This is a genomic window from Nocardioides sp. CPCC 206347 (assembly GCF_048654605.1).
GTDB lineage: Bacteria > Actinomycetota > Actinomycetes > Propionibacteriales > Nocardioidaceae > Nocardioides.
This window is the reverse complement of the sequence record NZ_JBMCYZ010000001.1, coordinates 845,725-902,112: the sequence shown is the minus strand read 5'-3', so window position 1 is coordinate 902,112 and position 56,388 is coordinate 845,725. Positions and strand designations below refer to the sequence as shown.

At 70.2% G+C, this 56,388-nt stretch carries 55 protein-coding genes and 1 riboswitch (2 of these 56 cut by a window edge); of the genes, 35 read left to right on the top strand and 20 right to left on the bottom strand.

The features are described from left to right. Nucleotides 1-154 carry the start of a crotonase/enoyl-CoA hydratase family protein gene (locus ACOACQ_RS04300; protein WP_378597392.1) on the bottom strand. It extends 710 nt beyond the left edge of the window, so 154 of the gene's 864 nt are visible here — the first part of the coding sequence; the start codon lies at nt 152-154; the stop codon falls past the left edge of the window. 34 nt (nt 155-188) lie between these two features. Next, nucleotides 189-1,400 (bottom strand): LCP family protein, encoded by a 1,212-nt coding sequence (locus tag ACOACQ_RS04295; protein ID WP_420287672.1) that lies wholly within the window; start codon nt 1,398-1,400, stop codon nt 189-191. 23 nt (nt 1,401-1,423) lie between these two features. On the opposite strand from ACOACQ_RS04295, the gene ACOACQ_RS04290 reads away from it, so the two are divergent. Next, on the top strand, nt 1,424-1,930 hold the full coding sequence (locus ACOACQ_RS04290; RefSeq protein WP_378597395.1) for an acyl-CoA thioesterase: 507 nt from the start codon (nt 1,424-1,426) through the stop codon (nt 1,928-1,930). On the opposite strand, the gene ACOACQ_RS04285 is transcribed toward ACOACQ_RS04290, so the two are convergent. Beyond that, nucleotides 1,920-2,810, bottom strand: coding sequence for a LysR family transcriptional regulator (locus ACOACQ_RS04285; protein ID WP_378597396.1), 891 nt, complete (start codon nt 2,808-2,810; stop codon nt 1,920-1,922). The two genes, ACOACQ_RS04290 and ACOACQ_RS04285, sit on opposite strands and share 11 nt — an antisense overlap. 88 nt (nt 2,811-2,898) lie before the next feature. Here ACOACQ_RS04285 and ACOACQ_RS04280 point away from each other — a divergent pair, with 88 nt between their 5' ends. Together ACOACQ_RS04280 and ACOACQ_RS04275 are read left to right on the top strand one after the other, a co-directional pair. Further along, complete coding sequence (locus ACOACQ_RS04280) at nt 2,899-3,894, top strand: threonine ammonia-lyase (RefSeq protein WP_378597397.1); 996 nt, start codon at nt 2,899-2,901, stop codon at nt 3,892-3,894. Nucleotides 3,895-3,947: 53 nt separating this feature from the next. After that, complete coding sequence (locus tag ACOACQ_RS04275) at nt 3,948-5,357, top strand: LCP family protein (protein ID WP_420287671.1); 1,410 nt, start codon at nt 3,948-3,950, stop codon at nt 5,355-5,357. A gap of 31 nt (nt 5,358-5,388) precedes the next feature. Here the strand turns inward: ACOACQ_RS04275 and ACOACQ_RS04270 are convergent, their stop codons facing one another. Next, complete coding sequence (locus ACOACQ_RS04270) at nt 5,389-6,162, bottom strand: inositol monophosphatase family protein (protein ID WP_420287670.1); 774 nt, start codon at nt 6,160-6,162, stop codon at nt 5,389-5,391. Between the two features lie 132 nt (nt 6,163-6,294). Between ACOACQ_RS04270 and ACOACQ_RS04265 the strand changes: the two genes are divergently transcribed. From ACOACQ_RS04265 to ACOACQ_RS04235, 7 genes are all read left to right on the top strand, one after another. Further along, complete coding sequence (locus tag ACOACQ_RS04265; protein ID WP_420287669.1) at nt 6,295-7,227, top strand: glycosyltransferase family 2 protein; 933 nt, start codon at nt 6,295-6,297, stop codon at nt 7,225-7,227. Next, nucleotides 7,224-8,156, top strand: a complete 933-nt coding sequence (locus ACOACQ_RS04260) for a glycosyltransferase family 2 protein (RefSeq protein ID WP_378597401.1) — start codon at nt 7,224-7,226, stop codon at nt 8,154-8,156. Before ACOACQ_RS04265 ends, ACOACQ_RS04260 begins: the two co-directional genes overlap by 4 nt. A gap of 6 nt (nt 8,157-8,162) precedes the next feature. Continuing rightward, nucleotides 8,163-9,350: a UDP-galactopyranose mutase gene (gene glf / locus ACOACQ_RS04255; protein WP_420287668.1), complete on the top strand. Its 1,188-nt coding sequence runs from the start codon at nt 8,163-8,165 to the stop codon at nt 9,348-9,350. Next, nucleotides 9,347-11,350: a glycosyltransferase gene (locus ACOACQ_RS04250; protein ID WP_420287667.1), complete on the top strand. Its 2,004-nt coding sequence runs from the start codon at nt 9,347-9,349 to the stop codon at nt 11,348-11,350. The genes glf and ACOACQ_RS04250 overlap by 4 nt, the downstream gene beginning before the upstream one ends. Continuing rightward, nucleotides 11,343-12,230 carry an ABC transporter permease gene (locus ACOACQ_RS04245; RefSeq protein WP_378597404.1) on the top strand — a complete coding sequence of 296 codons (888 nt, stop codon included), beginning with the start codon at nt 11,343-11,345 and terminating at the stop codon, nt 12,228-12,230. Before ACOACQ_RS04250 ends, ACOACQ_RS04245 begins: the two co-directional genes overlap by 8 nt. Further along, nucleotides 12,230-12,997 carry an ABC transporter ATP-binding protein gene (locus tag ACOACQ_RS04240; protein ID WP_378597405.1) on the top strand — a complete coding sequence of 256 codons (768 nt, stop codon included), beginning with the start codon at nt 12,230-12,232 and terminating at the stop codon, nt 12,995-12,997. Before ACOACQ_RS04245 ends, ACOACQ_RS04240 begins: the two co-directional genes overlap by 1 nt. Before the next feature lie 373 nt (nt 12,998-13,370). Then, nucleotides 13,371-15,509 carry an N-acetylmuramoyl-L-alanine amidase gene (locus ACOACQ_RS04235; RefSeq protein ID WP_420287666.1) on the top strand — a complete coding sequence of 713 codons (2,139 nt, stop codon included), beginning with the start codon at nt 13,371-13,373 and terminating at the stop codon, nt 15,507-15,509. A gap of 28 nt (nt 15,510-15,537) precedes the next feature. Here the strand turns inward: ACOACQ_RS04235 and ACOACQ_RS04230 are convergent, their stop codons facing one another. Beyond that, entirely contained in the window at nt 15,538-16,269 is a 732-nt protein-coding gene (locus tag ACOACQ_RS04230; RefSeq protein ID WP_378596406.1) for a TIGR03089 family protein, read from the bottom strand. A 63-nt stretch (nt 16,270-16,332) separates the two neighbouring features. Here ACOACQ_RS04230 and ACOACQ_RS04225 point away from each other — a divergent pair, with 63 nt between their 5' ends. Next, nucleotides 16,333-17,412 carry a mannose-1-phosphate guanylyltransferase gene (locus ACOACQ_RS04225; protein ID WP_378596405.1) on the top strand — a complete coding sequence of 360 codons (1,080 nt, stop codon included), beginning with the start codon at nt 16,333-16,335 and terminating at the stop codon, nt 17,410-17,412. 2 nt (nt 17,413-17,414) lie between these two features. On the opposite strand, the gene ACOACQ_RS04220 is transcribed toward ACOACQ_RS04225, so the two are convergent. The 3 genes from ACOACQ_RS04220 to cofD are packed head-to-tail and all read right to left on the bottom strand — an operon-like array spanning nt 17,415 to nt 20,230. Next, a complete protein-coding gene (locus tag ACOACQ_RS04220; protein ID WP_378596404.1) occupies nt 17,415-18,164 on the bottom strand; it encodes a DUF3105 domain-containing protein in 750 nt (249 codons plus the stop codon). Nucleotides 18,165-18,209: 45 nt separating this feature from the next. After that, nucleotides 18,210-19,193: a coenzyme F420-0:L-glutamate ligase gene (locus tag ACOACQ_RS04215; RefSeq protein ID WP_420287665.1), complete on the bottom strand. Its 984-nt coding sequence runs from the start codon at nt 19,191-19,193 to the stop codon at nt 18,210-18,212. After that, complete coding sequence (gene cofD, locus ACOACQ_RS04210; RefSeq protein ID WP_378596410.1) at nt 19,181-20,230, bottom strand: 2-phospho-L-lactate transferase; 1,050 nt, start codon at nt 20,228-20,230, stop codon at nt 19,181-19,183. The genes ACOACQ_RS04215 and cofD overlap by 13 nt, the downstream gene beginning before the upstream one ends. Nucleotides 20,231-20,416: 186 nt before the next feature. On the opposite strand from cofD, the gene ACOACQ_RS04205 reads away from it, so the two are divergent. Genes ACOACQ_RS04205 through ACOACQ_RS04195 form a run of 3 tightly spaced genes read left to right on the top strand, consistent with a single transcriptional unit; the run spans nt 20,417 to nt 25,063 of the window. Continuing rightward, nucleotides 20,417-20,671, top strand: a complete 255-nt coding sequence (locus tag ACOACQ_RS04205) for a WhiB family transcriptional regulator (RefSeq protein ID WP_182380013.1) — start codon at nt 20,417-20,419, stop codon at nt 20,669-20,671. Between the two features lie 53 nt (nt 20,672-20,724). Then, nucleotides 20,725-23,610: a glycosyltransferase family 2 protein gene (locus ACOACQ_RS04200; RefSeq protein ID WP_420287664.1), complete on the top strand. Its 2,886-nt coding sequence runs from the start codon at nt 20,725-20,727 to the stop codon at nt 23,608-23,610. Next, nucleotides 23,603-25,063, top strand: coding sequence for a DUF5719 family protein (locus ACOACQ_RS04195; RefSeq protein ID WP_420287663.1), 1,461 nt, complete (start codon nt 23,603-23,605; stop codon nt 25,061-25,063). Before ACOACQ_RS04200 ends, ACOACQ_RS04195 begins: the two co-directional genes overlap by 8 nt. 23 nt (nt 25,064-25,086) lie before the next feature. Here ACOACQ_RS04195 and ACOACQ_RS04190 read toward each other — a convergent pair whose 3' ends face one another. Further along, complete coding sequence (locus tag ACOACQ_RS04190) at nt 25,087-25,560, bottom strand: metallopeptidase family protein (RefSeq protein WP_420287662.1); 474 nt, start codon at nt 25,558-25,560, stop codon at nt 25,087-25,089. 51 nt (nt 25,561-25,611) lie between these two features. Here ACOACQ_RS04190 and ACOACQ_RS04185 point away from each other — a divergent pair, with 51 nt between their 5' ends. The 7 genes from ACOACQ_RS04185 (at nt 25,612) to ACOACQ_RS04155 (ending at nt 31,286) form a co-directional block, all read left to right on the top strand. Beyond that, on the top strand, nt 25,612-25,989 hold the full coding sequence (locus tag ACOACQ_RS04185; protein ID WP_378596399.1) for a DUF3499 domain-containing protein: 378 nt from the start codon (nt 25,612-25,614) through the stop codon (nt 25,987-25,989). Between the two features lie 24 nt (nt 25,990-26,013). Continuing rightward, on the top strand, nt 26,014-27,390 hold the full coding sequence (locus ACOACQ_RS04180) for a phosphomannomutase/phosphoglucomutase (RefSeq protein ID WP_378596398.1): 1,377 nt from the start codon (nt 26,014-26,016) through the stop codon (nt 27,388-27,390). Nucleotides 27,391-27,401: 11 nt separating this feature from the next. Next, nucleotides 27,402-27,578 carry a Trm112 family protein gene (locus ACOACQ_RS04175; RefSeq protein ID WP_378596409.1) on the top strand — a complete coding sequence of 59 codons (177 nt, stop codon included), beginning with the start codon at nt 27,402-27,404 and terminating at the stop codon, nt 27,576-27,578. 16 nt (nt 27,579-27,594) lie between these two features. Beyond that, complete coding sequence (locus ACOACQ_RS04170) at nt 27,595-28,620, top strand: SIS domain-containing protein (protein WP_378596397.1); 1,026 nt, start codon at nt 27,595-27,597, stop codon at nt 28,618-28,620. 97 nt (nt 28,621-28,717) lie between these two features. Further along, nucleotides 28,718-29,797 carry an acyltransferase family protein gene (locus ACOACQ_RS04165; protein ID WP_420287661.1) on the top strand — a complete coding sequence of 360 codons (1,080 nt, stop codon included), beginning with the start codon at nt 28,718-28,720 and terminating at the stop codon, nt 29,795-29,797. A 50-nt stretch (nt 29,798-29,847) separates the two neighbouring features. After that, the gene (locus tag ACOACQ_RS04160; protein ID WP_378596394.1) at nt 29,848-30,849 is read left to right on the top strand and encodes a DUF808 domain-containing protein; all 1,002 of its coding nucleotides are present in this window, start codon (nt 29,848-29,850) and stop codon (nt 30,847-30,849) included. Nucleotides 30,850-30,872: 23 nt separating this feature from the next. Further along, nucleotides 30,873-31,286, top strand: coding sequence for a hypothetical protein (locus ACOACQ_RS04155; RefSeq protein ID WP_378596393.1), 414 nt, complete (start codon nt 30,873-30,875; stop codon nt 31,284-31,286). Here ACOACQ_RS04155 and ACOACQ_RS04150 read toward each other — a convergent pair. Together ACOACQ_RS04150 and ACOACQ_RS04145 are read right to left on the bottom strand one after the other, a co-directional pair. Next, nucleotides 31,280-32,623, bottom strand: coding sequence for an HNH endonuclease signature motif containing protein (locus ACOACQ_RS04150; RefSeq protein WP_420287660.1), 1,344 nt, complete (start codon nt 32,621-32,623; stop codon nt 31,280-31,282). The two genes, ACOACQ_RS04155 and ACOACQ_RS04150, sit on opposite strands and share 7 nt — an antisense overlap. A gap of 173 nt (nt 32,624-32,796) precedes the next feature. After that, nucleotides 32,797-33,234, bottom strand: a complete 438-nt coding sequence (locus tag ACOACQ_RS04145; RefSeq protein WP_378602267.1) for a 6,7-dimethyl-8-ribityllumazine synthase — start codon at nt 33,232-33,234, stop codon at nt 32,797-32,799. A gap of 52 nt (nt 33,235-33,286) precedes the next feature. Next, a riboswitch (FMN riboswitch) is annotated at nt 33,287-33,455 on the bottom strand. Nucleotides 33,456-33,625: 170 nt separating this feature from the next. On the opposite strand from ACOACQ_RS04145, the gene ahcY reads away from it, so the two are divergent. The 9 genes from ahcY (at nt 33,626) to ACOACQ_RS04100 (ending at nt 43,491) form a co-directional block, all read left to right on the top strand. Then, the gene (ahcY, locus tag ACOACQ_RS04140) at nt 33,626-35,077 is read left to right on the top strand and encodes an adenosylhomocysteinase (RefSeq protein WP_378602270.1); all 1,452 of its coding nucleotides are present in this window, start codon (nt 33,626-33,628) and stop codon (nt 35,075-35,077) included. A gap of 70 nt (nt 35,078-35,147) precedes the next feature. After that, entirely contained in the window at nt 35,148-35,858 is a 711-nt protein-coding gene (gene mtrA / locus ACOACQ_RS04135) for an MtrAB system response regulator MtrA (RefSeq protein WP_378602273.1), read from the top strand. 10 nt (nt 35,859-35,868) lie between these two features. Beyond that, on the top strand, nt 35,869-37,563 hold the full coding sequence (gene mtrB / locus ACOACQ_RS04130) for an MtrAB system histidine kinase MtrB (protein WP_378602277.1): 1,695 nt from the start codon (nt 35,869-35,871) through the stop codon (nt 37,561-37,563). After that, complete coding sequence (locus ACOACQ_RS04125) at nt 37,560-39,332, top strand: LpqB family beta-propeller domain-containing protein (RefSeq protein WP_420287659.1); 1,773 nt, start codon at nt 37,560-37,562, stop codon at nt 39,330-39,332. Before mtrB ends, ACOACQ_RS04125 begins: the two co-directional genes overlap by 4 nt. Nucleotides 39,333-39,405: 73 nt before the next feature. Next, nucleotides 39,406-40,137, top strand: a complete 732-nt coding sequence (locus ACOACQ_RS04120) for a ComF family protein (RefSeq protein ID WP_420287658.1) — start codon at nt 39,406-39,408, stop codon at nt 40,135-40,137. 518 nt (nt 40,138-40,655) lie between these two features. Further along, nucleotides 40,656-41,282, top strand: a complete 627-nt coding sequence (gene hpf, locus ACOACQ_RS04115) for a ribosome hibernation-promoting factor, HPF/YfiA family (RefSeq protein ID WP_378602286.1) — start codon at nt 40,656-40,658, stop codon at nt 41,280-41,282. A 147-nt stretch (nt 41,283-41,429) separates the two neighbouring features. Beyond that, nucleotides 41,430-42,089: a response regulator gene (locus ACOACQ_RS04110; protein WP_378602289.1), complete on the top strand. Its 660-nt coding sequence runs from the start codon at nt 41,430-41,432 to the stop codon at nt 42,087-42,089. A 167-nt stretch (nt 42,090-42,256) separates the two neighbouring features. Beyond that, nucleotides 42,257-42,880, top strand: a complete 624-nt coding sequence (locus ACOACQ_RS04105; RefSeq protein ID WP_420287657.1) for a ClpP family protease — start codon at nt 42,257-42,259, stop codon at nt 42,878-42,880. Beyond that, on the top strand, nt 42,877-43,491 hold the full coding sequence (locus ACOACQ_RS04100) for a ClpP family protease (protein WP_420287656.1): 615 nt from the start codon (nt 42,877-42,879) through the stop codon (nt 43,489-43,491). The genes ACOACQ_RS04105 and ACOACQ_RS04100 overlap by 4 nt, the downstream gene beginning before the upstream one ends. On the opposite strand, the gene ACOACQ_RS04095 is transcribed toward ACOACQ_RS04100, so the two are convergent. Beyond that, on the bottom strand, nt 43,451-43,738 hold the full coding sequence (locus tag ACOACQ_RS04095) for a helix-turn-helix domain-containing protein (protein WP_378602298.1): 288 nt from the start codon (nt 43,736-43,738) through the stop codon (nt 43,451-43,453). The two genes, ACOACQ_RS04100 and ACOACQ_RS04095, sit on opposite strands and share 41 nt — an antisense overlap. A 101-nt stretch (nt 43,739-43,839) precedes the next feature. On the opposite strand from ACOACQ_RS04095, the gene ACOACQ_RS04090 reads away from it, so the two are divergent. Then, the gene (locus ACOACQ_RS04090) at nt 43,840-45,045 is read left to right on the top strand and encodes a winged helix-turn-helix domain-containing protein (protein ID WP_420287655.1); all 1,206 of its coding nucleotides are present in this window, start codon (nt 43,840-43,842) and stop codon (nt 45,043-45,045) included. A 36-nt stretch (nt 45,046-45,081) separates the two neighbouring features. Here ACOACQ_RS04090 and ACOACQ_RS04085 read toward each other — a convergent pair whose 3' ends face one another. Genes ACOACQ_RS04085 through ACOACQ_RS04050 form a run of 8 tightly spaced genes read right to left on the bottom strand, consistent with a single transcriptional unit; the run spans nt 45,082 to nt 53,125 of the window. Continuing rightward, nucleotides 45,082-46,227 carry an MlaD family protein gene (locus tag ACOACQ_RS04085; protein ID WP_378602304.1) on the bottom strand — a complete coding sequence of 382 codons (1,146 nt, stop codon included), beginning with the start codon at nt 46,225-46,227 and terminating at the stop codon, nt 45,082-45,084. Further along, nucleotides 46,224-47,192, bottom strand: coding sequence for an MCE family protein (locus tag ACOACQ_RS04080; RefSeq protein ID WP_420287654.1), 969 nt, complete (start codon nt 47,190-47,192; stop codon nt 46,224-46,226). Before ACOACQ_RS04080 ends, ACOACQ_RS04085 begins: the two co-directional genes overlap by 4 nt. Next, nucleotides 47,189-48,337 carry an MCE family protein gene (locus tag ACOACQ_RS04075; protein WP_420287653.1) on the bottom strand — a complete coding sequence of 383 codons (1,149 nt, stop codon included), beginning with the start codon at nt 48,335-48,337 and terminating at the stop codon, nt 47,189-47,191. Before ACOACQ_RS04075 ends, ACOACQ_RS04080 begins: the two co-directional genes overlap by 4 nt. Next, a complete protein-coding gene (locus tag ACOACQ_RS04070; protein ID WP_420287652.1) occupies nt 48,334-49,317 on the bottom strand; it encodes an MCE family protein in 984 nt (327 codons plus the stop codon). Before ACOACQ_RS04070 ends, ACOACQ_RS04075 begins: the two co-directional genes overlap by 4 nt. After that, a complete protein-coding gene (locus ACOACQ_RS04065) occupies nt 49,317-50,369 on the bottom strand; it encodes an MCE family protein (RefSeq protein WP_420287651.1) in 1,053 nt (350 codons plus the stop codon). The genes ACOACQ_RS04070 and ACOACQ_RS04065 overlap by 1 nt, the downstream gene beginning before the upstream one ends. After that, on the bottom strand, nt 50,369-51,466 hold the full coding sequence (locus ACOACQ_RS04060) for an MCE family protein (protein WP_420287650.1): 1,098 nt from the start codon (nt 51,464-51,466) through the stop codon (nt 50,369-50,371). Before ACOACQ_RS04060 ends, ACOACQ_RS04065 begins: the two co-directional genes overlap by 1 nt. Nucleotides 51,467-51,470: 4 nt before the next feature. After that, nucleotides 51,471-52,319 carry an MlaE family ABC transporter permease gene (locus tag ACOACQ_RS04055; protein WP_378602325.1) on the bottom strand — a complete coding sequence of 283 codons (849 nt, stop codon included), beginning with the start codon at nt 52,317-52,319 and terminating at the stop codon, nt 51,471-51,473. Beyond that, nucleotides 52,316-53,125 carry an MlaE family ABC transporter permease gene (locus ACOACQ_RS04050; RefSeq protein ID WP_378602328.1) on the bottom strand — a complete coding sequence of 270 codons (810 nt, stop codon included), beginning with the start codon at nt 53,123-53,125 and terminating at the stop codon, nt 52,316-52,318. Before ACOACQ_RS04050 ends, ACOACQ_RS04055 begins: the two co-directional genes overlap by 4 nt. 138 nt (nt 53,126-53,263) lie before the next feature. Here ACOACQ_RS04050 and ACOACQ_RS04045 point away from each other — a divergent pair, with 138 nt between their 5' ends. The 4 genes from ACOACQ_RS04045 to ACOACQ_RS04030 form a co-directional block, all read left to right on the top strand. Next, complete coding sequence (locus ACOACQ_RS04045; protein ID WP_378602331.1) at nt 53,264-54,022, top strand: MerR family transcriptional regulator; 759 nt, start codon at nt 53,264-53,266, stop codon at nt 54,020-54,022. A gap of 4 nt (nt 54,023-54,026) precedes the next feature. Next, nucleotides 54,027-54,878: an oxygenase MpaB family protein gene (locus tag ACOACQ_RS04040; RefSeq protein ID WP_378602334.1), complete on the top strand. Its 852-nt coding sequence runs from the start codon at nt 54,027-54,029 to the stop codon at nt 54,876-54,878. A 43-nt stretch (nt 54,879-54,921) separates the two neighbouring features. Next, nucleotides 54,922-55,329, top strand: a complete 408-nt coding sequence (gene ndk / locus ACOACQ_RS04035) for a nucleoside-diphosphate kinase (RefSeq protein WP_378602337.1) — start codon at nt 54,922-54,924, stop codon at nt 55,327-55,329. 213 nt (nt 55,330-55,542) lie between these two features. Then, nucleotides 55,543-56,388, top strand: the 5' portion of a protein-coding gene (locus ACOACQ_RS04030; RefSeq protein WP_378602340.1) for a rod shape-determining protein. 186 nt of this gene lie beyond the right edge of the window; only the first 846 of its 1,032 coding nucleotides appear in the window; it begins with the start codon at nt 55,543-55,545; its stop codon lies off the right edge, out of view.

Sequence of the window (56,388 nt, the reverse complement as noted above, 5' to 3'; positions counted from 1 at the left end):
CGGCGCGAACGGTGTCCTCGCGGGCATCGGTCAGGAAGACCTGCTCGAGCTCGCGCGCCATCGTCAGGTTGAACGCGTTGAGCGCGTCGGGGCGGTGGAGCGTGAGGGTCGCGATGCCGTCGGCGTCGACGTCCCAGGTCAGGGTCTCGTACACGGGTGTTCCTTCGGGGTGTCGTCAGTCGGCGTCGTCAGTCGGCCAGGCCGGTGGCGGTGCACAGGTCGGGGGTGATGTCCTCGGTGCGGTCCTCGATGATGGTCGCAAAGAGCTTGTTCGCGCGCTTCTTGTCCCACGTGGCGTCGGCGCTCGCGAGGGGGACTGTGCACGACTCGCCCGTGTCGGTCATGGCCAGGGCCCACTTCCCGGCAGCAACAGGCCCCATGCCTTCGCCGAAGCGGAAGAAGTCCGGCACCGCGGCGTTGAGCTTCCACCAGCGCAAGGGGTTCACGACCGACCACGGGGAGAGCACCCTCTTGCCCACCGCGGCGACGACCTCACGTTGTTGCTGCACGCGGGCCAGGTCCGAGATGGGGCTGTGCTTGCGAGCCCGCGAGTAGGCGAGTGCCGTTGCGCCGTCGACCTCCTGGCAACCCTTCTTCACGTCGAGCCCGGACGGCTTGTCGCGGATCGCCTTCTTGGGGCAGATCTCGATGCCGCCGACCGCGTCGACGACGCCGACGAGCCCGCCGAAGCCGATCTCGACGTAGTGGTCGATCCGGATGCCGGTGGCGTTCTCGAGCGTCTGGACCAGCAGGGGAGTGCCGCCCTTGGCGTAGGCCGAGTTCACCTTGCTCGTCCCGAAGCCGGGGATCTTGAGCGGGGAGTCGCGCGGGATCGAGACCAGGGTCGTCGGCCCGTCGCCGGTGTGCAGCAGCAGGATCGTGTCGGTGAGCTCGCTCTTCTCGTTGCCCGTGTGGAGCTTCTTGCGCTCCTCCTTGGTCAGTCCGGCGCGCGAATCGCTGCCGACCAGGAGGTAGGTCGTCCCGGGCTGGTCGCCCGGGCGGTCAGCGGACGGCTCGAAGTCGACCTTGTCGACCTTGTTCCAGCTCACGATGGGAACTGCGACGAGGAAGACCAGCCACAGCGCGAGCAGCGCGAAGAACAGGCGGACGTAGGTCCGCGGTCGCGACCACGGGCTGCGGCGCGGAGCCCAGTTCGGCCGGGGGCTGCGTGGCGGCTCCGGCGTGGCGCCGTACTGCTCGATCGGTGGCATCCGGTTGGTCTGCCGTGGAGGGGAGACCCCGGGGCGCGGCTGGACGGGGAGCCGTCGCGTCGGGTCTGCGTCGCGTCCCGGCTGCGACCCGGACCCGGACCCGGCCCCGGGCGCGCCGTAGATCCAGTCGAACCCGTCGCCGTTCGACCCGTCGCCGTCGTCGCCGTTGTGGTTGCCACGCCCTGCCATGAGAAGGACGCTACCGTCAGGCCGTGAGCGAAATCGTTGCGGCACGCACGCCGTCGTACTCCCGCATCGAGCTGGCGACCGTCACCTCACGTGCCCAGGCCAACCTGCTGGGCAACATCCACGGCGGTGAGGTGGTGAAGCTCGCCGACTCGGCGGCCGGGGTCGTCGCCCAGCGGCACAGTGGCGGCCCGGCCGTGACCGCGGCGCTCGACGAGATGGCCTTCCTGGAGCCGGTCCGGGTCGGTGACATCGTGCGGACCTTCGCGCAGATCAACTGGGTGGGCTCGTCCTCGATGGAGATCGGGGTCCGGATCGAGACCCAGCCGTGGGACGCCGCGACCGAGTGGCGCCACGTGGGCTCGGCCTACTTCGTCTTCGTCGCCATCGACGGTGCCGGAGCAGCACGGCCGGTGCCCGCCCTCGAGCCGGAGAGCGACGAGGACCACCGCCGGATGCGCGAGGCCGGCATCCGCCGCGCCCACCGCCTCGCCAAGCGCCTGGAGATCGACGCCGCGCGCCTCATTCCCTGAGCGGTTCGGCCACCTCGGTCAGCGCGGCCGCGACCGCGTCCACGGCGGCGGGTCGGGGTGGGGCGCCGTACGAAGACAGCTGGACGCGGCGCTGCGCCGCCAGCGGACGTCGTACGACGTCAGGGTGCTGGTGGGCGCGCAACGCGAGTCCGGGCAGCACGGTGACGCCCATGCCGGCCGCGACGAGGGACTGCACCGCGACGTAGTCGTCGCTGGCAAAGGCGATCGCGGGTGTGAAACCGGCGTCGTCGCACAACGCCAGCAGCTCGCGGCGGCAGCGCTCGCACCCGGTGATCCATGCGTCGTCGGCCAGGTTCGCGAGGTCGACGGGCAGGTCGGCCGCGGGGGCGTCGGCCGGGCGGGTGACCAGGAACAGCCGGTCCTCGAACACGGGCACGGACGTGATCTGGTCCGGTTCCGGCTGGCCGGGGTAGGTGAAAGTCAGCGCGAGGTCGACGGTGCCGGCGCGGAGCAGTTCGTGCGCCTCGGGCGGTTCCGCCTCGACCAGGTCGAGGTCGATGCCGGGGTGGCGCCCGGCGAGCAGGGCGAGGGCCGCGGGGACGAGGGTGGCTGCACCCGAGGGGAAGGCCGCCAGCCGGACCCGACCGGCCTGGAGGCTCGTGGTGGCCGCGAGCTCCTCCTCGGCGCGGGCCAGCATGCCGAGGATCTCCTCGCCACGCAGTGCGAGACGCTCGCCCTCCGGGGTGAGTCGGACCCCGCGACCGACGCGCTGCAGCAGCACGCTGCCCGTCTCCGCCTCGAGGCGCCGCAGGTGGTGGGAGATCGTCGGCTGGCCGTAGTGCAGCTGGACGGCGGCAGCCGAGACCGAGCCGGTCCGGTGCACGGCGACGAGGGCTTCGAGGCGGCGCAGGTCGATCATCCGCTGATCCTACAGATCGACAGTATCGATTAAAATCCATGAAAGGAACTATTGGACCGATGGGTGGGTCGCGCGGGACCATGACGGCATGACTGCCGTGGACCCGACCTTCGACGACGTGCGCCGTGCGGCCGACGTCGTCGCCCGCGAGTTGCCGGCGACTCCGCTGCAGTCCCATCCGCTTCTCGACCTCGCGGTCGGCGCCGCCGTACTCGTCAAACACGAGCACGTGCTGCCCACCGGATCCTTCAAGGTGCGCGGTGGTGTCCACCTCGCCTCCACGCTGACCGCTGCGGAGCGCGCCCACGGCCTGGTCACGTGCTCGACGGGCAACCACGCCCAGTCGGTCGCGTACGGCGCCCGGTTGGCCGGCGTCCGCGCGACGATCGTGATGCCGTCCAGCGCGCCCGCAGTGAAGCGCGACGCGGTCGCGGCCCTGGGCGCGGACGTGGTCGTCGCCGGCAGCACGCTCGGAGAGGCAGCCGCCGAGGCCCGGGCACTCGCCGCGGCCACCGGCGGGTCGTTCATCTGTCCGACCGATCGCCGGATCGTGCTCGGCCACGCGACGGCGTACCTCGAGCTGTTCGGCCAGGCGCCCGACCTCGCGGCCGTGTTCGTGCCCATCGGCAGTGGCACGGGAGCCTCCGGCGCCTGCCTGGCACGCGACGCCCTAGCCCCGGAGTGCCGGGTCGTCGGGGTCCAGTCCGCGGCCGCACCGGCGGGATGGCGTTCGTGGAGCTCGGGCGAGATCCAGACTGCTCCGGCCACGACGCGGGCCTCGGGGCTGGCCACGACGACGGGTTACCCGCTGCCGCAGCGGATCCTCCGCGACCGGCTCGACGAGTTCGTGCTGGTCACTGACGACGCCATCGACGATGCGGCCCGCCTGCTCGCCACGCGCGCGCACACCCTCGCCGAGGGCGCCGGGGCCGCTGCGCTGGCCGGCCTGCTGTCCCCGCACAGCACCGTGCGGCCCGGACAGTTCGGGGGACCGGTGGCCGTGATGTGCACGGGCGCCAATGCCTCCGGGGACGAGATCGCCCGGCTCGCCGAACCGGGCGGCGTCTCCGTGCCCGCAGCCTGACCCAGCGGCGCGTCGCAACCCGTGGGACGGTTGTGACTGGTGATACTGGGCGGGTGCCGCAGATCGCCGTAGACGAGCGGGCCGCGCGGGTGCGTTTCCGCCGGGCCCTGACGCTGATGGCGTTCACCCTGCTCGTGCCCGGTTCGGCCCAGCTGGTCGCGGGCAACCGCGACATCGGCCGGGTCGCGATCCGCGTCTGGCTGGTGTCGCTCGGCACGCTGGTCGCCGGCGCGATCGCCATCGCCCTGCAGCCGTCCCTCGGCCTCAGGCTCGCGCTGAACGCCGACGTGATGCTCGCCGCCCGCCTCTACATGCTGGTCGGCGCCGTCGCCTGGGCAGCGTTGTTCATCGACGCCTGGCGGATCGGCCAGCCCCTCACCCTGCGCCTGCCGCACCGCCGCGCGATCGTCGGCGTCAACGGCATCCTCTGCTTCTCGGTCGCCGGGACGCTGCTGTTCGGTGCGCACCTCGCTGCCGCGCAGCGCGACTTCCTGACCCAGTTCGTCGACGGCGACCTCGGTGCTGCCAACGACGGTCGCTTCAACGTGCTGTTGCTCGGCGGTGACTCTGGCGCGGACCGCTGGGGCCTGCGCCCGGACTCGATGACGGTCGCGTCGGTCGATGCCACGACCGGGCGCACCGTGATGATCGGCCTGCCGAGGAACATGCAGAACTTCCCGTTCCGGGAGGGCTCGGTCATGGACAAGCAGTTCCCCAAGGGCTTCGACTGCGACGGCTGCTACCTCAACGGCGTCAGCACCTGGGCCGAGGACCACACCGACCTCTTCGACTCCGACCACCCCGGTATCGAGGCGACCAAGATGGCCATCGAGGGCATCACCGGCCTGGAGATCAACTACTGGGTGATGGTCAACATGAAGGGGTTCAAGCGCCTCGTGAACGCGTTCGGCGGCGTGACCCTCAACGTGCGCCAGCGCATCCCGGTCGGCGGCCTCGGCAGCGACGTCACCGGATACATCGAACCCGGCACGCGCAAGCTCAACGGTCACGACGCCCTGTGGTACGCCCGCTCCCGCGAGGGCAGCGACGACTACTCGCGGATGGCGCGCCAGAAGTGCGTGATGACGGCGCTGCTCACCCAGATCAGCCCGAAGCAGGCGTTGACGAACTTCCAGGAGATCGCCGAGGCGTCCAGCGCGATGATCAGCACCGACATCCCCGGTGGCGCACTGAGCGACTTCGTGCAGCTGGCCATGCGGGCGCGCAAGGAAGCCGTCTCCACGGTGTCCCTGGTGCCGCCGCAGGTCAACACCGCCCACCCGGACATCGACCTGGTCCACAAGATGGTGGACAACGCCATCGACCGCGCCGAGGGCAAGAAGAAGCCCAAGGCGACGAAGACGAAGAAGAAGAGCACCGGCAAGGTCAACGGCGGATCGCTCGGGTCCCGCAACGACGGCTACACCGCCAACGAGACCGACGACGTCGCTGCTGCCTGCTGAGCAGGCGAGGTGAGCAGGCGAGCTGGGCGGATCAGACCAGCGAGGCTGCGAGTGTCGCGACCACGGCGTCGTACGTCGCCCGGTCGGGCGCCGCGACGATGCCACCGTCGAGTCCCAGCGGGACGATCGGCTGACCGTCGTGGCGACCGATGACACCGCCGGCCTCGGTCAGGATCAGCGCACCGGGCAGGTGGTCCCACGGCATGGTCCGGTTGTAGAGGAGCGCGGCCGCGTCGCCCGCCATCAGGTGCGGGTAGTCCACGCCGCAACACGCCCAGGTGAGCTCGAGGGTGCCGAGGCCGACCAGGTCGCGGCCGACCCAGGACCGTCGGGCGGTGCGGTACGGCGCCCCGGTGCCGGTCGTGACGCTCAAGCGCTCGCCGTTGAGGAAGGCGCCGGCGCCACGCTCGGCGACGTACGACCGCTCGTGCTGGGGCTGCCAGATCCAGGCGCGGGTGATCTCGCCGGCCCGTACCTCCGACACCATCACCGCGTGGTCGGGAGAGCCGTTGACGAAGTTCTTGGTGCCGTCGACCGGGTCGACGGTGAAGCCGTGCCCGGACTGCGCGAAGCGGTCGAGCAGGGACGGGTCCGCCGCCATCGCCTCCTCGCCGAGGACGACGACGTCGGGATACGCCGCGAGCAGGGCTGCGGTGATCAGCACCTCCGACTCGTGGTCGGCGATCGTCACGAGGTCGCCGGGATTCTTCTCCGAGACCTGGTGATCGGCCAGTGCGCGGAACCGCGGATTGATCACCTCGGCGGCGACGTCCTGGAGCAGGGTCAGTACGGCGTCGGTGTCCACATGAGGAACGTTAGTCGTGCAGGACCCGCGATCGCCCGACGGGCACCGGTCAGTGTCCGTCGGGTACGAGGTGGTTCACGGTGGCCGGGCGGCGAATCAGGATGATCCGAACCGGACAGTAGGGTGGCCCGCGTGCGTGTGCAGGCGGTCGTCGTGACCTTCAACCGGTTGACGATGCTGCAGCGACTCATTCCGCGGCTGCAGGCGGTTCCCGGGCTCGAGCGGATCCTCGTGGTCGACAACGCGTCGACCGACGGGACGGGGGAGTGGCTGGGTCTCGAGGCTCGCTCCGCTCGCACCTCGACCACCGGACCTTCGTTCGAGTTCGAGACGCTGGCCACGAACACGGGCGGCGCCGGCGGGTTCCACCACGGGCTCGCGTGGGCGGTCCGCGAGGGTGCCGACCTGGTCTGGCTGATGGACGACGACGGGATGCCCGCCCCGGACTGCCTCGACCTGCTCCTCGAACGGGTCGAGCGTGACGGGCTGGACTTCTGCGGTCCTGCGGTGCTCGCCGAGCACGACCCCTCGCGCCTCTGCTTCCCGATCCGGTTGCCCGGCGGCACGAAGGTCGTGCACGCGATGGCCGAGGTCGAGGCCGCCGCGGTCGACGGACTGATCGACGGCGTGGTGATCCCGTTCAACGGGGTGCTGGTGACGCGCGACCTCGTGGAGCGCATCGGGCTGCCGCGCGAGGAGTTCTTCATCTGGGGCGACGACGTCGAGTACCTCTGGCGCGCCGAACGGGCGGGTGCCCGGATCGCGACCGTCGTCGACGCGCACTTCCATCACCCGGCCACCGACGACCTCGGCACGCCGATGATGTTCGGGAGGACGACGTACAACCACACGCCGAGCGACCTCAAGCACTACTGCATGGCGCGCAACAACACCCTCAACCTGCGGGCCTACCGCGGGTGGGTGCACGTCCTGCTGTTCTGGATCAAGACGGTCTGGTTCTACCTGTTCACCCGTCGCCAACCGGCGCGGATCCCGCTGAGCGCTCGCGCCGCAGTTTCCGGCCTGCGCGGCGACTTCTCCGGACACCGGAAGTACCTCACGTGAGTTTCGAGGCTCGCTCCGCTCGCACCTCAACCACCGAGAAGGTGGCCGTCGTCGTGGTGACCTACAACCGCGCCGACCTCCTCGAGAAGATGCTCGCGGGCCTGGCCGCCCTCGATCGCGCTCCCGACGCCGTCTACGTCGTCGACAACTTCAGCTCCGACCACACGCCCGACGTGCTGGCCGCGTCGACGCTGCCCGGCCTCGTCACGATCCGCACCAGCGAGAACCTCGGTGGTGCGGGCGGTTTCCGGCTCGGGCTGAAGACCGCCTACGACCGCGGCCACGACGCGATGTGGCTGATGGACGACGACGTGGTCCCCGCCCCCGACTGCCTCACGCGCCTCCTCGAGGTCGACGGCTCCTGCCTGATCGCGGTGCGCGAGGACCGCGCCGGCGCCCTGGTGGAGAAGGCCGCGATCCGCTTCGACCTGCGCAACCCGCTGGCGATCCGCCCGAAGACGGCCAGCATCGACTCGTCGTACCCGGACCGGGCGGCCATGCCGGCCACGGTCGAGGTCGAGAACGTCGCCTTCGAGGGCTTCCTCGTGCGCCGCGAGGTGATCGAGAGGATCGGCCTGCCCGACGCGTCGTACTTCATCTTCTACGACGACGTGGACTTCGCGATCCGGGCCCGGCGGGCCGGGTTCCCGATCCGGGCGGTTCGCGATGCCGTGCTCGTCCGGCAGCTGGACTTCGACCAGCAGCACGACCTCGCGGGCTGGAAGGGGTACTACATGTACCGCAACCTCTTCGCCGTCCACATGAGGTACGGCGAGAACCCGCTGGTCCGCCTCAAGCCGTGGCTGATCGCGCTGGCGGTGGTCCTGCTCAGCCCCCTGCGCGGCGGTCGCGCCGAGGTGCGCAACGTCACGCGTGGGCTTCGCGACGCGCGTCGGATGCGGCAGGTGCCCTCGACGTCCGTAGACTGACCGACCGTGTCTCCTACTTCGTCGACCCCTGACCTCGTCGTCGTCGGCTCCGGCTTCTTCGGCCTGACGATTGCCGAGCGCTGCGCAGCCGAGCTCGACCTCAAGGTCCTCGTGCTCGAACGCCGCTACCACCTCGGCGGAAACGCCTACAGCGAGTTCGAGCCGGAGACCGGCATCGAGGTCCACAAGTACGGAACCCACCTGTTCCACACGAGCAACGAACGGGTCTGGGAGTACGTCAACCGGTTCACCGCGTTCACGAACTACCAGCACAAGGTGTTCGGCAAGTACCAGGGACAGGTCTACTCCCTGCCGATGAACCTGGCACTCATCAACAGCTTCTTCGGCAAGAGCCACACGCCCGACGAGGCGCGTGCGCTGATCGCCGAGCAGTCCAGCGAGATCGCCACCGCGGACGCGAAGAACCTCGAGGAGAAGGCGATCAGCCTGATCGGCCGCCCGCTCTACGAGGCGTTCATCAAGGGCTACACCGCCAAGCAGTGGCAGACCGACCCGACCGAGCTGAGCGCGGACATCATCACGCGCCTCCCGGTCCGCTACAACTTCGACAACCGGTACTTCAACGACAAGTTCGAGGGCCTCCCGGTCGACGGCTACACCGCGTGGCTGACCCGGATGGCGGACCACCCGAACATCGAGGTGCGCGTCGACACCGACTGGTTCGACGTCCAGGACGAGTTCAAGGGCAAGGTGCCGGTCATCTACACCGGCCCGGTCGACGAGTACTTCGGCAACTGCGAGGGGCGCCTGTCCTGGCGCACCGTCGACCTGGAGTCCGAGGTCGTCGACGTCGATGACTACCAGGGCACCGGCGTCGTCAACGCCAACGACCAGGACGTCCCGTGGACCCGGGTGCTGGAGTTCAAGCACCTCCACCCGGAGCGCACCTACCTGCCCGGCAAGTCCGTCGTCGTCCACGAGTACAGCCGCTTCGCCGAGGACGACGACGAGCCGTACTACCCGATCAACACGGCCGAGGACCGCGCGAAGCTCCTCAAGTACCGCGACCTCGCCGAGAAGGAGCCGATGGTCCTCTTCGGCGGTCGCCTCGGCACCTACAAGTACCTCGACATGCACATGGCCATCGCCTCGGCGCTGTCGATGTACGACAACAAGCTCAAGCCGTACTTCGCGGACGGCGCTGAGCTCAAGAGCGGCGGGGTGGACGCATGACGGACTCGACCGGTACGACGACGCGGCTGCTGCAGCGCCAGGTCCTCCCCGTCGACGGCGACGTCGACGTCCTCGCGCTGTACCTCGACCCCGACGAGGCCAACCTCGACGAGGACAAGTACGTCGTCGGTGGCTCGCGTGCGGCCAAGGAGCTGAACAACGCCTCGATCCGGCAGAAGACCGCGAGCGGCACGATCCGCCCGGACCAGGTCCTCTCCCGCACCGCCGTGCAGATCCCGTCGGGGGAGAAGCTCTCCTTCGGCACCTACTTCAACGCGTTCCCGGCCAGCTACTGGCGCCGGTGGACGATCGTCTCGGCGGTGACCCTCACGGTCAACGTCAAGGGCGCGGGCGCCACCGTCATCGTCAACAAGTCGATGGCCAACGGTCGCCAGCAGAAGGTCGAGAGCGTCCTCACCGAGGCCGACTCCAACACGCTGACCTTCCACCTCTCGCTCGGCCCCTTCGTCGACGGCGGCTGGTACTGGTACGACGTCGTGGCCGGCCACGGTGACGTGACGGTCGAGTCGGCCGAGTGGACGGCCGAGGTCCCCGTGGACCGGGCTGCACACGGCACCGTCGACCTCGCGATCACGACGATGAACCGCCCCGACTTCTGCGCCGAGCTGCTCGGCCAGCTGAGCACGCCCGAGCTGATGCCCTACCTCGACACTGTCTTCGTGATGGAGCAGGGCACCCAGAAGGTTGCCGACAGCGAGCTGTTCCCGGCGGCCGAGAAGGGCCTGGACGGCAAGCTGAAGGTCATCGAGCAGGGCAACCTCGGCGGCTCCGGCGGGTATGCCCGCGGCCAGTCCGAGTCGTTGCGCAAGGGCACGGCGACGTACGCGATGATGATGGACGACGACGTCGTCTGCGAGCCCGAGGGCATCATCCGCGCCGTCACCTTCGGTGACCTGGCCCGTCGACCCACCATCGTCGGTGGCCACATGTTCAGCCTCTACGCCAAGAGCCGGCTGCACAGCTTCGGCGAGATCATCCACCCGTGGCGCTTCTGGTGGATGTCGCCGCTGGACAGCTTCAACGACTGGGACTTCGGCGCCCGCAACCTGCGCTCCGCGCGCTGGTTGCACAAGCGGGTCGACGTGGACTTCAACGGCTGGTTCATGTGCCTGATCCCGCGGCAGGTGATCGCCGAGATCGGCCTGTCGCTGCCCCTCTTCATCAAGTGGGACGACTCGGAGTACGGCCTGCGCGCCAAGGCCGCCGGCTACCCGACCGTGACCTTCCCCGGAGCGGCCGTGTGGCACGTGCCGTGGACCGACAAGAACGACGCCCTCGACTGGCAGGCGTACTTCCACCTGCGCAACCGGCTCGTGGCCGCGCTGCTGCACTCGACGTACCCCAAGGGCGGCCGGCTGATCCGGGAGAGCCTCAACCACCAGATCGCGCACCTCGTGTCGATGCAGTACTCCACCGCCGAGCTCCGGATCCAGGCGATGGAGGACGTGCTGGCGGGCCCGCAGGGACTGCACGCGATGCTCGCGACGAAGCTGCCGGAGGTCAACGCCTTCCGCAAGCAGTTCACCGACGCGCAGCTGCACGCCGACCACGACGACTTCCCGCCGGTGCGCCGCGAGAAGCCGCCGCGCAAGGGCAGGGACCTCACCGAGGTGCCGAGCCGTCGCGCCCAGCTGATCACCGCGGGCCTCGCGCCGCTGCGCCAGCTCAAGAAGCCGCGCAGCCTCGCCGCGGAGTTCCCCGAGGCGGAGATCCGAGCGATGGACGCCAAGTGGTACCGGATGGCGACCTTCGACTCCGCGATCGTGTCCATGAACGACGGCACGTCGGCCGCGCTGTACGTCCGCGACCAGGCCAAGTTCAAGGACCTGATGAAGCGCACCCTCGAGCTGCACGCCCGCTACCGCAAGGAGTGGCCGGCGCTGGCCGCGCAGTATCGCGCTGCGCTCGGTGAGATCACCTCGCCGGAGGCGTGGGACAAGACCTTTGCCCCGTGGGTCGACGGTGACGCCGATGTCTGAGACCGAGGAACGGCCGGCCTTCGCAGACCTGCCGCTGAAGCCACCGTCGGCCGACAACGGCCTGCTCGCCGTCTTCCAGCGCCGCTACCTCCTGCGGCTGCTGGTGAAGCGGGAGATCGGGGCGCGTTACCAGGGGTCGTTCCTGGGCATGCTGTGGTCCTACATCAACCCGATGACGCAGTTCTTCATCTACTGGTTCGTGTTCGGTGTCATCTTCAACGCGCACAAGAGCGTCCCGAACTACGCGATCCACCTCTTCGCCGGACTGGTCATCGTCCACTTCTTCACGGAGAGCTTCCAGTCGGGGACCCAGTCCATCGTGCGCAACAAGGCGCTGGTGGTGAAGCAGGCGATGCCACGGGAGATGTTCCCGGTGTCCGCCGTGCTGGTGTCCTTCTACCACGTGCTGCCGCAGATGCTGATCCTGCTGGTCGCCTGCCTGCTCGCCGGGTGGACCCCCGATGCGGTCGGCATGGCATCGCTGGTGCTGGCCCTGGCCATCATCATGTGCATCGGAACCGCGTGCGCCCTGTTGTTCAGCGCCGCCAACGTCTTCTTCCGCGACTTCGGCAACATCGTCAACGTCTTCAACCACTTCGTGCGCTACGGGGTCACGATGATGTTCCCGTGGTCCTACGTCCAGGAACGGCTCGGTGAGCATGCCGGACTGTTCCTGCTCAACCCGCTCGCGGACGCCGTACTGCTGTTCCAGCGGGCGTTCTGGGTCGGTACGGCGACCGAGTCCGAATCGGACTCGGTGCTGATGCCGGACCACCTCATGCTGTACGGCTTCGCTGTCCTGGGCGCCAGCCTGGTGTTCCTCGTCATCGGACAGCTCGTCTTCAGCCGCCTTGAGAACAAGATCCCGGAGCGTCTGTGATGGTGTCCTCGATCGTCGTGGAGAACGTCACCAAGACGTTCACCCTCCGCTACCACCGCACCTTCCGCGAGGTGACCGTCGCCAAGGCGCGCGGCCACCAGACCAGCGAGAAGTTCAACGCCATCGAGGACGTCTCCTTCACCGTCGAACAGGGTGAGGCCGTCGGGCTGATGGGCCTCAACGGCTCCGGCAAGTCGACGCTGCTGAAGATGATCAACGGCGTGATGCGCCCCGACGACGGCACCCTGCTGACGCGGGGCCGGATCGCCGGCCTGATCGCGACCGGTGCCGGCTTCCACCAGCAGCTCTCCGGACGCGACAACCTGGTCCTCAACGCCGCCATCCTCGGCATGGGGGAGCGTGAGCTGCGACGCAAGTACGACGACATCGTCGAGTTCGCCGGTCTCGGCCGCACCCTCGATGCCCCCGTCGGGTTCTACTCCTCGGGCCAGAAGGCGCGGCTCGGCTTCGCCGTCGCCATCCACGTCGACTCCGACATCTTCCTCGCCGACGAGGTCCTCGCGGTCGGCGACAAGCCGTTCCGCCAGAAGTGCGTGCGGAAGATGAACGAGATCCGCGCGAGCGGACGCACCCTCTTCTACGTCAGCCACTCCGCGGCGTCGGTCCAGAAGATGTGCGACCGGGTGCTGATCCTGGAGAGCGGTCGCCTCGGCTTCGACGGCGACGTCGACGCCGGCATCAAGTACCTGCACTACGACGGCGACGACGAGCAGGAGATCGACGCCGAGATCGGCAACGACATCTAGGACTGCGCGAGCGCGTCTTCGGCCTTGATCCGGGGCAGCAAGCTGCCCGTCGACGCCTCTCGACGCGCTGCCGCGCGCGCAGTTGCCTTTCGTAGAGCCTGGGTTGGCCTGGCGGCAAGAGTTGCGCCGCTGACCCGCCGCTGACCCGCTGCCGACCTGCCGTTGGTCGAGGAGGTTGCGCAGCAACCGTCTCGAGACCCCGACGGCTCAGCTTGGCGACCCTTGGGCCGAAGGATAAATCTGGCAATGATCGGCGTGTCGAGTGGAAATTACACGTTTGTAGTTACTCACGAACTCTTTCCAATCCGTGTGACGCATGTGAAAGTTGCTACTCGTGTGACACCTTCCCCGCACACACGGTTGGAGCAAAGACATGTCGACGTACCCCTCGGACACCCCCGGGAGCGACCGCAGGATCCGGTTCGTGACCCTGTGCCAGCAGCTGCTGGCGCTCGCTGTTGTCGTTGCCGTGCTGACCCCGGCCGCGCGGACCGTGACCATGGACGTGCGGCCCATGCAGCCGGTCGAGGTCGGCACCAGTGACGTCTCGCTGCGGGCGGCGGAGTTCCCGTCGAAGGTGCCCACGGGCGAGGTGTCGACGGAGGTCGACCAGTACGCGTTGACGGCTCCTGACGGCAAGGGCAAGGCGAGGCTGCGCGGGACCGAGAAGGACGTGGCTGGCGGTGGCGAGGCGATCGTCAGCGACGTCCTGCCCGTCGACGGCTACGGCACGGTCGGCGTGACGTGGGCCGCCTCGGCCGACGTCGACGAGGACGGCATCGGCGTCAAGGTGCGGACCCAGACCAACGGGGAGTGGTCGGGCTGGACCGAGGCCGAGTACCACGACGACCACGGCCCGGACCCGCGTTCGGAAGAGGGCAAGCACACCCGCCCCGGCACTGACGCACTGCTGGTCGGCAACGTCGACGCGGTCCAGGTGAAGGTGGCCACCGACGACGCCGCGCCCGTGGACATGAAGGTCGCCGTGATCGACCCGGGCACCGCGAAGGCGACCGCCACGCAGAAGCCCGCGATCGACACCGCCCGGGCCTCCACCGACGGTGCGGAACCGGCGGACCCGGCGGTCCCGGTGACCGACGGCGACGACCCGGCCGCCACCGGCGACGAGATCGCGCTCCAGGCCGCGACGGCGACCATCCGGCCGAAGATCTACTCGCGGGCCCAGTGGGGTGCCAACGAGAGCCTGCGCGACAAGTCCTCGCTCAGCTACTACGAGGTCCACGGTGGCTTCGTCCACCACACGGTGAACGCGAACAACTACACGGCCGACCAGGTGCCCGGCATCATCCGGGGCATCTACAGCTACCACGTCAAGACGCGGGGCTGGAGCGACATCGGCTACAACTTCCTCGTCGACAAGTTCGGCCGGATCTGGGAGGGCCGCGCCGGTGGCGTCGACCGCCCGGTCGTCGGAGCCCACACACAGGGCTACAACAACTACTCCTTCGCCATGTCCGCGATCGGCAACTTCGACGTGACCGGCCCGCCGAGCGCGATGCTGAAGGCCTACGGCGCGCTGTTCGCGTGGAAGCTGGCCCTGCACGGCGTCGACGCGGCGGACATGTCCCAGAAGATCGGGTCGAAGTACTTCCCGGCGATCAATGGACACCGCGACGCCGGGTCCACGGCCTGCCCGGGCCGCTACCTCTACGCGAAGATCCCGACGATCCGGTCCCTGGCGGACGCGGCACAGAAGCCCTTCGCCAGTCGCGAGGCGGAAGGGAACTTCGCCGGCTCCGACGTCAACGACCTGCTCGTGCGCCGGGCCTCCGACGGTCGCCTGTACGTGCTGACCCTGGACAGCCCCGAAGGTGTGTGGCAGGTCCGTTCCCGGGTCGACACCGGCGTCAACATCGCCTCCGCATCCAGCATCTACAAGGCCGGTGACTGGGACCAGGACGGCTTTGCCGACATGATCACCCGCCGCAAGTCCGATGGCCTGCTGCAGATCTACCGGGGCAAGGGTGGTGCGCGGTTCCACCCGCCGCAGGTCCTGTCCGGCCAGGTCAAGGACGCGACCCTGATCGCTCTCCCCGGGGACGTCACGGGCGACGGCTACCCGGACCTGATGGCCCAGTCCGGTGGAGCGATGCGGATCTGGCGCGGCCGGGGAGCGGCCGGTCTCGGCACCAGTCTCAACAACCTCGGCACCAGCGTCGTCGCCTACAGCGCCGTCAACGGCTACGCCCACGTCCCCGCCGGACTGATGAACGCCGACGGAGCGCCCGACAGCATCGTTCGGGTCGGCTCGGAGGTGCGCCTCTACACGGGCAACGGCCCCGGTGGCTGGACGAGCGTGCGGACCCTCGAGGTCACCGCTGGCAGCTACGACTGGCTGCTCGGCGTCGGGCGACTCGGTGCGAACGCGCAGCCGGACTTCGTGGCCCGGGACAAGGCCACCGGCGGCCTCTTCATCCTGGCCGGCACGACGAACGGCTGGACCAACAAGATTCCGCTCGGGAGGTTCCTGGGCTGGGACCTGGCGGCATAGCCGCCCACGACTGACTTGTCCTGGTCGCTCAGGCGGGGAAGCGGGCAGTGGCACGCTCGGCGGCGTAGGTCGCCTCGAGCTGGCCCTGTTCGGCCCGAGCGACCAGGACGAGTGAGCCGCCCTGGGTGAGCGGCTCACTGAAGGTCACGGGCTCCACGACGGGGTTCGCGACCGAGAGGAGGCGGCCGCCGCCCACCAGCGCGCTGGCGGCTGCCTCCGACCACAGCTCCGACTGGGTGACCTGACGGTCCGCGGCGACGAAGGCGATGTCGTCATCGACCGGCGGGTCCCACGGCGTGAACGCGTCGGGCTGTGACCAGATCTCCACGCCGACGTCGTGGACGCCCGCGGGGAGGGGATCGGCGAACCGGACCCCGAGTGGCAGCAGGGCGCACGCCAGGACGGCGATCTCGTGGGCACGGCCGGCCCATCGGTCGAGGCCGTCCGGTCCGCAGACGACGGCGGCGAGGTCGTCCGGCTGCCCCTCGTCGGACGGCGGTACGACGACCAGGCCGGCGCTCCACGCGGCACCGAGGAACACGGTGCCCAGCCAGTGCGGGGGCAGGTCGAGACAGATCCGGTCGCCCCGCTGGAGGTCGAGCTCCTCGACCAGCAGAGAGGCGCCCTTCGCCACCCAGTTCGCCCAGGTGGTGATCGACAGCTCGACCCGTTCGCCGGTGCTGTGGTCGTAGAAGGTGACGAGTGGCTGGCCCGGGTCGACCCGGAGTCGTTGTGCCAGGACGGCGGCGAAGGTGGTCACCCGGACGACGTTAGTGCAGGCCACCGCGCCGATCGTTCGGTGGCAAGCACTAGGGTGCCGCGCATGGTCGCTGACGAGATCCCCGGTTTCTGGGCGGTCGTTCCCGCCGGTGGCGCGGGCACCCGCCTCTGGCCGTTGTCGCGCGCGGCATCCCCGAAGTTCCTGCACGACCTCACCGGCTCGGGCCGTTCCCTGCTCGAGGAGACGCACGACCGCCTCGCGCCGATCGTCGGCGACCGGATGCTCGTCGTCACCGGCGTGGCCCACCAGGACGCCGTACGACGCCAGCTGGATGCGCTGCCCGCCGACGCCGTGCTGGCCGAGCCGTCCGCGCGGGACTCGATGGCAGCCATCGGGCTCGCCGCCGCCGTGCTCGAGCGTCGCGGGGCCGACGTCATGGGTTCCTTCGCGGCGGACCACGTGATCACCGATCCCGACCGCTTCCGCCAGGCCGTCGCCGCCGCCGTGGATGCGGCACGCGACGACTGGCTGGTGACGATCGGCATCGAGCCGACCTTCCCGTCGTCGGCCTTCGGCTACATCCACCAGGGCGAAACGCTCGAGGGACACCCGCTGGTGCGGCGGGTCGTGGAGTTCGTCGAGAAGCCGTCGGTGCCGGTGGCGGAGGAGTACCTCGCCTCGGGCCGTTACCGCTGGAACGCCGGCATGTTCGTCGTACGCCCGACGGTGCTGCTGGACCTGCTGGCCGATCGCGACCCGGACTTCGCCGCGAACCTGCGCAAGATCGCCGAGGACCCCGCCCTGTTGCCGGAGCTGTGGGACCACCTCCCGCGGATCGCCATCGACCACGCGATCGCCGAACCGGCTGCCGCCCTGGGGCGGGTCGCGACCGTGCCCGGGACCTTCGGGTGGGACGACATCGGCGACTTCGACTCGCTGGCCAACCTGCTCGGGGAGCAGGAGACGTGCACGGTCCTCGGCGACGAGTCGAACGTCCACCTCAAGGCTGCGACCGGGCTGGTCGTCCCCGCCTCAGGGCGGGTCGTCGCCGTCATCGGCCTCGACGACGTGGTCGTCGTCGACACCCCCGACGCACTCCTGGTCATGACGCGCGAGCGCGCCCAGGACGTCAAGGCGATCGTCGCGGCCCTGAAGGAACAGGGCCGCACCGACCTCGTGTAGCCCTACGGAATGTAGGGCTCGGGGGAGTTCGTGAACGGGTAGTCCAGCATGAACTTCTCGAGGGCCGCACCGCTGACCTCGGAGCAGTACTGCCACACGCCGAGCTGCTCCTGCGTGGTCGCGTCCTGCGTCCAGTGGGTGAAGGCGATGTGCTGGCCCTTCGGGAAGGCCTTGCCGTCCTTCTTCGTCCACGGCACGGCCTTGAACTTGAGGCGGCCGTTCGTGTCGTTCTCGTCGAGCGTCGCGGCGATCGCCTTGATGGCGGCGACCTCCGACGTGTCGTCGGCAGCGGTCTCGTCGTACCAGAGGATGGAGTAGCCGTGCTCGAGGTTGTGGACGAGCGACTCGAGCTCGGGGCGGCCGTCCGCGGTGTAGAAGCGGTTGGCGGCGGGGTCCGGGGCGATGCCGGCCTCGTTCCAGTGCGAACCGAACGCGGGGGGCGCGTCGTCGTAGGTCACCTGGGTGCCCGTGGGGACGTGCTCGCCGCTGCCGGTCGCGACCTTGGTCTCGACCTTCTTGCAGACGTCGGCCTTCGCGCCGATCTCGTCGAGCGGGGTGCCGGAGTAGCGCGCCTTCTGGATCGCGGTCTTCACCGGGTTGTAGGCGGCGACGCCGACGATGATGAGCGCGACTGCGATGCAGACGCCCACGATGGCCATGCCCTGACGCTTTTCGGCGCTCTTCTGCTTGCGCCGGATGTCGTCGATGACTTGGCGGCGGTCCGACTTCTCGGACTTGCTGGACTTGGCCACGGTGTGGGGTACCTCGTCTGGTGAGTACGGCGGAACGCGGTGAGTCTACGGAGTGACCGGGCGCAGGCGCAGGTCGGTGTCCGCGAAGCCGTTCGAGGGCTCCCCGGCGGCAGCCGTCGGGTCGACGGACCATCCGTGCGCAAAGGCCAGAATGTCCAGCGCCACGCGGCGATCGTCAGCACAGCGCACCTGCTGGGCGCCGTCGACCTCGGCAGCCAGGCCCGCGGCGCGCAGGGCGGCGACGAACTCCTCGGCGGAGACCGGGGTGCCGAACGGTCCCCGGTCGGCGTCCGCCCCACCGACCGCGCGGACGACGGCCTCGCGGGCGCCGTACCCGAAGAGGTCGGCGCCGTCCTCGCGGATCAGCGCGGACGCGCCGGTGCCGTGGTCGTCGGCGGGCAGGACCAGGTCGGGACGGCCGCGCAGTACGGCGCACGGCCGGGAGCCGAGCTTGCCCTGCGCGAGCTCGACGGCCGAGGCGATCTCGTCGGCGACGGCCGGTGCGGTGACGGCCAGCTCGTTGCCGTGGGCGTCGACGCGACCGACGAAGGACTCGAGCACCACGACGCCGGCAGCGCCGATGGCGATGTCGGTCTGCCCCTCGCGCCAGGCACGGCCCGCCGTGTCGGTGACGAGGACGCCCACGTTGACGCCGGCCCGCTCGGCGACCGCGGCACGGAGCGCGCGGGCCGATGCGTCGGGGTCCTCGGGGAGCAGGACGGTCGTGCCGGCGGTGACGTTGGAGGCGTCGACCCCGGCAGCGGCCATGGTCAGGCCGAGGCGGTTGCGGACGATCCGGGTCAGGCCGCGGCGGGCGACGAGACGCATCGTCTCGACGTCGATCCAGCGCTCGCGGTCACCCTCGACTACGCGTCCCTCGGCCTTGCTGACGACCTTGCTGGTGACGACGAGGATGTCGCCGTCGGCGAGCCCGTCGGTCCCGAACGCGGCGAGGACGATGGCGCCGAGGTCGTCACCCGCCGTGATCTCGGGGACGCCGTCGGGAGCGACGACGGTCAGCGGGCCCACGGTGCCACCAGGGTGATCGCGGCGGCAGCCATCGCGGCGGTCGCGTCGTGGTCGGTCATCATCAGCGGTACGGCGGCGGTCGGGAGGCCGGCGGCTTCGAGGCGCGCGACCTGCGCGGCGTCGCGCTCGTCGATCAGCCAGCCGTCGAGCACGCCACCGTTGGCGCGGGCGCCGTAGTTGAGGCCGACGCCGGCCGCGCTGACCTCGACCCCGACGGAGGTGAGCATCTGCTCGGCCATGCCGCGGACGTGGGACTCGCCCACGATGGGGGAGAGGCCGACGACACGGGCCTTCGTCGCACGCACCGCGTCGCGGATGCCGGGCACCCCGAGGATCGTGCCGACGGACACGACCGGGTTGGACGGCGGCAGGATCACCAGGTCGGCGTCCGCGATCGCGTCGAGGACACCGGGCGCGGGCGTGGACTGGTCCAGTCCGACGAAGACGACCGTCTCGGCGGGGACCTCGGCGTGCAGGCGGACCCAGTACTCCTGGAAGTGGACGACCCGCTTGCCGCTCGCGGCCTCGGGGTCGGCGATCGCGACGTGGGTCTCCACCCGGTCATCGCTCATCGGCAGCAAGGTGAGCCGGTCGCCGTACGTCGGCGTCAGCCAGCGCCGGCACAGCGCTGCGGTCACGGCGGACAGCGGGTAGCCCGCGTCGAGCATCTGGGTCCGGACCAGGTGGGTCGCGATGTCGCGGTCGCCGAGGCCGAACCAGGTCGGTTCGACGCCGTACGACGCCAGCTCCTCCTTGGCGCTCCAGGTCTCCTCGCGCCGGCCCCAGCCGCGCTCGAGGTCGATGCCCTCGCCGAGGGTGTACATCACGGTGTCGAGGTCGGGGCACACCTTGAGGCCGTGGATCCACCAGTCGTCGCCGGTGTTGGCCAGCACGGTGACGTGGGCGTCGGGGGCCACTCCGGGCAGGGAACCCGAGGCGATACCGTGGAGCAGGCCCTGGAGGAACTTCGCTCCACCCATGCCGCCCGACAGGACAGTGATCCGTCGCACCGCCGAGGCGGGCGTCGAGGCGGGCATCGAGGTGGGCGCCGCCGTGGGGGCCGATTCATGTGTCGTTTCCACAAGGGTCAACTCTGCCGTGCGGCTGATGCGACACGCCCGGCGGGTGTCCATAGCAGATTCGGGCTTGACTACTTGGGTATGACACGTATGTAATTCCAACAGTGTCGTTCGGGCACGGGTCGAGTTGTAAGGGGCGAATCGATGAGAGAACTGTTCCTGGTCGAAGCAGAGTCCGAAGAGCTGGGGTGGCAAGAACGCGCATTGTGTGCGCAGACCGACCCCGAGGCGTTTTTTCCTGAGAAGGGTGGGTCCACGCGCGAGGCCAAGAAGGTCTGCCAGACGTGCGAGGTCCGCGACGACTGCCTCGAGGCAGCGCTCGGCAATGACGAGCGGTTCGGTATCTGGGGTGGTCTGTCGGAGCGTGAGCGTCGCAAGCTGAAGAAGCGCGCGGTCTGACCCGACGCGACGACGGTTCGCCCCCCTCGGACCGTCGCACGTAGGGTCTTCCCGTGTCGCAACATCCCGAGGTCGCCGTCCTCCTCGTGAGTCACGACGGCGGCTCGTGGCTGCCGACGGTCCTCGATGGACTGCTCGCCCAGACGACCCCCCTCGACTCGGTCGTCGCTGTCGACACCGGCAGCCTGGACGACAGCGTTGCCCTGGTGCGCGACGGCCTCGACGGCCGGATCCCGACCCTCCTGCGCAGCCTGCCCGGCAGCGCAGGGTTCCCCGAAGCGATCACCGACGGCCTCGTCGCCCTCGCCGAGAGTGGCCGGGAGCCGGAGTGGATCTGGATCCTGCATGACGACTCGACCCCCGCGCCGGACGCGCTGACGGCGCTCCTCGCCGCCGCGGCCGCGCGCCCGGAGGCCGACATCCTCGGTCCGAAGCTGCGGGAGTGGCCGTCGCTGCGGCGCCTGCTCGAGCTCGGGGTGACGATCAGCGGCACGGGTCGTCGCGAGACGGGCCTGGAGCGTGGCGAGTTCGACCAGGGCCAGCACGACGAGGTCCGCGAGGTCTTCGCGGTCAACTCCGCCGGGATGCTGGTGCGTCGCTCGGTCCTGGAGGAGCTCGGGGGCTTCGACCCCGCACTCCCGATCTTCGGCAACGACATCGACCTCGGCTGGCGCGCCGCCGCGGTCGGTCACACCACGTTGATCGTGCCGAAGGCCATCGTCTTCCACGCCGAGGCGGCCCACCGCGGGGTCCGGCGGACCCCGCTGACCGGGCGCCACACGCACTTCCAGGAACGCCGTGCGGCGTTGTTCACGCTGCTGGCCAACGCCCGCGGCGTGACCCTGCCGTTCCAGGTCGTCCGGCTCGCTCTCGGCTCGGTGCTGCGGATGATCGGGCTGTTCTGCGTCCGGGCCGTGGGCGAGGGCCTCGACGAGATCGCCGCCCTCGTGGCCGTGCTCCGCCACCCCGGCCAGCTGCTCGAAGCCCGACGCTCCCGCGCGGCGGTCGTCGCGAAGGTTCGCGGTGCCGACGGGACGGACCGGGACCGCGTGCGCCGGCTGCTGGCGCCCTGGTGGCTGCCGTACCGCCACGGCCTCGACTTCTTCAGTGACCTGGTCGCCGCGGCGACCAACCAGGCATCCGACGTCGCCGAGCGGCGGCGCATCGCGGCAGCCGAACGGTCGGACGCCCCGCCGCCTGCGCGGCACCGTGACGAGGACGACGAGTTCGCCGACACCGGCCTGGTCGTCCGTTTCTTCACCAGTCCGACGGCCGTCGGTACGGCGATCACGGTGATCGCGCTGCTGATCGGCGTCCGCGACGTGGTCGGCGGCCTGAGCGGCGGTGCCCTGTCACCGACCCCCGACTCCGTGGGCGCCTGGTGGCGCCTCCACCTCGAGGGCTGGCACCCGATCGGGTTCGGCAGCGAGGTGCCGGCGCCGCCGTACGTCCTGCCCCTGGCGGTGCTCGGGACCCTGTTCGGCCCGTCCCTGCTGATCTCCCTGCTCATGGCCCTGGCCGCGCCGATCGCACTGTGGGGCGCGTGGCGGTTCCTGCGGGTCGTGAGCCGGTTGGCGACGCCGTACGGCGCCCCGCGCTGGCTGCTGCTGTGGGGATCGGTGACCTGGGCGCTGGTCCCTCTGGCCGCCGGCGCCTGGGGTGGCGGGCGCTGGGGCATCGTCGTGGCCGCGGCGATCCTGCCCTGGCTGGCCCACGCTGCGCTCGGCTTCGCCGAACCGGAGCCCGACCACCGCTGGCGTGCCGGACTGCGCACCGGCCTGGCCCTGGCCCTGATGACCGCCGTCGCACCGTCCGCCTGGCTGGTGGTCGCCGTGCTGATCGGAGTGCTCCTCGCCAGCGCCGTCCGACTGATCCCCAACGAGGTGCGCGAACGTTCCGTCTGGGGACCGCCGGTCGCGGCGCTTGCCGTGCCGTTGCTGGTCCTCTTGCCGTGGTGGCTTCCGGCGCTCCTCGAGGGTGCCTTCGCCGCCACCGTCCTCGACATCGGCCGCTGGCCGACGGTGGCCACGTCCGGCTGGGACCTGCTCGCCGGCCGGCTGGCCGGTCTCGGCGCGCCCGCGGAGGCCGGACTGGTGCTGCCCGCGCTCGCACTCTTCGCGCTGCTCCCGACCAGGACCCGGATCCCGGTCGTCATCTGCTGGCTGGTCGCCGCCGTGACCGCGCTCGTGGCGATTCCGCTGACGGTGCCGTCCATCGACCTTCCCGGTACCGCGCAGCAGCAGCCCGGCGTGGGCGCGGTGCTGCTCCTCCTGCACGGTGCCTGGCTCACCGCCGCCGTGCTCGGCGGACTGTCGCTGCACCACCTCGGTGACCAGCCCCGTCCGGTGCAGGCCGGCCTGGCCGTCGGCGGCATCGCCGCTGTCGTCGCCCCGCTCGTCGCGCTCGTGTGGTTCGCCGGCTGGGGCGGCGAGGAGCTCACCGACGACGCGCCGTCCGATGTGCCGGTCTACATGGTCCAGCGCGCGGAGGAGGCACCCGAGAACGGTGTCCTGGTGCTGCGCGGCTCCATCGACGACGGCCTCCGGTACGAGGTCCATCGCGGCGACGGGCCGACCGTCGGCGAGGACGAGGTGGCCGCCCTGACCCCGGAGGACAGCGAGATCACCACGATCATCCGGTCGCTGGTGACCTCGCCGGACGGCGACGCCCTCGATGCGCTGGCCGGGTACGGGATCCTCTACATCGTCCAGGCCGCTCCGGCCGACGGCGCCGTGGCGGCGAGCCTCGACGCGACCTCCGGCCTGGACCAGGCCAGCTCCGAGCGTGGCACCCGCGCCTGGCAGGTCACCCCCGGCCCCGAACCTCTTCCCGGGCACCCGGCCTGGTTCCGCTGGCTGCTGCTGATCATCCAGGGCGGTGCGATCCCGGTGCTCGTGATCCTCGCCCTGCCCCCGCTGCGAAGGAGCCGTGATGACTGAGTCCCCGACCCCGACCCCGGGTGCCGGACGGCGCTCGGTGATCACTCCGCAGCGCCGGATCGACATCATCGTCGCGCTGGCCATCGTGCTGCCGGCCGTGGTCGCGCTGTGCGTCACCCTGATCGGCCGGGAGGGCGACTCGGTCGCCGGCCTCCGCCCGCCGACGACCTCTGCGCTGACCGCCGCCACCGTGGTCTGCCCGGCCGGCCTCGACGCCGCCAGCGGCCCGGTCCGCGCGGTCCGGGCGCCGGGGGTGCCCGGCGGCAAGGTCGCCGTCCGCACGGGTGGGGCGCCCGTCGACGCGGAGGGCAACGGCAGCGCCCAGGGCGCGACCAAGGAGGGCGCAGAGCTCGCCATCGGTGCCGGCGGTGGCGTCGTCGTACCCGCCAGTGGTGGAGCGACGGTGCTCGACGGCCGAGGTGACGCCGCCCCCGGGCTGGTGGCCGGCCGTGGTGACCGGCTCGCCGTGCCCGAGTGCCGTGCCCCGTCGTACGACGAATGGCTGGTCGGGATCAATGCCTCGGCCCGCTACGCGACGACCCTCGAGCTCGTGAACCCCGACGACGGCGACGCGGTCGTCGACCTCGCACTCATCGGTGCCACCGGGCCGATCGACGAGCCGGGCCTCCGCGGCATCCAGGTGCCGGGTCACAGCGTCAAGCGGCTCGAGCTGGCGAAGGCGGCGCCGAGGGACGCGTGGACGGCCGCCCACCTGACCGTCACGCGGGGTCGGGTGACGGCGACCGCACGCAACACCTTCGACCCGCTCGGTCGTGGTCGCGTGACCACCGACTTCCTGCCGACCAACGCCGAACCCGCGACCACGAACCTGATCCTGGGGATCCCGGAGAAGAAGGGTGCGTCGACCCTGGTCCTGGCCAACCCGGGTGACGACGAGATCCGGGTGACGACCCGCCTCGTGACGGCCGAGGCGGTGTTCACGCCTGCCGGGGCCGAGGAGATCTCGGTCGCTCCGCACTCGATCAAGGCGGTCAACCTGACCAGCCTGCTCTCCGGCGACACCGCGAAGGGTGTCGTCGGCCTCGAGCTGGAGTCGACCGGCCCCCTCACCTCGTCGGTACGGCTGCTGTCGAGGACGGACCTGGTCCTGCTCGCTCCGGTGCCGCTGTTGCGCGACCCCGCGGCCGCCGTACTGCCGGTGGGGGCGAAGACCCTGCTGCTCGGCGGCGCGGACCGGACCGGCGTGGTCCACGTGAAGTCCTACGACGCCGCCGGCAAGGTGCTGGCCGACAAGCCGGTCGAGGTCGGGCCGGACCGGGCGGCCAGCCTGGCGCTGCCCCCGAACGCCGTCACGATCACCGTCGAGGCACGCAACACGTCGATCGGCGCGATCGTCTCGATCCCCGCGACGGGACGCGGACCGGGGCTCGCCACGATCCGGGTCCGCGCGGCAGAGCTCCGCTCGCGCATCCCGGTGGTCGTCCCGCAGTAGGCCAGCCCGGGATCAGCCCGGGATCAGTCGGGGTCGGCCGGGTAGCGCGGGTCGACCTCGCTCGGGTCGATGCCGAGCAGCTCGGCCACCTGCTCGACGACCACGGTCAGCACGATGGCCTCGAGGTCCGCGCGGTCGGCCGCACGGTGTTCGAGTGGACGCCGGAAGACGACCAGGCGGGTCGGTGTGGCACCACTGCCGCGCACGAGCGAGGACAGCGGCACCCGGCCGGAGTCCCAGTCGTCGGGCAGCTGCGGGGTGTCCTCGACGGCGTACTCGACCAGGCCGAGGCGTGCCGACCAGCGGCCGTCGATCTCGGTGACGATGTCGAGCATGATCCGGTCGAAGACCTCGCGCCGGCTGCGGGGGCGCGGCGGTCGGGGAGAGCCGAGGGGTCCCGAGCGGGGGAGGACGGCGGGTCCCCGGACGCCTCGTCCGCGGCGATCCCTGCGGGGACGCGGGCGTCCGCCACCGCCGTCCGACTGTTCTGGCTCCACGATCCGCGAGCCTAGCCACCACTGCCTCCCCGGGGCGGTAGCGTCTGCGCCGTGAGCGCGATTCCGGCCCAGCAGGGACTCCGAACCTGCTCCCGCACGGCCTGCGCCCGGCGCGCCGTCGCGACCCTGACCTACGTCTACGCCGATTCCACGGCCGTCCTCGGTCCGCTGGCGACGTTCGCGGAGCCGCACGCCTACGACCTGTGCGAGACGCACAGCGAGCGCCTCTCCGCGCCCCGCGGCTGGGAGGTCCTGCGCCTCGCGCTCGGCACCCAGCAGGCCGGTCCCAGTGGCGACGACCTCCTGGCCCTCGCCGACGCCGTCCGCGAGGCCGCGCGCCCCGTTCGGCAGGTCGTCGAGCCGGTGCGCGAGACGGGTCGCGAGACCGGTCGCAAGGGCCACTTGCGGATGCTCACCTCCGACGACTGAGGTCCTTGCACTACTGTCCCGTTCATGGCCAGTGCCACGACCTCACCGGACAACCTGAGCAAGGTCTTCAAGGCCTACGACGTACGCGGCATCGTCGGTGAGCAGCTCGACGAGGAGCTTGCCCGCGCTGCGGGTTCGGCCTACGTCGAGGTGCTCGGGATCGACGCCCTCGTCATCGGCTACGACATGCGACCCAGCTCGCCGTCCCTGGCCGGTGCCTTCGCCGACGGTGCGACGACGGCGGGTGCCGACGTCACGATGATCGGCCTCGCCTCGACGGACCAGCTGTACTTCGCCTCGGGCCACCTCGGACTGCCGGGCGCGATGTTCACCGCGAGCCACAATCCCGCGCAGTACAACGGGATCAAGCTCTGCCGTGCGTACGCGCAGCCCGTCGGCGTGGAGAGCGGCCTGGCCGAGATCCGCGACCGCGTCGCCGCCGGCGCACCCGTCGTCGGCACGCGCACGGGTGGGGTCGACAACCTCGACGTCCTCCAGGCCTACGCCGCGCACCTGTTGTCGCTGGCCCCGGTGCAGGGCCGCAAGCTGAAGGTCGTCGTCGATGCCGGCAACGGCATGGCCGGTCACACCGCTCCGGCGGTGTTCGAGCGGCTCGCGGACCAGGTCGACATGGTGCCGATGTACTTCGAGCTCGACGGCACCTTCCCGAACCACGAAGCCAACCCGATCGAGGCCGCGAACCTCGTCGACCTGCAGAAGCGGGTGCTCGCCGAGCGCGCCGACATCGGTCTGGCCTTCGACGGCGATGCCGACCGCTGCTTCCTCGTCGACGAGCGTGGTGAGCTGGTCTCCCCGTCCACGCTGACGGCGCTGATCGCGGCCCGCGAGCTCGCCAAGGAGCCTGGCTCGACGATCATCTACAACCTGATCACCTCGCGTGCCGTGCCGGAGATCGTGACCGAGCTCGGCGGCACCCCGGTGCGCACCCGGGTCGGCCACTCGTACATCAAGGCCACGATGGCCGAGACCGACGCGATCTTCGGCGGCGAGCACAGCGGCCACTTCTACTTCCGTGACTTCTGGCGCGCCGACTCCGGCATGCTCGCGGCCCTGCACGCGATGGCTGCGCTGGCCGAGGCCGATGTCCCGCTGTCGCAGTTGCTCGACGACTACGAGCGCTACCCGCTCAGCGGCGAGATCAACAGCACCGTCGAGGACCAGGGCGCTGTCCTGGTCGCCCTCGAGAAGGAGTACGGCGCCCAGGACGGCGTCACGATCGACAAGCTCGACGGGCTGAGCATCAGCCATGCCGACTGGGCGTTCAACGTGCGCGCCTCCAACACCGAGCCGCTGCTGCGGCTCAACGCCGAAGGAAAGGACGAGCCCACCATGGCCCGAGTCCGAGACGAAGCCCTGGCGATCATCCGGGGTGACAAGTGAGCACCCCCGAGATCTCGCCCGAACTGCTGGCGATCATCGTCTGCCCTGCCTGCAAGGGCGATCTCACCCTGACCCCTTCCGGGACCGACGGCGCCGACGAGCTGGTGTGCGGCGGCTGCGGCCTGGCCTACCCCGTGCGCGACGGCATCCCGGTGCTGCTCGTCGACGAGGCCCGTTCCCCGGCCTGAGCGCCCGGTCCTCGCCATGGTCTGGTTCGACGAGTCCCGCCTGGATGACCAGAGCGCCCTGGGCAGCGCCGACCTGCGGCTGCGCACCCTGGCCGAGTCCGGCGCGCGCGTACGACGTGAGGTGGGCGCCGCCGCAGAGGCGATTGCCGAAGCCGTCTCCCGGTCCAGCGAGACCCGTCCCCGTGCGGTGATCGCCGCCGGGCCGGACTCCCGCCTGCTGCGGGCGGTCCTCGAGCCGTTCTGCCCGGTGCCGTTCGTCGCCTGGCCCGCCCCCGCCCTGCCCGGCTGGACCGGCAGCCTCGACCTGGTCGTCGTGCTCGCCCCGGAGGGCTCCGACCCCGGCACCGCGTCCGCGGTGGCTGAAGCGGCGCGACGCGGCTGCCAGCTCGTGGTCGCCACCCCGTCGGAGTCGCTGGTCGCCCAGCACGCCACCGGCCGCTGGACCACCATCCTTCCGACCGACACCGGCGACCAGCTGGCCACCGCCGTTGCGATGCTGTCGTTCCTCGACCAGATCCAGATCGGCCCGAACGCCGACCCTGACGCCGTGGCGGACGCGCTCGACGTGGTGGCGATCGCTTGTTCGCCGAACCGCGACATCTCGATCAACCCCGCCAAGATGCTGGCCATCTCGCTGGCCGACGCCAGCCCGCTGGTCTGGGGCGGATCGGTCCTGGCCGCCCGGGCCGCGCGCCGCGTCGCGGAGTCGATTCGTCGTACGTCGGGACGCACGGCCCTGGCCGGCGACGCCGAACACCTGCTGCCCGTGATCGAGGCGGCGCGACCCCGCAACGTCTTCGCCGACCCGTTCGCGGACGACGCGGGCGAGCGCCGTCCGGTGCTGGTGATCCTCGACGACGGGGTCGATGACCCGGTCGTCCGCGACCAGCGGATCCGGCTCGAGGAGGCGTGCCTGGCCCACGACGTACGCATCGAGCATGTGGCCTCCGAGGCGGCCGGCGAGGTCGGTCGTTACGCCTCGCTGCTGCTCAGCGGCACCTACGCCGCGGAGTACCTCCGGCTGGGTCTCGTCCCGGACTGACGGGCTCGCTGGCGGGCTCGCTGGCGGGCCACGGAGCCCGTTTGTCGGGTTGTCGGACACTTGGACTTGGTTCGGCGACTTCGGGTACCAAGGAGTGATGGCCTCCACCTCTCGGGACCCCTGGCTCGACAACGCGAAGATGGCGCTGGTCGCGCTCGTGGTGCTCGGCCACACCTGGGCACTGCTGCCGCCGGGCGGCCTCGGAGGAGGCCTGTACGACTTCCTCTACCTGTGGCACATGCCCGCGTTCGTCTTCGTCTCCGGCTACCTGTCGCGTGCCTTCACGTGGGCTCCGGGCCGGATGTGGCAGCTGGTCACGACGCTCGCTGTTCCGTACCTCGTGTTCGAGGCCGCGCTCGCGCTCTTCCGGATCCAGGTGGGCGGGGAGAACCTCGTCGACCTGTTCACCGACCCGCACTTCCCGCTCTGGTACCTCCCGGCCCTGATCGTGTGGCGGCTCCTCGCGCCGGCGTTCCGGCCGCTGTGGGGTGGCGTCGTGGTCGCGGTGGCGGTCAGCCTCGCGAGCGGCTTCATCGACGGCGAGCTCTCCCAGCTGTTCGACCTCGCACGGATCCTCGGCCTGCTGCCGTTCTTCGTGCTCGGCCTGAAGGCGACCCCGGAGCGGCTCGAGGGACTGCGCTCGCGCTCGGCCACCGTCCTCGGTGCGGCGGCCTTCGCGGTCATCGGCCTGCTCGCGCTGACGCTCGACCGCTGGGCCAGCGGCGACTACCTCTACTTCAAGCCGTACTCGTTCATCGACGCCTCGGGCCAGACCGCCGTGCTGACCCGGTTGCTGGTGCTCGGTGTCGGGATGGCCGGTGCGGTGGCCTGGCTGGCGGTCGTCCCGCGCGTCGGCGGCTGGTTCGCCCGGATGGGCGCGGCGACGATGGTCATCTACCTGTTCCACGGCTTCGCCGTGAAGGGCCTTGAGTACGCCGGCTTCCCCGAATGGGCCGAAGGACGGCCCTGGCTGGGCCTGGCCGCAGCCACGCTCGCCGGGCTCGGCATCGCGCTCGGGCTGGCGGCCCCGCCGGTACGACGGTTCCTCCAGCACGTCGTGGATCCGTTCGCGTCCGCCGACCGCAGGGTCGATGACGCCGTGGCGCTCGCGGTCGTCGTACAGGAGCAGGAGCGGGAGCTCGAAGTGGTGGGGGAGCCGGTCACCGTGGGCCGGTAGCCTTCCGCCATGCCCATCACCTTGACCACCTCCGTGGATGGACAGGCCGCGTGAGCGCCGGACTCTTCGGCCTGCTCGACGACGTTGCTGCCATCGCCAAGCTCGCGGCCGCGTCCATCGATGACGTCGGTGCCGCGGCCGGCCGCGCCACGACGAAGGCTGCGGGTGTGGTCATCGACGACACGGCGGTGACGCCGCAGTACGTCCACGGCCTTGCCGCCGACCGCGAGCTCCCGATCGTCAAGCAGATCGCGATCGGTTCGATCCGCAACAAGCTGCTGATCATCCTGCCGGCGGCGCTGCTGCTCAGCGAGTTCCTCCCGGACCTGCTCCCGATCATCCTGATGGCGGGTGGCACGTTCCTGGCCTACGAAGGCGCCCACAAGGTCTGGCACATGCTGTCGGGCCACGACGACCACGACACTCCGGTCAGCGAGGTCAGCCCGGAGGCCGAGAAGGCGATGATCGCCGGTGCCGTCCGCACCGACCTGATCCTCTCGGCCGAGATCATGGTGATCGCGCTCGCCGACATCGACGACGACGCGAGCTTCTGGGCACGCCTCGCGATCCTCGTGGTGGTCGCCTTCGTCATCACGATCGCCGTCTACGGCGTCGTCGCGCTGATCGTGAAGATGGACGACGTCGGCCTCAACCTCGCCCAGCGCAAGGCGTCCTTCGTGCAGGCGCTCGGCCGCGGCCTGGTGGCCGCCATGCCGAAGCTGCTGTCGTTCATCTCCATCGTCGGCACCGTCGCCATGCTCTGGGTCGGTGGCCACATCCTGCTCGTCAACATCCACGAGGTCGGCTGGTGGGATGCGCCGTACGAGTGGGTCCACGGCATCGAGCACGACATCAAGCACGCGGTGCACGGCTTCGTCGGCGGTGTCCTCGCCTGGCTCGCCAACACCGGCATCTCCGCGGTCATCGGCCTGGTCGTCGGCTCGATCGTCGTCGCCGTCGTCCGGGTGCTGCCGTTCCCCGGGGACAAGGACCCGATCGAGCAGTACGACACGGACGGGTCGTCGGACGCCCCGGCGGGGCCCGCCCACTGACCGTGTCGGCTCAGGGTGGGGGCGTGGGATCGCGTCGCACTGCCGCGACGTGTCTCGTCGGGGCGTTGTTGCTGCTCGTCCTGGGACTGACAGTGTGGTTCGACAACCCGACGGTGAACGTCAGTGCATCGGACTTCACCGGTGAGCCTGCCGGCGAGGTGGGTTGCAGCATCGCGCCGTGGGACGCGGGGCTCAACGAGAACAGCGAGGGGCCGGGCGGCGAGCACCCGCACGACTACTTCGCTGAGGTAGGGGCTGAGTGCTACTCAGCCAACATGGCCAGATTCCGTGGAGCCGTCGGCCTGGCTGCACTGGCGCTGCTCCTGACGACCGTTGGGGTCGTCCTCGCCCTTCGGGCGTCACGCACTGCGGCACCCGCACGCGGGCATGCCTCGGACCCCGCTGGTGGGCGGGGTTCGGGGCGTGGGGGTCAGTGACCGTCGGGATCGGGTGACCGGGGTGGGTCGAGGGCGCGGGTGCCGTTGGGTCCGACGAGGAAGTGGTGGCCGTGCGGGCTGATCCACAGGTAGTGACCGGATAGCACGACGAGATAGGACCAGTTCGAGAACGTCTTGGCGCGGTGATGTCGCCTGCAACCCGGGGCGAGGTTGCAGGGGCAGGTCGGGCCGCCCTTGTTGTACGGGACCACGTGGTCCAGATCGCACTTCGCGGCCGGCCTGCCACACCAGGGGAACCGACAGGTGTGATCCCTTTGTTCGACGATGCGTCGGATCCGGTCGGGGATCTCGTAGGAATCGACCGGCACGCAGTCGGCGAGGTCGATCACCGGGCGCACTGTCACCGACGTGTTGGGGGCTTGGAGCCATTCCTTGATCTGCGCCGTGGAGACCGGGGTGCGGCCCTGGTCCCAACGCCCGACAGGGTTCGCGAACGGGTTGACCTTGTTCAGGGTGGTGTCGGTGATGTGGACGCTCATCTCGACCTTGCGACCGGGGACGGTGGCGATCACCTCACCGGTGTCGGGGTCGGCGAAGAGCAGGTCAAGGGAAAGGTCTTGGCGGGCGATGTCGCCGACGGACTTGGCTCGGCGCACGCCGAGGGGTGAGGTGTCGCCGAGCTTCCCGCGCTGGATCGCGCGCCGGTTGATGGCCTGGTCGACGTCGTGGCTGTCGGCGGCATCGATCAGGGCGTCGATGCGGACCCGGCCGTGCTGGTCGATCTCGTCGAGGTGGACGTCGACGAACAGCTCCTCGTTCGCGCCCTGGCGCTCGGCCTCGGCGCGTTCGGGGTCGAACCGCATCACCGCTTCGGTGACGAGGCGTTCGAGCTGGGCCCAACCCACACCACCGACCGCGGCGAGCTGGCGGTCCACGAACCCAGCGGCCTCGGCGTTCAGCGGACGGGTGAGGTCCGCGATCCGCTCGGCACGCCACGGCTCCAACCTGCCCTCGACCACAGCGGCGTAGACGCCGGGCAGGCGCCAGGCGCACTCGATGATCCGCCCCACGTACGCACGCCCACCATCAGGCGAGCGACCCAAGACGGCGATGAACTCCATCAGGTTGAACTCACTGACGAGCGGTGCGCCGTGGCCGGCGATCGGAACCCCGGTGTCGATGACGCCGTCCACGATGGTCGCGGCCTGCTCGGGGGTGGTGACGATGTTGCGGTTCGCCCACGCAACGGCGTCGATCCATTCACCGACCACCAGCCCTCGCCGGTCACGGACCTTGGTCCGGACGTCGGTGAGGATCTCGGCCGTCGACCGGGTGTCATGGCTGCCCTTCAGCTGGGGCTGGGTTCCGAGATCCATACATGTATTGGATCATCGAGGTCCGACACAACGAAGCGACGCAAAGCTGCCTGTGGAAGGGGAACGGCCCGGACCGGGCATGTGGAGAGTTGGTGGACGGTTCCGCTCGCACCTCAACGACTGGGCCGGCGGTCCCGCCCGCCCAGATCTCTGGCTGGGCGGAACCGCTTGGCTCAACCGACGGGCAGCCGCACGGTGGCGTCGACCGCGCTCGCCAGTTCGCGTCCCTTGGTCTCGAAGTGGGCGCGGAAATAGTTGGCGTGGTCGTCGTGCTCGTGGAAGTGGTGCGGCGTGAGCACGGCCGAGAACACCGGGACGTCGGTCTCGAGCTGAACGCGCATCAGCCCATCGACGACCGCGGGAGCGACGAAGTCGTGGCGGTAGATGCCGCCATCGACGACGAGCGCGGCTGCCGCGACTCCTGCGTACCGGCCAGACTGTGCGAGCCGCCGGACCTGCAGCGGGATCTCGAAGGCGCCGGGGACGTGCACCACGTCGACCTCGTAGCCGCGGCTGCGAAGTTCTTCCGTGGCCGTTGTCACGGCGACATCGACGATGTCGGCGTGCCAGCGGGCGGCGATGATGGCAATGCGGGGAGCGGTGGGTGACATGGTTCCTCCTGTTTGCGTGTCACCCAGGGCGTGACGACGCGCACGAGGCCCGTCGCGTTCTCTCTCGTCCGGACTGTGACCGTCGGCTCCGGAGTTCGACCGGATCTGCTGACCCACACCGATCCGGGGGATCCGTGTGGCGCTCGCGGGCTCGACCGCCCCGGATCTGCCGGGACGCTCCTACCGCCGGTGGGGATTTCCACCCCGCCCTGAGAACGTACGGATCAACCGTACCGCTCCGGCGCCGAGTCCGGCGTGAGTCGCTTCCCTGATGATTCCCCGCGCGCCGAATCCCGCTTGTAGGGTGTCCTGTGTCATGCGCGGGAGACCCCGGCAGAGCGCAGATGCGCCGCATGGACACGAAACACTCGATCCTCGAGGACCCCTTTTCATGGACTACAAGGTTGCTGACCTGAGCCTGGCCGAGTTCGGCCGCAAGGAGCTCACCCTCGCCGAGCACGAGATGCCCGGCCTTGTCTCGCTGCGCACGACGTACGGCGATGCCCAGCCCCTCAAGGGCGCCCGGATTGCCGGGTCGCTCCACATGACCATCCAGACCGGTGTGCTGATCGAGACGCTCGTCGCCCTCGGCGCCGAGGTCCGCTGGGCCACCTGCAACATCTTCTCGACGCAGGACCACGCCGCTGCTGCGGTCGTCGTCGGCCGCCCCGAGACGGGCGGCACCGCCGAGGACCCCAAGGGCACCCCCGTCTTCGCCTGGAAGGGCGAGTCGCTGGCGGAGTACTGGGACGAAGCCGAGAAGGTCTTCGACTTCAAGGACGAGGCCGGCAACGTGATCGGCCCGAACATGCTCCTCGACGACGGCGGCGACATCACCCTCCTCGTCCACAAGGGTGTCGAGTTCGAGAAGGCCGGCGTGGTTCCGGGCCAGGACACGACTGACAACGAGGAGTACAAGGAGGTCCTCCGGGTCCTCGCTCGTTCGCTCGAGAACAATCCCACCCGCTGGACGAACATCGCCAACAACATCAAGGGTGTCTCCGAGGAGACCACCACCGGTGTGCTGCGCCTGTACGACCGCTTCAAGGAGGGCTCGCTCCTCTTCCCGGCGATCAACGTCAACGACTCGGTCACCAAGTCGAAGTTCGACAACAAGTACGGCTGCCGCCACTCGCTGATCGACGGCATCAACCGCGGCACCGACGTCATGATCGGCGGCAAGGTTGCCGTCGTGTGTGGCTACGGCGACGTCGGCAAGGGTTCCGCCGAGTCGCTCCGCGGCCAGGGCGCTCGCGTGATCATCACCGAGATCGACCCGATCTGCGCGTTGCAGGCAGCGATGGACGGCTACGAGGTCAAGCGCCTCGAGTCGGTCGTCGAGTACGCCGACATCTTCATCACCACGACGGGCAACTTCGACATCATCCGGGTCGAGCACTTCGAGAAGATGAAGCACCAGGCGATCGTCGGCAACATCGGCCACTTCGACAACGAGATCAACATGGCTGGTCTCGCCAAGATCGAGGGCATCGTCAAGGACGAGATCAAGCCGCAGGTCCACCAGTGGATCTTCCCCGACGGCAAGAAGGTCATCGTGCTGTCCGAGGGCCGTCTGCTGAACCTCGGCAACGCGACCGGCCACCCGTCGTTCGTCATGTCGAACTCCTTCACCAACCAGGTGCTCGCCCAGATCGAGCTCTTCACCAAGGTCGAGGAGTACCCCGTCGGCGTCTACGTGCTGCCGAAGCACCTCGACGAAGAGGTCGCCCGTCTGCACCTCGACGCCCTCGGTGTCGAGCTGACGATCCTGACCCAGGAGCAGGCCGACTACCTCGGCGTTCCGGTCGAGGGCCCGTTCAAGGCTGACGCATACCGCTACTGAGTTCCACGGTCAGGAGCCCCGCACCCACTCGGTGCGGGGCTTCTGCCTTCCTCCCACCTAGGATCGACCCATGACACCTCCCGCCGGCGCGCCGTCGTACCCCACCCGGGGACGGGTGCTTGTCGTCGATGACGACGCACCGCTGGCCGAGATGCTGGGCATCGTCCTCTCCCAGGAGGGCTTCGAGAGCCGGGTGTGCCCGCGCGGCGACCTCGCCCTCGCCGACTTCCGCGACTACCGCCCCGACCTGGTCCTGCTCGACCTGATGCTGCCCGGCAAGGACGGCATCGACGTGTGCAAGGAGATCCGGGCCGAGTCCGGCGTCCCTATCGTGATGCTCACGGCAAAGGGCGACACCGTCGACGTCGTGGTCGGGCTGGAGTCCGGTGCCGACGACTACGTCGTCAAGCCGTTCAAGCCCAAGGAGCTCGTGGCACGGATCCGGGCCCGCGTGCGTCGTACCGACAACGTCCCCCAGGAGACGCTCACCGTCAAGAACCTCGAGATCGACGTCGCCGGGCACTCGGTGACCCGCGACGGCGTCGAGATCTTCCTGACGCCGCTGGAGTTCGACCTGTTGCTGTGCCTGGCCCGCAAGCCCGGCCAGGTCTTCACGCGGCAACTGCTCCTCGAAGAGGTCTGGGGCTACCACCACGCCGCCGACACGCGCCTGGTCAACGTCCACGTGCAGCGCCTGCGTTCGAAGGTGGAGCACGACCCCGAGCACCCCGAGATCGTCCTGACCGTGCGGGGCGTCGGCTACAAGGCCGGCGCTGTCTAGGCCGACGGACATGGACGGATCCGACCTGTCCCGGTGGCTGCGCAGCCTCTGGGCCCGGGTCGCGCCGGAGGTACGACGTGCGCTCACCTTCTGGCGTCGGTCGATCCAGGCACGGGTCGTCGTCAGCACGGTCGTCCTGTCGGCGCTCACCGTCAGTGCGGTCGGCTGGATCCTGCTGCAGCAGACGAAGCAGGGCCTGCTCGAGCACCGCGTCGAGGTCGTCCTCGGTGAGGTCGACGCGGAGGTGAGTGATGCGAACGGCCGGCTCGCTGCCGCGTCGGGCACCGAGGTCAACGCGAGCCGCCAGCAGCGCGACCTGGTCGACCCGATCATCGACCGCGGCGTGAGTCGCGGGTACAGCGTCGTCCTGGCCGGACCGGAGGGGGAGGACCTGCCCCTGCGCGAAGGTGGCGGCGAGTACACCAGCGGCCTGGACCTGGTCAGCGTCCCGGAGAGCCTCGAGGCGCACTTCGATGGACTGGGCCGATCCACCGCCTGGACCTACACCAACATCGTGCAGACCGGCCCCGACGGCACGACGTCGCGGGCCGGCATCGTCGTCGGGGCGCAGGTGCCGTTGCCGTCGGACGGCAAGACCTACACGCTGTACTTCCTCTTCCCGCTCACCGAGGAGGAGGAGACCCTGGGCCTGGTCACCCGTGCGCTGCTCACCGCCGCGGGCCTGTTGCTGGTCCTGGTGGCGGGACTGACCTGGCTGGTGACGCGCCAGGTCGTGACGCCGATCCGGATGGCCCGACGGGTCGCGGAGCGACTCGCGTCCGGGCGCCTCCAGGAACGACTGCAGGTCCGGGGCGAGGACGACATCGCGCGGCTGGCGTATTCCTTCAACCAGATGGCCACGAACCTCCAGCGCCAGATCCGCCAGCTGGAGGAACTGAGCTGGGTCCAGCGCCGCTTCGTGTCCGACGTGTCGCACGAGCTGCGCACGCCGCTGACCACGGTGCGGATGGCGTCCGACGTCCTCCACGACGCCCGCGACGGGTTCGACCCGACGACGGCGCGCTCGGCCGAGCTGCTCCAGGCCGAGCTCGACCGGTTCGAGAACCTCCTCGTCGACCTCCTCGAGATCAGCCGCTTCGACGCCGGTGCGGCCCGGCTGGCGACCGAGGACGTCAACCTCGTTGAGGTCGTCGAGCGCGTGGTCACTGCTGCTCAGCCGCTGGCCGACCAGCGAGGCGTACGGGTCGTGATCGAGCAGCCCGACGACGAGGTGCGCGCCGAGGTCGACGTACGACGGATCGAGCGGATCGTGCGCAACCTGGTCACCAATGCCATCGACCACGCCCAGGCCGACGACCCGACCGAGGCGGTCATCGTCCGGCTGGCCTCGGACGCCGAGGCGGCCGGGATCACGGTCCGCGACCACGGCGTCGGGCTCGCACCGGGGGAGGCGGCGATGGTCTTCAACCGGTTCTGGCGCTCGGACCCCGCGCGCGCCCGGACCAGCGGCGGAACCGGGCTCGGCCTGGCGATCGCGCAGGAGGACGCCCACCTGCACGGGGGATGGCTGCAGGCCTGGGGCCGTACCGGCCAGGGCGCCCAGTTCCGGCTGACGGTCCCGCGGCATGCCGGGGCGACGCTGCGCAACAGCCCCCTCTCGCTGGTCCCCGACGACGCTGCGTCCACCGATGCCGGCATCGTGATCGGACCCGTCGTGGTGCCGACCCAGGAGGGCACCCGATGACCCGCCCGGCGACCCGCCTGACGACCCGCCCGGCTGCGATCGCCCGACAGGTGGCGATCGCCCTGTTCGCGGCCGTCCTGCTCGGCGGTTGTGTGACGTTGCCGACCGACGGTCCGATCGTCGAACGCAACGTCACCGACGAGGAGGACGTGCGCCAGGCCAGCGACATCGACGCCCGTCCGCCGACCGCCGGCGCGTCGCGCACCGAGGTCGTCGCCGGGTTCCTCGACGCGATGACGGCCTGGCCGATCCAGACCAGCGTGGCCAAGAAGTACCTCACCGGCGGCGCCGCCGCGCAATGGAATCCCGAGCAGGAGACCATCGTCTACAGCGACACCCTGCCGGTCCGCGAGGTCGGCGGCTCCGTCTCCGTCGAGCTCACGGCTGCCGACCGCCTGGACGCCGTCGGTGGCTGGCGTGGTCCGGTGCCGGCCAACGAGCTCACGATGGGATTCCGCGTCACGGTGGAGGACGGCGAGTACCGCATCGCCGACCCGCAGGACGCACTGGTGGTCCCGGCCACCTGGTTCCAGCAGCGCTATCGCCAGGTGTCCCTGTACTACTTCGACCCGCTCGCCCAGATCCTGGTGCCGGAGCCGGTCTTCGTGCCGGAGGGCGACCAGCTCGCCACCAGCCTCGTCTCGGGACTGCTGGCCGGGCCGCCGCCCCTGGCCCGCGGAGTGGTCCGCTCCTTCCTCCCGTCCGGCCTCAGCGTCGGCCTCTCCGTCCCCGTCGACAAGTCCGGCGTCGCTGACATCACGCTCGTCGGTGACGCCCCGAAGGTCACCTCGGAGGAAGCCGAGCTGATGCTCGCCCAGCTGGCGTGGACACTGCGCCAGGACGACGACATCACGGCGCTCCGCGTCACCGTCGGCGGCTTCGACCTGCCGTTGCCGGGTGGCGCGTCGACGTACCCCGTCAACGGTGGCCAGGCCTTCGATCCGGCCGGCGCCGGCGCCACCACGCTGCTCTTCGGCCTGACCCGGGGACGGCTGGTCTGGGGGACCGCTGGCAACCTGGTTCCGGCCACGGGGCCGTTCGGAGACGAGGGTGCCGGTATCGAGGTGGCAGCCGCCCGGCCGGACGGCGAGCAGGTCGCCGTCGTCGACGGGAGCAGCCGGCGGGTGCGGGTCGGATCGGTCCGCGAGACGGCGGACGCCCCACCGACCCGGACGGTGCTGAGTGGCGGGACGTACGCCCGGCCGTCGTGGGACGCCAGCGGACGACTGTGGGTGCTCGAGCGCCGCCGTTCCGGATCGGTCGTGTGGCTCGTCGACGGCGATGGCGTGCGCCAGGTGGACGTGCCCGGCGTGACGGGCGAACAGGCCCACCAGCTCATCGTGTCCCGCGACGGCACCCGACTGGTGGCGGTTCTGCGCACCAGCCGGGGCGACGAGGTCGTGGGGGCCCGCGTGGTGATCAACGGCCGCGGCGGCATCGCCCGCGCGCGGGCGCCGTACCTCGTCCACGCGGCCAGCAACGGGCGGATCGTCGACATGGCGTGGACCAGTCCGATCCGGGTCGGGTTGCTGACCCCGACCGCACCCGGCACCCTCTCCGAGGTCGACGTGGTGGCTGCCGACGGCGCAACCGTGGGTGTGGACGAGCTGTCGACGATCGTGTCGGGCGCCCTGATCGGCCTGGCCGGCACGCCGACCCCCGGCCCACCGATGCTGGCCGTCTACGCCGACCGGTACGTCGACATCGTGCAGCAGGACGCGTACGACGCCGCGGACGCGCTGCTCACCCAGCTCGACTACGCCGGGTAGTTCTCCACGCTCGTTCTCCACAGCACCGTGGCCGGCAGTTGTCCGGCGACGGTGCGGTTGATGGGGTGGGGCGGTGCGCCTGCTGCCCGTGCTCGCCGACGGCTTCGTCGACCTGGTCCTCGGGTCGGCGTGCGTGGCCTGCCTCCGGCCGGGGCGGGCACTCTGCCCGGACTGCCGGGACGCGCTGCCTTCCGGGGCCGCCGTGCGCTGGCCCACCCCGACGCCACCCGGCCTGGTGCCGCCGTACGCGACGGGCGCCTATGACGACGCGCTGCGCTCGATGGTGCTCGCGCACAAGGAGCGGCGGGTGCTCGCCCTCGCCCGCCCCCTCGGGGACCTGCTGGCCTGCTCGGTCGGTCAGGCGCTGGAGGACGCGCGCTGCGGTGCCGGCGCCCCCGTCGTCCTGGTGCCCGTGCCCTCCCGACCTGCAGCAGTCCGCCAACGCGGACACGATCCGACCCTCACGATGACCCGGGCCGCCGCGCGCCGCCTCGCGGTCGAGGGCAGGACCGTGGCCACCCTCCAGTTGCTGCGACTGCGCCCCGGCGTCATCGACCAGGCCGGCCTCGACACGCGCGGGCGCGCAGCAAACCTCGCCGGTTCCATGGCGGCACCCTCCGCCGTCGTACGACGCCTGGGGGAGCGGTTCCCCCACGCCCATGTCGTGCTGTGCGACGACGTCCTCACGACCGGCGCGACGCTCCGCGAGGCGCAACGGGCGCTCGAGGCCACGGGCATCACCGTCCTCGCATCGGCCACCGTCGCGGCCACCCGGCTGCGTGACCGGAGGCCCAAGTTCGGGTGAAGCCTTTCGTCCGCTTCGACAACGGACTAACGTCTCTACATGGAGTCCGCCCGGGTCCGTGGTTGCGTCGTACAGGTGGGGCAGGCGCCCGGCCGGGTACGGCAAGCCGATGCCAGTCGCAGGCGAAACGGTCCACGTAAGTCGACCCCCGGGTCGACGATCACGGTGCGGCTTAGTCGTAAGTCCTGCCTCGGACCGGACGTCAGATACGTCCGAATCCGGGAGAAGGCCAGTAGTGGCACCAAGCTGCGGAAGCCTCAGCAGGCGATTGTGGGGACGAAGACCAGGTCGGCCGGGCGGACTCCTTCAATGGCGCGAGCGCGGCTTCGCCGCAGCGCGGGCAGCAAGCTGCCGCCGACGGCTCTCGCCGCGCTGCCGCGCACGCAGTTGGCTTGCGCGGAGCATCCCTTGGCTTGGCGGCAAGCCTTGGGCGCCGGCCCTCGCCGCGCTGCCGCGCTATCAATCGTCCCGCCCCAGGCGGCGGGAGCACCCATCACCGATTCCCATGGAGGTAACTGATGGACGTTGTGGTCACCGGAAGGCACTGCGAGATCTCGGACCGGTTCCGGGCGCATGCAACCGAGAAGCTCGCGAAGTTGGAGAAGCACGACCACCGCATCATGCGGGTGCACGTCGAGGTTGACTCCGAACCCAACCCGCGCCAGCACGACCACGCTGTCCATGTGGAGCTCACCGCGTACTCCAAGGGTCCGGTGATCCGGGCCGAAGCGGCTGCCGACGAGAAGATGGGCGCGCTGGACCTGGCCATGGACAAGATGGCGGCCCAGATGCGCAAGGCCGCCGATCGAAGGCGGGTGCACAAGGGACGCCCCGAACGGGTCTCGGTCGGACGGGCCCTGTCGGACCTGGAGATCGCGACCGACGAGGTGGCCGAGGACGACGTGTCGATCGAGCGCCAGGTCGGACCGATCACCGTCACCGGCGACGGCCCGCTCGTGGTCCGCGAGAAGACCCACCCGGCCAGCCCGATGACGCTCGACCAGGCGCTCTACGAGATGGAGCTGGTCGGCCACGACTTCTACCTGTTCGTCGACAAGGAGAGCGAGCGGCCGGCGGTCGTCTACCGCCGTCGTGGCTACGACTACGGCGTCATCTCCCTCGACATCGGCGCCCGGGAAGGCTGAGCCTGTCCGCAGATCCGATGGCCGGCCCGCTGTTTCCGGGGCCGGCCATTCGGCACGCGGCGGGCTAGACCGCCGTCGCATCGGGAAGTCGTGCCATGATGCCTGAGTGACGAGTGGGACAACGCCGAGCGGGACAGGGGGCAACGGGTGAGCGGACCGGTTCGCGTGGCAGTGGTCGACGACCAGGAGCTCTTCCGTCGCGGCCTGACGATGCTGCTCGGCATCGAGGCCGGCATCGAGGTCGTCGGCGAGGCCGGCGACGGTGCCGAGGGCGTGGCCCTGGCGATCAGCACCGTTCCCGATGTCGTCCTGCTCGACGTACGCATGCCCAAGCAGTCGGGCATCGAGGCGTGCGTCGCGATCAAGGAAGCGGTCCCGATGACGAAGATCATCATGCTGACCGTGTCCGACGACGAGGCCGATCTCTACGAGGCCGTCAAGAGCGGTGCCTCCGGCTACCTGCTCAAGGACTCCTCGATCGAGGAGGTCGCGCAGGGCATCCGGGTGGTGGCCGACGGCCAGTCCCTGATCAGCCCGTCGATGGCCGCCAAGCTGATCGACGAGTTCAAGACCATGTCGACGCCCGAGCGCACCGCGGGCACCGCGCTGAAGCTGACCGAGCGCGAGCTCGAGGTGCTGCGCCTGGTCGCGCGGGGCCTGAGCAACCGCGACGTCGCCTCCCAGCTCGCGATCAGCGAGAACACCGTGAAGAACCACGTGCGCAACATCCTCGAGAAGCTGCAGCTGCACTCGCGCATGGAGGCGGTCATGTACGCCGTCCGCGCGAAACTGGTCAATCTGGACTGACCGAGCGCGTCTTCGGAGGAGAAGGGGGCAGCAAGCTGCCGCCGACCTCCTCCCGCCGCGCTGCCGGTTGTCTGGACTGACCGAGCGCGCTCCGTGCTGCTGGGGGCGGATCCGCCCGCAGCAGCAAGCCCTTGGGCGACTCGTCGCGCGCTGCGACGCTCAAGTGCATGAACGCACCCACCGCGAGCTTCCTCGACGACGACCTGGGCAGGCGGCTCCTCGAGCAACGCACGATCCTGCTCGGGACCGAGCTGGACCAGACGCTCAGCAACCGCATCACGACGGCGCTGCTCATGCTCGCCGCCGATGACGAGAAGACGCCCATCTCCCTCTGGATCAACTCGGTCGGCGGGTCGGTTCCCGGCATGCTGGCGATCCGCGACGCGATGCGGCTGATCCCCAACACCGTCACCACGGTCAACCTCGGCATGGCCTACAGCGCCGGCCAGTTCCTGCTCAGCGCCGGTACCCCGGGGCACCGCTACCTGTTGCCCCACTCCAAGGTCCTGCTGCACCAGGGCTCGGCAGGCTTCGGAGGTACGGCCGGCGACATCGCGATCCAGGCGGAGACGCTGCGCGACAACCGCGACACCGTGCTCGGGCTGATCTCCGCCGACACCGGACAGCCGGTCGAGACGGTCGAGAAGGACTCCCGCCGCGATCGCTGGTTCAACGCGGAGCAGGCGATCGCCTACGGCTTCGCCGACCACGTCGTCGCGTCGCTGGCGCAGATCCGGCCCGCCCCGCAACGATCCCTCGGCCTGGGACTTCGCCCGGCGGTGTCGGCATGACGACCTACCCGATCCCCTACGTGACCACGCAGACCCCGCGCGGCGAGCGCACCACCGACATCTACTCGCGCCTGTTGGCGGATCGCGTCGTCTACCTCGGTACGCCGATCGACGACGGGGTCGCCAATGCCCTGATCGCCCAGCTGGTGCACCTGGAGTCGGAGAACCCGGAGGCACCGATCAACCTGTACATCAACTCACCGGGCGGATCGATCCCGGCGATGCTGGCGGTGTACGACGCCATGCAGTTCGTGCGCCCACCGGTCGAGACGACGTGCGTGGGCCAGGCCGTCGCCACCGCCGCCGTGCTGCTGGCCGGCGGTGAGCCCGGCCACCGGCAGATCCTGCGCCATGGCCGGGTGGTGCTGCACCAGCCGGCGGCCGAGTCCCGCGGCACCATCCCCGACCTGATCCTGGAGACCGAGGAGATCGAACGGGTGCGGTCCCTGCTCGAAGAGCTGTTGGCCACGCACACCGGGCGCACGCCACACCAGGTGCGCGAGGACACCGAACGTGACCTGGTGCTCACCGCGCAGGCAGCCGTCGACTACGGGCTGGTCGACGCGGTGATCACGCAGCGAGGCACACCGGGCCCGTCGGCGTACTCCTGATCGCGCGCGAGGCGACCTCGCGCACACTGCTGCCGAGGGCGCCGGCGATGGCGGCGAGGAGCTCGGAGCTGGGGTCCTTGAGGCCGCGCTCGAGCTCGGAGAGGTACTGGGTCGAGACGCCCGCCCGCTCGGCGACGTCACGCAGCCGCCAGCCGGCGGCCAAGCGTTGCTCGCGCAGCTGCTTGCCGACCTGCTCGCGCCACAACGGCTCGGGGGTGGGTGGCTTGAACGCGATGACCTGGCCCATGTCGGCCACGGTAGGTCGGTGACGGGCGGGGCGACGAATGGTTCTGCTGTCAGCAGAACGGCCAGGACGGCGGTGTCGGCGCGGTCTCCTAGGGTGGCGGCGTGAGCACCCAGACCTTGTCGCGCGCGCAGGCGCGCCGGATCGCACTGGGTGCGCAGGGCTTCCTCGACGCGCGCCACGCCACCCCGAACCTGCGGACCTTCGACCGCACCCTCGCCCGCACCGGCGTGCTCCAGGTCGACAGCGTCAACGTCCTGCAGCGGGCGCACTTCATGCCGCTCTACTCCCGGATGGGGCCGTACGACGTCGACCTGCTCGCGCGCGCTGCGGCCGGTCGGCAGCGCCGGGTCGTGGAGTACTGGGCACACGTCCAGGCGTTCATGCCCGTCGAGCTCTGGCCGGCCATGCGGCACCGGATGGACGCCCATCGCGCGAAACGGGGCAAGTGGTCCTTCGTGGCCGAGGACGACGCGCTGGAGGCTGCCCTGATCGCGGAGATCGCGGACCGCGGTCCGAGCACGGCGCGCGAGCTCGATGACGGCCTGCCGCGCACCAAGGAGCACTGGGGCTGGAACTGGTCACGCACCCGCCGGATGCTCGACTACCTCTTCACGGTGGGCGACCTGGCCATTGCCGGTCGCAACAGCCAGTTCGAGATCCGCTACGAACTGCCTGAGCGCGTGTTGCCGTCGGCCGTTCTCGAGGCCCCTGCGCTGACCGAGGCCGAGGCGCACGTCGAGCTGGTCCGGAGGGCAGCCCGGTCACACGGTGTCGGCTCGGCCCACTGCCTGGCCGACTACTACCGGATCAGGATCGGCGAGGCGCGGGTCGCGATCGAGTCGCTGGTCGACGCCGGGGAGCTGGAGTCCGTGCAGGTCGAGGGGTGGCGCCGTCCGGCGTACCTGCACCACGAGGCCCGGCTCCCGCGGCGGGTCCGCGCACGCGCGCTGCTCAGCCCGTTCGATCCGGTCGTGTGGGAGCGGGACCGCGCCGAGGCGTTGTTCGACTTCTTCTACCGGATCGAGATCTACGTCCCTGCTGCCCAGCGGGTGCACGGCTACTACGTCCTGCCGTTCCTCCTGGGCGACACGATCGTCGGCCGGGTCGACCTCAAGGCCGACCGGGCGAGGTCGCGCCTGTTGGTGCAGTCCGCGTGGTCCGAGCCGGGCGCACCCGCGGACACGGCGGCCGAGCTCGCCGCGGAGCTCCACCAGCTCGCCGGCTGGCTGGGGCTGGACGAGGTCGTCGTCGCACCGAAGGGCGACCTGGCGCCGGCACTGGCGGGCGAGGTCAGTGCGCAGGGGTAGCTGACCGGACGGTCGTCGTCGTTCTCTCCGGTGGGGCTACTGCCGGGGGACGGCACCGGACCCACGGCCCTGGGTGCCTGGGGGCGGATCGGTGCAGCGCACGTCGGTCACGGGTGCCCGGCGACGGGTGTCCTGGATGTCCCGCTGGACCTTCGTGTCGTAGATGCAGTTCCTGAGGATCCGGGGGACCAACGCGACCCGGCCGCTGCCACCGCGCGTGCTGCCGGCCATCACGTCGGCCTGCATCGGCACCCAGTCCAGCCAGTGCTGGAGGCCGCGGAGGTGACGCGCGGCCATCTCGGTCACCGGTACGCCGTTCTGCAGCATCCGGCGGAGCTCGGGTGAGGTCGCGCGCCACCAACGGTCCAGACGCGGCAGCAGGTCGAGCGAGGTCGTCACGGTCCGGCGGATGTCAGGGGTGGCCTTTGCGAGGGACGCGGCGATCAGCTCGAGGTCGTGCGACATCCCGCGGATCTCGGGAGAGAGCTCGGCCACGGTCGCCAGCGGCTTCTCGGCGCGTCGGGCGAGCAGGGTGAGATCAGGCTCCAGCCGCCGCAGCATGGCGAAGGCCGTCTCCATCTCGATGGCGAGGGCCCGCAGGTCGACGTCCTCCTCGGCGTTGCCGAAGATGGCCGCCGTCTCGTCGGCGATGGTGCGGATGTCCGCGACGTCGAGGTGGGACATCAGCCCCTGGGCGTGCGCGAGCACGTCGGGCACGTTGACCGGGACCGAGGTGTCCGAGACCGCCACGGTGGCTCCGTGGGCGAGGTAGGGCCCGCCGTCGCTCCGAGGCCGTACGTCGAGGTACTGCTCGCCCACGGCGGACAGGTTGCGCACCTCCATCGTGCTGTCCTCCGGCACGTCGACGTCCGACTCGATCTCGAGCAGCGCGACGGCGCCGATGCCGGGTTCGGTGCCGAGGTTCACCTCGAGGACCTCGCCGATCCGCTGACCGCGGTAGGTCACGACCGAACCCTCGTGGAGTCCTGCTGCCTGGGGGAGCTGGACCGTGAGGTGGTACGGATTGCGGAACAGGGAACCACCGACGACGGTGTCGGCGACGTAGAGCACGCCTCCGATGAGGATGAACAGGATCAGCGCCTGCGCAAGGTGACTGCGCCGCTTCCACGCGCGGGCGGTGTCGGCGACCTGTTCCGTCGAGGTCCGTTCGATCGTGGTCATGGGGTCCCCGCCTTCGCCAGCTCAGCCAGGTCGAGCAGGAAGGTCAGGTCGAAGTTCGCGTAGTCACCCGGTGCGGCCAGGTCGCTGCCCGAGGCGAAGGCGACCAGCCCTTCCATCACGCCCTCGATGTCCTTGCGGCCGCGCAGCAGCGTGCGGACGACCGGACCCATGTCCTCGAGCTGGCTGACCAGGTCGTCGCGCACGGCACGCGTCAGCGGTGTCGCCACGACATCGAACTGCCGCAGTGACTCCATCGCGGCGACGAGATCGATGCGCTGGGCGTCGAACGACACGACCAGGTCGGTGAGGTCGGTCAGCGACCGGGTGATGTCCGGCAGGTCGCCGGCCAGTTTCCTGGTGAGCCGGTCCAGGGCGCGGGTGAGGCGGTCGATGCGGGGGAACTCGGTGTTCAGGTCGGTGACCGCGGTGTCGAGGCGACCGAGCAGGCTCCGAACGTCCTGCGCATTGCCGGTCAAGGCGACGTTGAGCTGCTTCACGATGGTCGAGATGTCGGCGAAGCTGCCACCGGTCACGACCGTCGACAGGGCCGACAGCAGGTCGGTCACGTCGGGTGCGGAGCCCGTCGCTGCCACCGGCAGGGAATCGCCCGCACGCAACGGCTCGCCCTCGGCGCCGGGGAACAGCTGGACGAACGCAGTCCCCATGGGTGAGGTCAGCCGGATCTCGGCCCGGGAGGTGTCGCGGAGCTCAACCGTGGTCGACAGCGCCAGCTCGACCTCGGCGACGTACTCGCCCGCCTCGACGGCGTTCACCTGCCCCACGGTCGCGCCGTCGAGCTTGACCGGAGCGTCCACGGGCAGGTTGAGGGCGTCATCGAACTCCACCGTGATGGTGTACGTCGGCCCGCTGACCAGGCTCGGCATCGGGACGTCGTCCAGGCTCAAGCCGCAACCGGAGGCGAGAGCACCCACAGCGAGGACCAGCGCAGCAGCCGTCGTTCTCATGCGGCACCGCCCAGCAACGTGGTGAAGAGCCCGTCGAGGACGGGATCGAGGAGGCCGGACCCGTCGGTGTCGAACAGTGCCCCACACAGCTCGGTGCCCGCCGAGCCACCGAGGGTCTCTGCGAAGACGGCGCAGCTGTGGCTGCGGAAGGCGGCCGCGAACGGACCGACGGCGAACGAGAACTGGACACGCAGGCGGCCCTGGTCCCAGTCGTAGGCCCGCGCGAAGTTCTCGGCCATGGTCGGCATCACGTCGAAGGCCTCCGACAGCGAGTCCTGGTTCTCCCGGACGATGCCGACGACGTCCGCGAGACCGGCGAGGTCCTCACCGAGGACCTCGCCGTTGTCCTTCAGGAACTGGTTGGTGAGCCGGGTCAGCTCGTCGAGGCTGCCCAGGGTGGCCACCAGCTCGTCGCGCTCGTCGGCGAGGACGCTGGTCGTGTCGGCTGCCGCGCGGGTGAACGAGCGCAGCTGTCGATCACGCTGGCCCAGCGTCGTCACCAGTTCGAGGAGGTTGGCCGTCACGGCGGTGAGGTCGGCGTCCTTGTCGTTGATCGCGGCCAGGGCGTCGCGGCTCTCGGCGAGCGCGCTGCGCAGGTGGGGGCCGTTGCCCTTGAGTGCTGCCGCAGTCGTGGACAGGGCCTCGCCGAGTCCCTTGCCGCCCTTGCCGTCGCCGAGGTCGGCGTCGAGGGCGAGAACCAGGTCGTCGATCGCCTTGGCGATCTCGTCGACCGTGGCGGGGGAGCGGGTGTGGTCGGCGTCGATGCGGGCGCCGGAGGCGAGCTTCGGGCCGCCGGTGTAGGCCGGCCCCAGCTCGATGAACCGGTCGGTCACCAGCGAGCCCTGCAGGATCTGTGCGCCGGCGTCCTTCGGGAGCTCGGTGCCGGGCTCGAGGTGCATGACGACACGCATCGACGTGCCCCGCGGTTCGACATCGACGATCTCGCCGATGTGCACCCCGAGGTAGGTCACCTCGTTGCCGACGTAGACGCCGGTGGTGTCGACGAAGTCGGCGCTCACCACCAGCGCGTCCGGGTCCTCGCCGTCGAGCCAGCCGAGCATGCGGACACCGGACACGGCGAGCGCGAGCAGGAGGGCGCCGGCCAGGAGGCCGAACACCTGACGCCGGTAGATGTGCGCGTTCACTGGCAGTCCTCGGGGGTGATCGAGCAGACCAGGTCGTCGGGAACGATGGCCCAGGGAGCGTTGACGCCGAGCCAGGGACCGTCGCCGGTGGCGTTGGTGAACACCCGCATGGTCGGCCCGGCCAGCTCCAGCGTGCGGTCGAGCAGCTTGCGGTGCCTGGTCAGCACCCCGACCACCGTGCGCAGGTCACGCAGCGCCGGCTTCAGCTGCGGCGCGGTCTTTCGTACGACGGCCGTGAGCCCGGTGACGAAGCGGTGGGCGTCGTCCAGCAGCGCCTGGATGGTGTCCTTGCGCTGCTGGACCATCAGCATCAGGGCGGTGCCGTTGGCGAGGATGTCGTCGAGCTCGTCGGTCTGGTCGAGCACCAGGCTGGTGACGGCACGGGTGGAGACGAGCAGGTCATCGATCTGTTGCTCGCGGTCGTTGACGATCGCCGAGACGCCGGCAATGCCGTCGAGGGCGTCGCGGATGGCGGTGGGCGCGATGTCCAGGTCCGTGGCCAGGACGTCGACAGCCTGCTGGATCCGGTCGAGATCGAGTGCTTCCACCTGCGGTGTCGCCTCGAGCCAGAACCGCTCGATGGTGTAGCTGTCGCTGGCGTGTTCGGCGGCGATCGTGGCGTCGTCGGCCAGTGGGCGCCCGTCGCCGGGAGTCAGGGACAGGAACCGTTCACCGAGGATCGAGAGCAGCTTGACCTCGGCGTTGCTGTCGTCGGTGATGCCGAGGTCCTCGGGGGACTGGGTGAGCGCGAACGTCACGTCGACCTCGTCGCGGTCGGCGCTGACCCCGGTCACCTTGCCGACCTTCAAGCCGGCGACCCGAACGTCGTCGCCTGCCTCGATGCCTGCGGCATGGTGCAGTCGCACGTGGTAGGCGGGCTCCCCGCCGATGCTCCTGATGCCGAGCAGGACGAGTGCGGCCACGGCGCAGATGACCACGATGCGCAACGGCCAGGCCAGGCGGCCCCAGGCGTCTCCCATCACCGGCACCTCTTCGAGTGGCGGTCGCCGGCAACGCCGAGATCGATGGACGGCCCACCGGCGAGCTTGAGGAAGTGGGTGCAGACGAAGACGTTGAGATAGCTGCCGTAACCGAGCGTCCGGAGGTAGACCTCGAGCTGTTGCGGGACGGCGGCGCCGGTGCGGGCGAGGAGGTCCTTCCTGTCGGCAAGGAAGCCGAACCACGGCTGCGCCAGACCTGTCACGTTGACGATCGGCCCGCTGACGCCGTCGACGAGGTCGGCAGTCGTGGCGGAGAGCCGGGCGATGCCGTCGAGGCTCGCTGCGATGCGATCACGGTCGGAGGCGAGCCCGCTCGTCAGTGAGTCGAGTCCGTGGACGAGCTCGGAGAGCTCGGTGCGGTGGTCGTTGGTGGTCTGCAGCACGAGGGTGACGTTGTCGACGACGCGGGCGAGGGTGTCCTCGCGGTCGACGAGGCCCGAGGTGAGGTCGGCGGTCTGCTCGAGGAGGTGCTCGATCGTGGGCCCCTGGCCCTGCAGCACCTGGACGATGTTCGTCGCGAGCTGGTTGAGGTCGCCCGGCTGCAGCAGCTCGAAGATCGGCTCGAACGCGTTGAACATCGCGGTCAGGTCGAGCGCCGGGCGGGTCCGTTCCAGCGGGATCCGGTCGCCGTCGGCGAGTCGCGCAGCGTCGGCGGTGCGGTCGGCACGGGTGAGGTCGACGTAGCGCTGACCCATCAGGTTGAGGTAGTCGATGGAGGCCGTGATGTCTTCGTGGAGGACCTGGTCCGCGGCCACATTCATCGTGACCACCGCGAGACCTCGCTCCTTGCCCGTTCCGACGCGCGTCTCGGTGACCCGCCCGACCCGCACGCCCGACACCCGGACGTCGTCGCCGGCCCGGAGCCCGGTGGCGTCGCGGAAGACCGCGGTCACGGTGATCGCGTCGCCACGCTGGGCGCGCGACAGGGTGCCGGACACCATCGCTGTCAGCACGACGGCCACCAGGGTGAAAACGGCGACCCCTGCCACCGCGCCCTTGTGGCGGCGCAGCTCGCTCAGTTGCCTGCCCATCAGCGCGCACCCCCGCAGTTGCCCCTGAGGCCTCGATAGGTCGGGCAGTCGGCGGGATCGGTCGCGTCGTAGGGGTTGAGCATCTCGATGGTGAGCGCGCCCTCCATCTGGATCCTTCCGCCCTGGACCGCCTTGGCGCCGTTGCGCAGCAGCGCCGGGACCTTCTGCAGGAGCTGGGCGAAGGCGGGGTAGCGCTGGGCGAAGACCTCGAGGTTCGCTGCGGTGGCGTTGAGCAGGCGAGCGGTGTCGGCGCCATGGGCCCGCAGGAACGAGGTGACGCCTTCGTCGCCTGCCAGCAGGGTCGACAGGCCACGCAACAACGTGGTGGTGCCCTGCTGCTCCTCGACCAGTGTCTTCGCGAGCGGCCGGGTGTCGCGCAGCGCCGAGATCAGCTGCGGCTCGATGTCGGCCATCAGGTCGGAGTCGTCGGTGAGCAGGTCGAGATCGCGCTGGACCTGGGGTTGCAGCTCCTCCCAGCGGCCGAGGAACGCGTCGCTGTCACGAATCATCGTGGCGAGCTCGGTGCCGCGGCCGTCGAGGGCGTCGGCGAGCTGGGTCAGGGCGAGGTCCCACTGGGCTGGATCGACGGAGGCCAGCAGCCGCTGGGTTGCCGAGAACGTGTCCATCAGGCGCACGGTGGTTGTCGACTCGTCGGCGCGGACGACGTCGCCGTCGCTCAGGTGCGTCGCGGCCGCCGCGGTCGGGGCCGGGTCGGTTCCGGAGGCGGCCACCAGGTCGACGTACTCGTTTCCGAAGAGGGTTCCCGGCAGCACCCGTGCAGTGACGGCGGCCGGGATGAGCTGGGCGTGCTGGGGTGCGACGAGCACCTGCGCCTCGGGGCCGGCCGGGTCGACCGACACGACGCGGCCCACCCGCAGCCCGTTGTACTTCACGTCGGAGTTGATGCCAAGGGTGTCGCCCACCGTGGGCAGCAGCACCCGCACCCGGACGTCGCTGCTCAGCACGCCGACTGCCTGCAGGGCGAGGAACCCGCCGAGCAGGCCGAGCATCAGGCCCCCGACCAGGCCGACTCCTGCCAGTCGCAGACGCAGGGTCCGCGGCGAGACCTGGGCGTGGGGATAGAGGAATTCGCTCATCGGTTCACCCTGAGATCTGGACCTGCTGGTCGGCGCCCCACAGCAGGAGCGTCAGCAGGATGTCGACGATGGTCAGGGAGATGATGCTGGCCCGGATGGCGCGGCCGGTGGCCCGACCGACGCCCTCGGGGCCACCGCTCGCAGTGAAGCCGTGGTAGCAGTGGATGAGGGTCACCACCGTGGTCAGGACGACCACCTTGATGGCGGAGTAGAAGACGTCGATCGGTGCGACGAACGTGCGGAAGTAGTGGTCGTACGTGCCGGCGGACTGGTTGTAGAACGTCGTGACCATGAAGTCGGTGGCGACATAGGTGCCGACCAGGCCGATGAGGAAGAGGGGCAGGACGATGACCCATGCGGCGATGAGGCGGGTGCTGATCAGGTAGGGGATCGGCCGGATGGCCATTGCCTCGAGGGCGTCGATCTCCTCGCTGATCCGCATGGCGCCGATGCGGGAGGTGAAGCCGCAGCCGATGCGGGCCGCGAAGCCGAGCGAAGCCACCATGGGAGCGAGCTCGCGGGTGTTCGCGTAGCCCGAGATGAACCCGGTCAGCGGGGCCAGCCCGATCACGTCGAGACCCTGGTAGCCCTCGAGCCCGACCTCGGTGCCGGTCAGGGTCGACAGGAGGAGTACGACGCCGACGACTCCGCCGCCGACCAGGAAGATGCCCGACCCGAGGGTCACCTCGGCGAGCACGCGGGAGACCTCGCCCCGGTAGCGAGTCAGGGCGAGCGGCAGTCCGGCGACTGCGCGCCAGGCCATCACCAGTTGCAGGCCGATCCCGGCGAGCGGCCCGACGACGGCCTGGTCGACGGCCTCGGCAGGCGAGGGGACATTCATGCGGTTGCTCATCCGATCGGTCCTCCGGCGAACGTGCTGTGCACCTGCGAGATCACGAAGTTGGCAGCGAACAGCAGCACGAAGTTGGTGACGACCGCGCTCGTGACGGCCTCGCCGACACCGGTCGGCCCGCGGTCGGCGTTGAGGCCCTTGTACGACGACACGACGGCGCAGATCACGGCGAAGATCGCCGCCTTGGCGAGGGAGAGGTACAGGTCCGACAGCTGTGCCAGCGTCGTCACCGAGGCCAGGTAGCTCCCGGGGGGAAGGTCCTGGATCACGACGCTGACCGAGAGCGTGGTGATGATGGTGAAGAACATGACCACGCCGTTGAGCAGGACGGCCACGGCGATCGTCGCGAAGAGCCGGGGCACCACCAGGCGTTCGATAACCGGGAGCCCCATGACTTCCATGGCGTCGAGCTCCTCGCGGATCCGGCGCGAGCCGAGGTCGGCGCAGATGGCCGAACCGGCCACGCCGGAGAGCATCAGGGCCGTGATCAACGGTGAGGCCTGACGCACGACGGCGAGGGTGTTGCCGGCGCCGGTGAAGGAGACCGCGCCGACTTCCTGCGCCAGGACGCCGACCTGCAGGGCGAGGATGATGCCGAACGGCACCGAGACGGCCAGGGCCGGCAAGGTGCAGACGCGGATGGTGTACCAGGTCTGGACGACGGTCTCTGCGACCGGGAAGCGCCGACCGGTGATGGCGTTGGCCGTCGAGGTGAACATCTTGCGGGCGAAGGCCAGCATGGCGACCAGCTCGACAAGTGGCTTGCGCAATGCGGGGAGCACCTTGCCCGGGCTGGTTGCCGACATGGATTCCCCCTTGCTCTCGATGGTGTGGCCGCGCGCAGAATGACAGTTCTACTGTGACACTCGATACTGTCCACTGGACCGCGTTCCGCGTCAAGCCCGACGTTGCCAGACTGAAATGACAGTTGTACTGTGACAGTTATGAGCGCTGCCTCCGTGGTTGATCCGGATCGGGACCCCGATGGGCAGGGGCTGCGCACCATCGACGAACTCGCCACCGCTGCTGGCCTGACGGTGCGGACGACGCGCTACTACGCGAGCCTGGGCCTGTTGCCGCCGCCGGCCCGCCGCGGCCGGATGGCCTGGTACGACGACACCCACCTCGCGCGCCTCGAGATGATCCGGGCGCTCCAGGGGCACGGCTTCACGCTCCAGGCCGTCGAGGGATTCCTCTCCTCCCTGCCGGAGGACGCCGGTGTCGAGGACCTCGCCGTGCAGCGCGCGATGCTGACGTCCTGGACCGTCGGTGCGCCTCAGGAGTTCACTCGCCGACAGCTCGACCAGCACGCCGGTCGGCGATTGAGTGACGACGAGATCGCACTCATCGAGGAACTGGGCATGGTGCACCGGTCCGGGAGTGAAGGTGGGGAACGGTTCACGCCCGTCCACGGCTTCGACGTGGCCGTCGCACTCCTCGACCTCGACATCCCCGTCAGCGGCATGCGTCTCGCGGGTGAGGCGATCTCGCACCACATGTCGGCCCTCGCCGTCGATCTGACCGGGATCCTCCGCGACGAGGTGATCGAGCCGTGGCGGCGCGAGCAGAACCACTCACGCGACGAAGCAGCCCAGCTCGAGGGCACGCTCGCGCGCCTGCGCCAGCTCACCCTCGACGCGATCGTGAGCGCCTTCCGCCGTTCCGCCAACGACGTGATCGCCCGATCGCTCCACCGGAGGTGACCCGATGACCGCCCAGCCCCACGAGACCCAGCCCGCCGACACCCAGCCCGCCGGCACCCGCTCGCCGTACACCGGCCCGTCGGCGTACGCCTCGATCGCCTCGGAGCAGGGAATGCTGCTGGCGGCAGGGTCTGCCGTGATGTACCAGCTCGCCGTTCCCGGGGTCGGGCTCGGTGTCGCCGAGCACAGCACGACCCTGGAGCGGCCGGTCGACCGGCTGCGCACCACGCTCACCTATGTCTATGCGATGACGCTCGGCACTCCCGAGGAGCAGCAGGCGATCGCGCGCATGGTCAACAAGGCCCACGGGCCGGTGCGGGCCGCGGGACGCTACAGCGCCTTCGACCCCGACCTGCAGCTGTGGGTCGCGGCGACGCTGTACCAGCAGGGCGAGTTCATCTACGAGAAGCTGTTCGGTCCGATGCCGGAGGAGATGCGCGACGGGTACTACCGCGCGTCGTGGATCTACGGCACCGCCCTCCAGGTCAAGGACGAGCAGTGGCCGCCGACGCGGGCCGACTTCCAGGTCTACTGGGACACGACGATCGCCGGTCTGGAGAGCGTGCCGTCGGTGCAGGACTACGCCCGGCGCCTGCTCTCCACCGAGGACGCGCCGCTGTTCAGCAAGCTCGTTCTCCCGCTGCAGGCCCTGATGACCCGTGGCAACCTCGACCCCCGGACCCGGGAGGTCCTCGGGCTCACGTGGTCGGCGAAGGAGCAGCGTCGCTACGACCTGTTCTGGAAGGTCTTTCCCCGGTTGTACCGGCTGATTCCCCGGCGCCTGCGCCACCTCCACGCCCACCTGATCCTGCGCGACATGCGTCGGCGCATGCGCAAGGGCGGCCGCGTCATCTGAGGCAGGGCGTCGCAGTCGGACCACACCTACTAGGGTCACTGCCGTGACCCAACGCACTCTCGTCCTCCTCAAGCCCGACGCGGTCCGCCGTGGCCTGGTCGGCAACGTGCTCGCCCGGTTCGAGGCCAAGGGCCTCACCATCGTGGCCCTCGAGCAGCGCCACATCGACGCCGCACAGGCCGACGCCCACTACGCCGAGCACGTCGAGCGGGACTTCTACCCGCCGCTGCGCGACTTCGTGACCAGCGGCCCGCTCGTGGCGCTGGTCCTCGAGGGCGACGAGGCGATCGAGGTCGTGCGTGCGCTGAACGGCGCCACCGACGGCCGCAAGGCCGCGCCCGGCACCATTCGCGGCGACCTGTCGCTCTCCAACCGCGAGAACCTCGTGCACGGCTCGGACTCGCCCGAGTCGGCCGAGCGCGAGATCGCTCTCTGGTTCCCGGCGCTGTAGGCGCAGGAACCGCCCGTCCCGTGTGACGGATGTGACTCCTGAGGCGCGCCGCACCGGCGTGCCTCCGCCCTGATCGGCCTCCGCTTACCTACTCTCACAAGCGGAGACCGTCGGACCGTGCGCCCGGTGGCCGCCCCGGTTTCGGCCGGCTTCCCCTAATGCGCGCGAGCGGACTGGTCGATTTCGGCTGGTCCGGCGACGTTGCGAGGAATCGTGAGGGCGAACTCCATCATCGGTCGGGACATGGCCGTGGATCTCGGTACCGCGAACACGCTCGTCTATGTCCGGCGCCGCGGCATCCTGCTCGACGAACCCAGCGTGGTCGCGCTCAACGACACCACCGGCGAAGTGATCGCCGTGGGACACCAGGCCAAGCAGATGCTGGGCCGCACCCCCGACAACATCACCGCCCTGCGACCGCTGCGCGACGGCGTCATCGCCGACTTCGAGGCGACCGAGCAGATGCTGCGCCACTTCATCGCGCGCGTGCACCGTCGCCGCTACTTCGCCAAGCCGCGGATGGTCATCTGCGTGCCGAGCTCGATCACGCCCGTCGAGCAGCGTGCCGTCAAGGAGGCCGGCTACCAGGCCGGCGCCCGCCGGGTCTACGTCGTCGAGGAGCCGATGGCCGCCGCGATCGGCGCCGGGCTGCCCGTCCACGAGGCCACCGGCAACATGATCGTCGACGTCGGCGGCGGCACCACCGAGGTCGCCGTGATCTCCCTGGGTGGCATCGTCACGTCGCTGTCCATCCGCACCGCCGGCGACGACCTCGACGCCGCGATCATCGCGTGGATGAAGAAGGAGCACGGCGTCATGCTCGGCGAGCGCACCGCCGAGGACGTCAAGATAACCCTCGGCAACGCGTTCCCGCGGCCGGGCGAGCCGGAGGGGGAGGTGCGGGGCCGTGACATGGTCTCCGGCCTGCCGCGCACGGTGGTCGTCTCCAGCGCCGAGATCCGCCAGGCCCTCGAGGAGCCGCTGCACTCGATCGTCGACGCCGTGCGCGTCACCCTGGACCAGACCCCGCCCGAGCTCGCCGGCGACATCATGGACCGC

Bases quoted from the DNA above. Each gene is read 5' to 3' on its own strand.
- ACOACQ_RS04295 (WP_420287672.1), bottom strand. From the start codon at position 1,400: ATGGCAGGGCGTGGCAACCACAACGGCGACGACGGCGACGGGTCGAAC.
- ACOACQ_RS04285 (WP_378597396.1), bottom strand. From the start codon at position 2,810: ATGATCGACCTGCGCCGCCTCGAAGCCCTCGTCGCCGTGCACCGGACC.
- ACOACQ_RS04280 (WP_378597397.1), top strand. From the start codon at position 2,899: ATGACTGCCGTGGACCCGACCTTCGACGACGTGCGCCGTGCGGCCGAC.
- ACOACQ_RS04250 (WP_420287667.1), top strand. From the start codon at position 9,347: ATGACGGACTCGACCGGTACGACGACGCGGCTGCTGCAGCGCCAGGTC.
- ACOACQ_RS04245 (WP_378597404.1), top strand. From the start codon at position 11,343: ATGTCTGAGACCGAGGAACGGCCGGCCTTCGCAGACCTGCCGCTGAAG.
- ACOACQ_RS04240 (WP_378597405.1), top strand. From the start codon at position 12,230: ATGGTGTCCTCGATCGTCGTGGAGAACGTCACCAAGACGTTCACCCTC.
- ACOACQ_RS04235 (WP_420287666.1), top strand. From the start codon at position 13,371: ATGTCGACGTACCCCTCGGACACCCCCGGGAGCGACCGCAGGATCCGG.
- ACOACQ_RS04225 (WP_378596405.1), top strand. From the start codon at position 16,333: ATGGTCGCTGACGAGATCCCCGGTTTCTGGGCGGTCGTTCCCGCCGGT.
- cofD (WP_378596410.1), bottom strand. From the start codon at position 20,230: ATGCCCGCCTCGACGCCCGCCTCGGCGGTGCGACGGATCACTGTCCTG.
- ACOACQ_RS04205 (WP_182380013.1), top strand. From the start codon at position 20,417: ATGAGAGAACTGTTCCTGGTCGAAGCAGAGTCCGAAGAGCTGGGGTGG.
- ACOACQ_RS04195 (WP_420287663.1), top strand. From the start codon at position 23,603: ATGACTGAGTCCCCGACCCCGACCCCGGGTGCCGGACGGCGCTCGGTG.
- ACOACQ_RS04180 (WP_378596398.1), top strand. From the start codon at position 26,014: ATGGCCAGTGCCACGACCTCACCGGACAACCTGAGCAAGGTCTTCAAG.
- ACOACQ_RS04170 (WP_378596397.1), top strand. From the start codon at position 27,595: ATGGTCTGGTTCGACGAGTCCCGCCTGGATGACCAGAGCGCCCTGGGC.
- ACOACQ_RS04165 (WP_420287661.1), top strand. From the start codon at position 28,718: ATGGCCTCCACCTCTCGGGACCCCTGGCTCGACAACGCGAAGATGGCG.
- ACOACQ_RS04150 (WP_420287660.1), bottom strand. From the start codon at position 32,623: ATGGATCTCGGAACCCAGCCCCAGCTGAAGGGCAGCCATGACACCCGG.
- ACOACQ_RS04145 (WP_378602267.1), bottom strand. From the start codon at position 33,234: ATGTCACCCACCGCTCCCCGCATTGCCATCATCGCCGCCCGCTGGCAC.
- ahcY (WP_378602270.1), top strand. From the start codon at position 33,626: ATGGACTACAAGGTTGCTGACCTGAGCCTGGCCGAGTTCGGCCGCAAG.
- mtrA (WP_378602273.1), top strand. From the start codon at position 35,148: ATGACACCTCCCGCCGGCGCGCCGTCGTACCCCACCCGGGGACGGGTG.
- mtrB (WP_378602277.1), top strand. From the start codon at position 35,869: ATGGACGGATCCGACCTGTCCCGGTGGCTGCGCAGCCTCTGGGCCCGG.
- ACOACQ_RS04125 (WP_420287659.1), top strand. From the start codon at position 37,560: ATGACCCGCCCGGCGACCCGCCTGACGACCCGCCCGGCTGCGATCGCC.
- hpf (WP_378602286.1), top strand. From the start codon at position 40,656: ATGGACGTTGTGGTCACCGGAAGGCACTGCGAGATCTCGGACCGGTTC.
- ACOACQ_RS04105 (WP_420287657.1), top strand. From the start codon at position 42,257: ATGAACGCACCCACCGCGAGCTTCCTCGACGACGACCTGGGCAGGCGG.
- ACOACQ_RS04100 (WP_420287656.1), top strand. From the start codon at position 42,877: ATGACGACCTACCCGATCCCCTACGTGACCACGCAGACCCCGCGCGGC.
- ACOACQ_RS04095 (WP_378602298.1), bottom strand. From the start codon at position 43,738: ATGGGCCAGGTCATCGCGTTCAAGCCACCCACCCCCGAGCCGTTGTGG.
- ACOACQ_RS04085 (WP_378602304.1), bottom strand. From the start codon at position 46,227: ATGACCACGATCGAACGGACCTCGACGGAACAGGTCGCCGACACCGCC.
- ACOACQ_RS04080 (WP_420287654.1), bottom strand. From the start codon at position 47,192: ATGAGAACGACGGCTGCTGCGCTGGTCCTCGCTGTGGGTGCTCTCGCC.
- ACOACQ_RS04070 (WP_420287652.1), bottom strand. From the start codon at position 49,317: ATGGGAGACGCCTGGGGCCGCCTGGCCTGGCCGTTGCGCATCGTGGTC.
- ACOACQ_RS04065 (WP_420287651.1), bottom strand. From the start codon at position 50,369: ATGGGCAGGCAACTGAGCGAGCTGCGCCGCCACAAGGGCGCGGTGGCA.
- ACOACQ_RS04060 (WP_420287650.1), bottom strand. From the start codon at position 51,466: ATGAGCGAATTCCTCTATCCCCACGCCCAGGTCTCGCCGCGGACCCTG.
- ACOACQ_RS04055 (WP_378602325.1), bottom strand. From the start codon at position 52,319: ATGAGCAACCGCATGAATGTCCCCTCGCCTGCCGAGGCCGTCGACCAG.
- ACOACQ_RS04050 (WP_378602328.1), bottom strand. From the start codon at position 53,125: ATGTCGGCAACCAGCCCGGGCAAGGTGCTCCCCGCATTGCGCAAGCCA.
- ACOACQ_RS04045 (WP_378602331.1), top strand. From the start codon at position 53,264: ATGAGCGCTGCCTCCGTGGTTGATCCGGATCGGGACCCCGATGGGCAG.
- ACOACQ_RS04040 (WP_378602334.1), top strand. From the start codon at position 54,027: ATGACCGCCCAGCCCCACGAGACCCAGCCCGCCGACACCCAGCCCGCC.